Genomic DNA, 42,116 nt, shown 5'->3' with positions numbered 1-42,116 from the left:
ATCGGCACGGGAACCGCCCGGACCCCGCGCGCGTGGCCCCCGGTTCGTTCGGCCCCCCCCCCCCCCCCGGGCCCCCCCCCCGGGGGGGGCGCCCCCCCGGGGGGGGGGGGCCCCCCCCGCCGCTGTCCGTGCGTGGCTGGGCGTCAGCCGCGGTCGCCGCCGTGGTGACGGTCGCCGCCGTGGTGGCGCTCGCCGTGGTGGCGGTAGCCGTCGTGGTGGCGCTCGCCGTGGTGGCGGTAGCCGCCGTGGTGGCGGCGCTCGTTCCACGACTCGCGGTCGATGACGCGGCCCTGGTCGTCGCGCAGGGTGGCCGTGTCGGAGCGGTTGTCCCAGATGTGGCGGCTGCGGTCCTGGAACACGTCGCCGAGGGTGTCGCGGCCCTCGCCCGTGTGGACGCGGACGGTGGCGCGGGGGGCGAGGCGGTAGTTGCGGAAGGTGTACCGGTCGCCGTCCTCGTCGGTCAGCGTCCAGCCCCGGAGGTTGATCACGTGCCGGGTGTTGTTCTTGAGCTCCACCCACTCCTTGTTCAGCGAGTGGTTGGCGCGCCGGTCGTGGCCGGGCGCGTCGTACTGCACGTCACTGATCTCCACCGGCGGCCGGTTCGGGAAGCGGTCGGCTGCGGTCGCCGGCAGCGCTGCCGCGCCGAGCAGGGCGGCGGCCGCGAGGGAGGCGGCGGCCAGACGGCGGGCGGAAACGGTCGAAACAGTCACCAGGTCTCCTTGCGTGGTGCGGGCCGCGGCCCGTTCGGCTGCGGCACGCACAGCTGACCACCGATTTCGGAGCGTGTGGGATCGACCGCGCACTGTGTTACCGATCGTCCATATTCCGGTGACAGACAGATGCAATGTCCATCCATGCACTGAATGAACGCGGTGCCCTTGGTTGAGCCTTTGACGGCCCTTGCGGCCGGAGACCGTCACCCGAAAGTGGGTCACAGCATTCCGCTTCGTTGACGCCGTGTGCGGCGCCCGCCGCGCACGATCCACTGCCGATCACGTCGGCACGCCGCGCCCCGTGCTTGAGGCCGCCGGCGTGCCGCGTTCGTTTCGCCGTCAGGCGCGGGCCAGTTCGCGGTCCTCGTCCCGCGGGTCGTCCTCGGCGCGCAGGGCCTCGCCCTCGATGTCCACGTCGGGCAGGGCGCGGTCCAGCCACCTGGGCAGCCACCAGGCCTTCTTGCCGAGCAGGGCCAGCACCGCGGGGACGATAGCCATGCGGACGACGAACGCGTCGAAGAAGACGGCGATCGCCAGGCCGAAGCCGATCATCTTGACCATCGCCTCGGACGAGCCGATGAAGCCGGCGAACACCGCCATCATGATCACCGCGGCGGCGGTGACCACGCGGGCGCCGTGACGGAAGCCGGTGACGACGGCCTGGGCGGGGCTCTCGCCGTGGACGTACGCCTCGCGCATACGGGTCACGAGGAAGACCTCGTAGTCCATCGCGAGGCCGAAGACCACGCCGACCATGAAGATCGGCATCATCGACATGACCGGTCCGGTCTCCTCGACGCCCATCAGGCCGGACAGCCAGCCCCACTGGAACACCGCGACGACGGCGCCGAGCGCGGCCAGGACGCTGAGCAGGAAGCCGAGGGCCGCCTTCAGCGGGACGAGGATCGAGCGGAAGACCACGATCAGCAGGAGGAACGCCAGTCCCACGACCAGGATCAGGTACGGGATCAGCGCGTCGTTCATCTTCTGCGAGATGTCGATGTTCATGGCCGTGGAGCCGGTGACCAGGACCTCGGCGCCCTTGTCGGCCTTAATCCGCTCGCCCGAGTCCCGGATGGCGTGGACCAGGTTCTCCGTCGTGACCGAGGAGGGCTTGGAGTCGGGGATGACGGTGATGGTCGCGGTGTCGCCGGCCTTGTTGGGCGCGGCCGGGGTGACCGTGGCGACGCCGTCGAGCTTCTCCACCTGGTCGCCGACGTCGGTGAACACCTTCTTGGGGTCGTCGCTGCCCTTGGCGTCGACGACCATCAGCAGCGGGCCGTTGAAACCGGGGCCGAAGCCCTCGGAGAGCAGGTCGTAGGCGCGGCGCTGGGTGGTGGAGGTGGGCTGGGAGCCGTCGTCGGGCAGGCCCAGTTCGAGTGAGGCGGCCGGTACGGCGGCGGCGCCGAGGCCGATCACGCCGAGGAGGAGGACGGCGACGGGGCGGCGGACCACGAAACTCGCCCAGCGGGTGCCCATGTTGGGCTTCGCGGCCTTCTCGGCGGACTGGGCGCGGCCCCCGCCGAGCAGCCGGCTCTTCTCGCCCGCCGGGCGCACCTTGCGGCCGGCGTAGCCGAGGAGCGCCGGGATCATCGTGAGGGCGATGAGGACGGCGACGGCGACCGTGCCCGCCGCCGCGACGCCCATCTTCGTCAGCATCGGGATGTTGACGACGGAGAGGCCGACGAGGGCGATGACGACGGTCAGTCCGGCGAAGACGACCGCGGAGCCCGCAGTGCCGACGGCGCGGCCGGCCGCGTCCTCGCGGGAGCGGCCCTCGGCGAGCTCGCCTCGGTAGCGGGAGACGATGAAGAGCGCGTAGTCGATGCCGACGGCGAGGCCGATCATCGAGGCCAGGGTGGAGGTCGTGGAGCCGAGGTCCAGCGTCGAGGCCAGCGCGGTGATCGTGGAGACGCCGATGCCGACGCCGATGACCGCCGTCAGCAGGGGCATGCCCGCCGCGATCAGGGAGCCGAAGGTGATGACGAGGACGACGGCGGCGACGGCGAGGCCGATGACCTCGGTGGCGCCGGTCTCGGGGGCGGCCTGGAGGGCGTCGCCGCCGATCTCGACGGTCAGGCCGGCTTCCTGGGCCTTCTTCGCGGCGTCCTTCAGCTGCTCGCGCGAGGACTCCTCCAGCTCCATGCCGGAGACGTCGTACTTCACGGAGGCGTACGCGACGGCGCCGTTCTTGCTGACGGCGTGCGTCTTGTAGGGGTCGGCGACGGAGGCGACCTCGGAGCCGTCGGACAGGTCCCGGACGGTCTTCTCGACGACGGCCTTCTCGGCGGGGTCGGTCATCTTCCGGCCGTCGGGGGCCTTGAAGACGACGCGGGCGGTGGCGCCGTCGGCGCTCATTCCGGGGAAGCGCTGTTCCAGCAGGTCGAAAGCCTTCTGCGCTTCCGTTCCCGGGATGGAGAAGGAGGTGTTGCCCGCGGCGGGCGCGGAGGCGGCGCCGACGCCCGCGAGCGTCAGCAGGGCCACCCATATCAGGGCGACGAAGTGGCGTCGCCTGAAGGCGAGCCGTCCGAGTTTGCTGAGGAACATGGCCACGGAGGCGTTCTCCCGGTCAGGTCGTGTGCGGTGGGCGCGGCCGGAGTTCCGGTGCGGGCCCGAGGGCAGGGGTGATCAACCCGGCGGGCGTGCAGGGGTGATCGTCCCGACGACGTGAGCGGTGGCGTCAGGGTGGTGAGGCGGACCGTGGGGACGGTCGCCGAAGGGGATCAGAGAGGGGGCACGCCGAGGGCGGGGAGGACCACGGCGTCCATGTACGACTTGAGGTAGGCCTGGGTGGGCGGCTGGTCGTCGAGGAGTGCGCGGGTGGCGAACGCCCCGACCAGCATGGGGATGAGGAAGTCCAGCGCGGGACAGTCCGCGCGGATCTCGCCCCGGTCGACGGCCCGCTGCAGGACGCGCCCGAAGGCGGCCATCTCCGGTTCGACCAGTTGCTCGCGGAACACCTGGCGCAGCTCGGCGTCGTTGTGGATCGCCATGGCGACGCCCCGCATCAGCGCGGTGTTGCGCTCCATGGCGCAGTCGTCCTCGCGGGTCACCAGCGTGTGCAGGTCGCCCCGCAGGGAGCCGGTGTCGATCTCGTCGGCCGGCCCCGGCTTGTCGTGCCGCAGCGCCATGACGACCAGCTCGGCCTTGCCGCCCCACTGGCGGTAGAGCGTGGCCTTGCTGGACCGGGTGCGGGCGGCGACGGCGTCCATGGTGAGGGCGTCGTAGCCGACCTCGCGGAGCAGGTCGAGCACGGCCTCGTAGAGCTCGGCCGCACGCTCGGGGGTGATCCGACTGCGTCGCACATTCATGGTCTGCGTCATCTCGCCCTCCGCCTCCTTCCGCTCCGGGCGCCGCTTCCGGAGCAAGCTCCGAAACGACACCGTTTCGTACAGGACGAGAGTAGCGCAATCGCTCTGCGAAACGAAACGGTTTCGTTCGTGTCGTGGGTCACGTCCGGGACATCCTCCTCCACCCGCCCCCTTTTGTACGAGTTGCCCTGGTCCATCCGGAGGAAAAGCATGGGGAGGTGACCTATCTGCGCCTGCCGCACCTCAGCGGCGACCTCCTGTGCTTCGTCGCCGAGGACGACCTCTGGCTGGCCCCCCTCGACGCACCGGGCCGTGCCTGGCGGCTCACCGTGGACCGCGCCAAGGCCGGTCACCCCCGCTTCTCGCCCGACGGCCGCCACATCGCGTACACGAGCTGGCGCAGCCTGGCGCCCGAGATCCACCTCGCCGCGGTGGACGGCGGCCCGGGACGGCGGCTGACGTACTGGGGAAGCCCCGACACCCGGGTCTGCGGCTGGACGCCCCCGGACCGGGACGGCGCCGCCGACATCCTCGCCGTCGCCTCCCACGGCCAGCCCTTCTCGCACTTCACCTGGGCCTACAAGGTCTCCCCCGACGGCGACCCCGGCCGCAAACTGCCCTGGGGACCCGTCACCGACCTCCAGTCCGCCGGCGCCGACGGCGAACGCGACACCCTGCTGCTCACCGGCACCCCGCCGCACGAGCCGGCCTCCTGGAAGCGCTACCGGGGCGGGGCCACGGGCCGGCTCTGGCTGAACGGGCGACGACTGCTGCCCGGCCTCGGCGGACACCTGCACTCCCCGATGCTCGTCGGCGGGCGCGTCGCCTTCCTCTCCGACCACGAGGGCGTCGGCAACCTCTACTCCTGCGCCCACGACGGCTCCGACCTGCGCCGGCACACCGACCACGACGCCTTCTACGCCCGGCACGCCGCGAGCGACGGCACGCGGGTCGTCTACCAGTGCGCCGGGGACCTGTGGACGGTCGACGACCTGTCCGCCGACTCCGAGCCGCACCGGCTCGACGTACGGCTCTGCGGCCCGCGCGCGGGCCGGCGGCCGTACCAGATCCCGGCGGCCCAGCACGTGGACGGCATCTCCGTGGACGAGACCGGGCGGGCCAGCGCCGTGGTGGTGCGCGGCAGCCTGTACTGGCTCACCCACCGCGACGGACCCGCGCGCACCATCACCGACACGCCCGGCGTACGGGTCCGCCTCCCGGAGATGCTCGGTTCGAGCGGACGGGTCGCCTATGTGACCGACGCCGAGGGCGAGGACGCCGTCGAGATCGCCCACCTCCCGCGCGCCAGCGGGGACCGCGCACCGAGGCGGCTCGCCTCCGGGCGGCTGGGGCGGGTGCTGGAGATGGTCGCCGACCCGGACGGCGAACGCCTCGCCCTCGCCTCCCACGACGGGCGGCTGCTGCTCCTCGAGACGGGCGAGGGCTCTGCCGAGAACTCCGCCGGGGATTCCGACGAGGACCGGGCCGACGGCACCGTCACCGAACTCGTCCGCTCGGTCAACGGGCCCGTGCGCGACCTCGCGTTCTCCCCGGACGGGGCCTGGCTGACCTGGTCGCACCCGGGGATCGGGCGGTCCCTGCGGCAGATCAGGATGGCGCGCGTCACCGGCCCCGCGAAGGGCGAGCGGCTGATCGTCGACGTGACCGACGGACGGTTCGAGGACGAGAACCCCGTCTTCACCCGGGACGGCCGCTACCTCGCGTTCCTGTCCTGGCGCGGCTTCGACCCCGTCTACGACGTGCACACCGGCGACCTGTCCTTCCCGCTGGGCTGCCGCCCCTACCTGGTGCCCCTGTCCTCGGCCACCCCCTCCCCCTTCGCGCTGAACCCGGAGGGCCGGCCGGCCGCGGGAGGGCTGGACCCGCTGGAGGACGACGAGGGCGGCGACGGAACGGTCACCGTCGAGGTCGAGGGCCTGGCGAACCGCGTGACGCCGTTCCCCGTGCCCGCGTCCAAGTACTCGGCGCTGCACCCGGTCGCGGGCGGCGGACTGGTGTGGCTGCGCTGGCCGATCTCGGGCGCGCTGGGCGAGACCTTCGCCAACCCCGACGACACCAGCGGGCGGCCGACTCTGGAGCACTTCACCATCGGCAAGGCCAAGAAGTCCGAACTCGTGGGCCACCTCGACTGGTTCGCGGTGAGCGGCGACGGCTCCCGGCTGGTCGTGGTCGACGAGGGCGAGCTGCGGGCGACGCCGTCCACGGAGTCCGGCGACCCCGACACCACGGTCTGGATCGATCTGCGCCGCATCCTGCACGAGGTCGACCCCGGCGCGGAGTGGCGGCAGGCCTACGAGGAGGCCGGCCGGCTGATCCGCGCCTACTTCTGGGACCCGGGCATGTGCGGGATCGACTGGGACGCGGTGCTGGACCAGTACCGGCCGCTGGTCGAACGGGTCGCCTCCCCCGACGAGTTCGCCGATCTGCTCCGCGAGGTGCTGGGCGAACTGGGCACCTCCCACGCCTACGTCACCGCCGCCCGCCGCAACGAGGGCCCGCCGCACTACCAGCGCCGGCAGGGCCTGCTGGGGACCAACCTCGTGCGGAGCGAGCCCGGTTGGGCGGTCGCCCGGATCCTCCCCGGCGACTCCTCCGACTCCAAGGCCCGCTCCCCCCTGGCCGGCACCGGCATCCGGGAGGGCGCCCTGCTCACCCATGTGGACGGCCGCCCGGTGGACCCGGTGACAGGCCCGTACCCCCTGCTCGCGGGAGCGGGCGGCTCCACGGTGGAGCTGACGTTCACACCGGCCGGGGGCCGCGAACAGCAGCCCCGGCGGGTGGCCGTCGTGCCCCTCGTCGACGAACGGCCGCTGCGCTACCAGGACTGGGTGGCCAAACGACGCCAAGTCGTAAGGGAGTTGAGCGGCGGCCGGTGCGGGTACCTGCACATCCCCGACATGGGCGGCTCCGGCTGGGCCCAGTTCAACCGCGACCTGCGCATGGAGATGTCCCGCCCCGCCCTGCTGGTGGACGTGCGCGGCAACGCGGGCGGGCACATCAGCGAACTGGTGGTGGAGAAACTCACCCGCACGATCATCGGCTGGGACCTGACCCGCGACGCGCAGCCGGTGTCGTACGCGTCCGACGCGCCCCGCGGGCCGGTGGTCGCGCTCGCCGACGAGGCCACCTCCTCCGACGGCGACATGATCACCGCCGCGTTCAAACTGCTCGGCCTCGGACCCGTGGTGGGCCAGCGCACCTGGGGCGGCGTCGTCGGCATGACCGGCCGGCACCGGCTCGGCGACGGCACGGTCATCACCGTGCCCATGAACGCGGCCTGGTTCGACGCCTACGGCTGGTCCGTCGAGAACCACGGCGTCGCCCCCGACCTGGAGGCCCTGCGCACGCCCCTGGACTGGGCGGAAGGCCGCTACGCCCAACTCGACGACGCCGTACGCCTCGCCCTGGACCTCCTGGAGACCAACCCGCCGGCCTCGCCCCCGGACCGCCGCGACATCCCCGACCGCTCCCGCCCGAAGCTGCCGCCACGCCCATGAGAACGGCGAAAGGGGCGCCCCCGAGAGGGCGCCCCTTCCGTTCAGCGGCGGGCCGTCGAACGACCCGGAACCGCCGAGGAGTCCGGTCCGTGACGCTCGGTCAGACCTCGAACTCGTCCCGGTCGAACCGGTCCCGCTCCTCACGCTCGCGCTGCGTGCGCTGCGGGTCCTCCTCGCGGTCACGCTGACGGCCGCGCTGCTGACCCTGCTCCTTGGCCTGGTCCATCTTCTCCTTGGCCTGGTTCTGCCACTGCTCGGCCTGGTCCTTCATCTTGTCCTTCATACCCATGTGGGTTCACTCCCGTGGAGGGTGAGGGGGAACGGCCCTTGATCGGGCCTCGACCAGATTCACACGGGAGGACAACGCTCGCATTTCGATCAACTACGGTGCGTGATACGCCCAGCCCGGGCCTGCTCGTCGGCCGCCCCGCCCGCTCCCACCAGGCCCGTCCGCACGCTCTGGAGCCGCCCGGCGAACCGCTTCATCTCCCGCTGGCCCACCGTCCCGATGATCCCGGGCAGGTAGCCGCGCACCCCCTGCATCGCGCGCAGCCACCCCTGCCCGTACACATGGGCCGAGCGACGCTCGATGCCGGCGACGAGCCGGTCGACGGCCGGACCCAGCGGGTACGTCTTGTTCGCCGGCCACGGCAGCCGCTGCCTCAACTCCCGCATCACCTCGTCCTGGTCGGCCCCGCGCACCATGTCGGTGTCGGTCCAGGACAGGTAACCCACCCCCACCCGCACGCCCTTGGGGCCCACCTCGGCCCGCAGACAGTGCGCGTACGCCTCCACACCCGACTTCGACGCGCAGTACGCCGACATCATCGGCGCCGGGGTGATCGCGGCGAGCGAGGCGATCTGCAGCAGATAGCCGCGGCTCTCCGTCAGCAGCGGCAGGAAGGCGCGGGCGGTGACCGCCGAGCCGACGAGGTTCACCTCGATGACCCGGCGCCAGGACTCCGGGTCTGAGTCGGCGAAGGGACCGCCGGTGGCGACGCCCGCGTTGGCGACCACCACGTCCACCTTGCCGAACCGCTCCTTCACCTCCGCGGCGACCCGGACCATCGCCTCGTGGTCGGTGACGTCGGCGTACCAGTGGGCGCTGTCCCCGTGCAGCCGCTCCGCGACCTGCTTGAGCGCGTCCGGCTCCAGCCCCACCAGCGCGATGCTCGCCCCGCGCGCCGACAGCTTGCGGGCGAGGAGCTCACCCACCCCGCGGGCGGCCCCGGTGACCACCACGACCTGCCCTTCGAGACCGACCCTGGTCATGCGCCCTCCTTGAGATCCTGCTGCTCTTGAGTTTCCTGCGCGGAGTGCGTGACGTACGCCGCGACCAGTTCGCGGATCCTGGCGGTCACCACGTCCGGGGACTCGACCGGCGTCATGTGGCCGACACCGGGCAGTTCGGTCAGGCCCGCGCAGTCCGGCAGCGCCTCGGCGAGCCGGCGTGCGTGCACCGGCGGCGTCAGCCTGTCCGCGGTGCCCGCCACCACGGCCGTCGGCACCCTCAACTCCCGTACCGCATGGTCCAGATCGAGCAGGTCCAGGACGTTCGACCAGGAGTACCGCACCCGCCGCGGGCAGGCGTGCACGATCCTGGCGCACGCCTCCACCATGTGCGGGGCCGAACCGGCGCCCATCGTCGTGTACTTGAGGACGCGCCGCGCGACCGGCGTGACCGGGCCGAGCGGCGCCCGCGAGCCGAGGATGTGCCCGGTCAGCCACGTCCGCAGCCGCCCGGGCCGCAGCGGCAGCACGGTCGACTCGGCGACCAGCCGCGAACTGCCCGTGCTGCACAGCAGGACGGCCGCCGCGTGGGCCCGGAACGCGGGGCGGGCGGAGGCCGCCATGACCGTCATGCCGCCCATGGAGTGCCCGGCGACGACTGCCCGCTCACCGGGCGCGAGGGTGGCCTCCAGGACGGCTTCGAGGTCGTCGGCGAGGGCGTCCGTGCTGCACGCGGGGCTCGCCGGGGTACGGCCGTGGCCACGCTGGTCGTAGGCGATCACCTTGTGGTCGGTGCGGAGGGCACGAATCTGAGCCGCCCAGAACGCGGTGGAACACGTCCACCCGTGGGCGAGGACCACGGCGGGAGCGCCTGCCGTGCCATCGTCGGGGCCGTGCACCTCCACATGGAGGATGGCGCCGTCGGCGGAGCGGACGGTCAGGACACGGGAGGGGGCGGGCGGATCGTAGAGTTCGGCGAGAACGGCGTCCGTCACGCTCACGCGGTCACCTCCGCCGCACCGGCGTCCGCGCCCTTGCCCTGGCCCGGCACCGACGACGTCCGCAGCACCTCGTACTCCGCGAGGTCCACCCGACGCGTCGCCCGGCGGAACTCGCTCGTCGTCCCCGGCCAGATCGTGGTGTTGCGACCCTCGGCGTCCAGGTACCAGCTGGTGCAGCCGCCCGTGTTCCACACCGTGCGCCGCATCCGGTCCTGCACCCGCCGGTTCCAGGCGTGCACGGCGCTCGGCCGGGCGTCGAGCGCGGCGCGCACGCCCGGACCGCCGAGGACGTCCAACTGACGCAGGAAGTCCGCCATGTAGTTCAACTGGGACTCGATCATGAGGATCATGGAGGAGTTCCCGAGGCCGGTGTTGGGCCCGATGATCGTCATCCAGTTGGGGAAGCCGGCGGCGCTCGCGCCCCGCAGGGCCTCCATGCCGCCCTTCCAGCTCTCGGCGAGCGTCCGCCCGTCCGCACCGACGACCCGGTCGGCGATCGGCATGTCGGTGACGTGGAAGCCGGTGCCGAAGACGATCGCGTCGGCCTCCGCCTCGCTGCCGTCGGCGGCGACCAGCGTGGACCCGCGGACCTCGCGCAGCCCTGCGGCCACCAGGTCGACGTTCGGGCGGGTGAGCGCCGGATAGTACTCGCTGGAGAGCAGGATCCGCTTGCAGCCGATGCGGTAGTCGGGGGTGAGCCTGGCGCGCAGCGCCGGGTCCTTCACAGCGCGCGCCATGTTGCCGCGGGCCAGCCGCTCGACGAAGCCGAGCTCGTTCGGGTGCTTGGTGAAGGCCTGCACCTGGAGCTCCCGGATGCCCCACAGCAGCCCGCGCCGGGCCCGCGCGGTGAAGGGCAGCCGCCTGTGCAGCCAGCGCTCGGCGCCGGTGATCCCCCGGTCCATGCGGGGCATCACCCACGGCGGGGTCCGCTGGAAGAGGGTGAGGCGGTCCACCACCGGCTGGATCGCCGGCACGATCTGGACGGCGGACGCCCCGGTGCCGACCATGGCGACGCGCTTGCCGGCCAGGTCGTAGTCGTGGTCCCAGCGGGCGGAGTGGAAGACCTTGCCGGGGAAGGAGTCGAGGCCGGGGATGTCGGGGATCTTCGGGTCGGACAGCGGGCCGGTCGCGGAGACCACCACGTCGGCCGAGAGCGCGCCGCTCGCCGTCTCGATGTCCCACCGCAGCCGCTCCGCGTCCCACGTCATCCGCTTGACCTCGGAGTCGAAGCGCAGATGGGGGCGGAGACCGTAGGTGTCGGTGACGTGCTCCAGGTAGGCGCGGATGTGCTCCTGCCCGGAGAAGGTGCGCGGCCACTCGGGGTTGGGCGCGAAGGAGAACGAGTAGAGGTGGGAGGGAACGTCGCAGGCGCACCCGGGGTAGCTGTTGTCCCGCCAGGTCCCGCCGACGCCGCCGGCCCGCTCCAGCACGACGAAGTCGGTGATCCCCTCCCGGCGCAGCCGCACGGCCGCCCCGAGTCCGCCGAACCCCGATCCGATCACCGCCACCCGCACATGGACGTGCTCGGTCATCCCGACGCCTCCCGCCTCAACGCGACCTTGCCAGTGAACACTGGCGCAGTGGGAGCGTAGAGCAGCGGCGTACCGATGGGTAGGGGCCGCGCGGGGGACGTTTCACATCAGCGGCCGCGGCCGCGGGCACCGGCGCCACGACATAGGCTTCCGGCGTGGCGGACAAGAGGGAGTACCGGACGCAGGAGCTGGCCAGGGAGGCCGGCATCACCGTGCGCACCCTGCGCTTCTACCGCGAGCGCAAACTGCTCGCGCCACCCCGCCGCGAGGGCCGCATCGCCTGGTACGACGACCGCCATCTGGCCCGGCTGCGCACCATCGCGGCGCTGCTGGACCGCGGCCACACCCTCAACGGCATCGCCGAACTCGCCGACGCCCTCGACCACGGCCGGGACGTGGCCGACCTGCTCGGCGTCAGCGGCCCCACCGAGGAGGAACCGGTCCGCCTCACCCCGGAGGAGCTCGCCGCCCGCTTCGAGGGCCAGGCCACCCCGGAGAACCTCGCCGCCGCCCTCGACCTCGGCTACCTCGGCACCGACGGCGACGAGATCGTCCACATCAGCCGGCGCCTGCTCGACGTCTCCACCGCCCTGGTCCGCGAGGGCATCCCGCTCGCCGCGGTCCTCGCCGCGGGCGCCCGCGTCCGCGAACACGCCGACGCCCTGGCCGACCTCTTCACCGACCTCGTCCTGCACCACGCCACCGAGGACGACCTGCCCAGACTCCGCCCCATGGCCCGAAGCGTGGTGGAGGCGGAGCTGTCCCTGGCGCTGGACCGTCGACTGCAGGAGCTTGAGCGGTCCGCCGCGGGCGAGGCGTGAAGGCGGTCGACCGTCAGAGGTCGTAGAGCAACGTCACCGACCGTCAGAGGTCGTAGACCACCGTCACCGGCGCGTGGTCCGACCAGCGCTCTTCGTGGGTGGCCGCGCGCTCGACGAAGCCCTTGAGAGCCTTGTCGGCGAGACGCGGCGTGGCCACATGGAGGTCGATCCTCCATCCTGTGTCCCGCTCGAAGGCCCGCCCCCTGTATGACCACCACGTGTACGGGCCCTCCACGTCCGGGTGCAGTGCCCGTACGACGTCGACGTAGCCGCCCGCTTCCGGGGTGAGGACCTGCGTGAGCCACTCCCGTTCCTCCGGCAGGAAGCCGGAGTTCTTCTGGTTGGCGCGCCAGTTCTTCAGGTCGGCCTGCTGGTGGGCGATGTTCCAGTCGCCGCAGACCAGGACCTCGCGGCCGTCGGCGGCGGCGCGTTCGCGCAGGTCCTTGAGGTGGGCGAGGAACTCGTCCATGAAGCGGACCTTCTCGTCCTGGCGGTCGGTGCCGACCTCGCCGGACGGGAGGTAGAGGGAGGCGACCGTGACGCCGGGCAGGTCGGCCTCGACGTAGCGGCCGGCGGTGTCGAACTCGGCCGAGCCGAAGCCGATGCGGACGGCGTCGGGCTCACGCCGGGTGTAGAGGGAGACGCCGGCGCGGCCCTTGGCGGCGGCGGGGGCGTGGGTGACGTACCAGCCCTCGGGGGCGCGGACCTCGTCGGGCAGCTGCTTCGCCTCGGCGCGCACCTCCTGGAGGCACAGCACGTCGGCGGAGGTGTCGGCGAGCCACTCCACGAAGCCCTTCTTCGCGGCGGCCCGCAGCCCATTCACGTTCACGGAGGTCACGGTCAGCACCCGGGCACGATACCGGCACACTGGACGCAGTCCGGTTTCCACCTCCCGCAGAGAATGCACAGACGACCTTGACTAGCATGGACATACGCCGCGTCCCCTTCGACCATCCCGACGCCGTCAAGCTGAACGACGAGGTCCAGGCCGAGTACCACGAGCGCTACGGCGACGGCGGCGACGCCACCTTGTTGGAGCCGGCCGACTTCCAGCCGCCGCGCGGGGTCTACCTCATCGTCTACGACGCGCTGGGGCGTCCCGTGGCCACGGGCGGCTGGCGCAGCCAGGACCACAACGGCGAGGGCAACGAGGACGGCGACGCCGAGCTCAAGCGGATGTTCGTGATCCGGGAGATGCGCGGGCTGGGTCTGGCGCGCCGCGTCCTGAGCGCGCTGGAGGATGACGCCCGTGCGGCCGGCCGGCGCCGCATGGTGCTGGAGACCGGTACGCAGCAGCCCGAGGCGATCGGTCTGTACACGTCCAGCGGGTACGAGCCGTGCGCCAAGTTCGGCTACTACCGGTTCCACGAGGCCAGCCGCTGCTACGCCAAGCCGCTGGGAAGCGAGGCTTCCTGACGCCGCATCAGCTTCTGAGGTAGGCGAGGACCGCCAGCACCCGGCGGTGCGTGTCGTCCGCCGGGGGCAGGTCCAGCTTCGTGAGGATGGCGCCGATGTGCTTGCCGACGGCGGCCTCGGAGACGACCAGGGTGCGCGCGATCGCCCCGTTGGACTTGCCCTCCGCCACCAGCGCCAGCACCTCACGCTCGCGCGGGGTGAGGCGGGCCAGCGGGTCCCGGCGGCGGCGCAGCAGTTGGCGGACGACCTCGGGGTCGACGACGGTGCCGCCGGCGGCGACCTCCCGCAGGGCGTCCACGAACTCCTCGACCTGGCCGACGCGGTCCTTGAGGAGGTAGCCGACGCCGGTGCCGTCGCCGGAGTCGAGGAGTTCGGCGGCGTAGGCGCGCTGGACGTACTGGCTGAGGACGAGCACCGGCAGCGCGGGGCGCTCGGCGCGCAGGCGGACGGCTGCGTGCAGGCCCTCGTCCTGGAAGGCGGGCGGCATCCGCACGTCGGTGACGACGATGTCGGGGGTGTCGGCGGCGACCGCCGCGAGCAGGGCCGGGGCGTCGCCGACGGCCGCGACGACCTCGTGGCCGAAGCGGGTGAGGAGCGTCGTCAGTCCGTCGCGCAGCAGGACGCTGTCCTCGGCGAGGACTACGCGCAGGCCGGTTCCGTCGGCTCGCAAGGGATCTCCACACGCAGCAGGGTGGGCCCGCCGGGCGGGCTGGTCAGCGTCAGTCTTCCATCGAGGACCGAGACCCGGTCGGCGAGACCGGTGAGTCCCGTGCCGTGGGCCGCGTCCGCGCCGCCGTGGCCGTCGTCCTCCACCTCCAGCGAGAGCCGGCCGTCGCGGTGCCCGCCGCCCACCCGCGCACGGCCCGCCCCGCTGTGCCGGGCGACGTTGGCGAGCGCTTCGCGGACCACGAAGTAGGCGGCGCTCTCGACGGGCCGCGGCAGCCGCTGGGGCAGCGTGAGGTCCACGTCGACCGGGACGGGCGAGCGGTCGGCGGCGTCGGCGACGGCGGCCTCCAGCCCGTAGTCGGCGAGGACCTTGGGGTGGATGCCGTGGATGAGTTCGCGCAGTTCGGCGAGGGCGGCGCCCGCCTCCTCGTGCGCGCGGGCGAGCTGTTCGGCGAGGGGGCCGCCGGGCGGGGCGTCGAGGCGGGCCAGGCCGAGGCTCATGGTGAGGGCGACGAGGCGCTGTTGGGCGCCGTCGTGCAGGTCGCGTTCGACGCGGCGGCGTTCCGTCTCGAAGGCGTCCACCAACCGGGCGCGGGAGCGGGTCAGTTCGACGACTCTGGCGCGCTGGTCGTCGTCGTCCGGGGTGATGAGCAGCCGGGTGAGGGCGGCCCGGGCGCCGGCGGCGACGCCGAGTGCGTAGCCGCCGGCGGCCAGCAGCAGGACGCCGAGCGCGGCGGCGGCCCAGGCGGTCGGCCAGTCGGTGACCGTCCACGCCTTCAGCACCTTCGTCTCCCGGCCCTCGCCGGCCGTCGCCATCAGCAGCGGGGTGGCGATCATCGCGAGGGGCGCGGCCAGGGCCGTCGTGAGCAGCAGCGCCTCGGCCGGCCAGAGCAGGCCCGCGGTGAGGAGCGCGTGGCCGAGTTCGCGCCAGGTGGCGGTCTCGCGCAGCCTGGTGGTGAGCCAGCTGCGCAGGCCGGGGGCGGGCGGTTCGGCGTGCGGATCGCCCTCGGCCGGGTCGTCGCCGGGGCCGATCAGCCGCAGTCTTCGCCGCTCCAGGGCGGCCACGGGCAGCCCGGCGAGGGGCAGGGCGGCGAGGAGGGGCAGTCCGACGAGGCCGATCGCGAGGACTCCGCCGGCGGCCGCCCAGGCCACCAGGCCCAGGAGGAGCAGCGCCCCGGTCAGCGTCCCCGCCAGCAGATAGGCGGCGGCGCGCCAGGGCCATGGCGACAGCAGGTAGCGCGGGCGGGCGAGGGCCTGCCACACGGACGCCGGCGCGGCGGGCGCGGTTCGGGGGGCGTGGGGGGCTCGGGGGGTCATGCGGATCACCGTAGGAGGGGGTGGGGGCGTCGGGCCATGGGGCCGGCGGGGGGTCCGGGGGTATGCCTGGCCCTACCCCGACTCTCGCGTCTGCCCCAGCGACCGGGAGTGCCGCCGCACGGTTGTCTGGACCCGACAGGCGGTCCCGCGGGGCTTCGTGGCGCCGCCGACATGCCGACCGAGGGGAGTACGGGCCGAGATGACCGAGCACGCCGTCCAACTGACCGCTTTACGGCGGAGGTACGGGTCCACGAGCGCCGGGGTGACCGCCCTCGACGGCGTCAGCCTGGCTCTGCCCCGGGGTTCCTTCACCGCCGTGATGGGGCCGTCCGGGTCGGGCAAGTCGACGTTGCTGCAGTGCGCGGCCGGTCTTGACCGGCCCGACTCGGGGTCGGTGCGGATCGGCGGGACGGAGCTGACCGGGCTGAGCGAGCGGCGGCTGACGCTGTTGCGGCGCGAGTGGATCGGGTTCGTGTTCCAGGCGTTCAACCTGCTGCCGGCGCTGACCGCCGAGCAGAACGTGGCGTTGCCGCTGCGGCTGGCGGGCCGCCGTCCGTCGAAGGCGCGGGTGCGTGAGGCGCTGCGGCAGGTCGGGCTGGGCGAGCGCGGCGGGCACCGGCCCGGTGAGCTGTCCGGCGGCCAGCAGCAGCGGGTGGCGCTGGCGCGGGCGCTGATCACCCGGCCCGAGGTGCTGTTCGGGGACGAGCCGACGGGGGCGCTGGACTCGACGACGGGCCGCGAGGTGCTGACGCTGTTGCGCGGCATGGTCGACGGCGAGGGCCAGACGGTGGTGATGGTGACCCATGACCCGGTGGCCGCCTCGTACGCGGACCGGGTGGTCTTCCTGGTCGACGGGCGGGTGCACGGCGAACTGGCGGGCGCGGACGCGGAGTCGATCGCGGCCCGGATGGCGGGGCTGGAGGGCGGCGGCGGACGGGGCGCACAAGTCCGCTCGGACGACGACTCGTTGGAGGGCGCCTCGTGCTGAGTGTCGCATGGTGCACGTTGCGTGCCCGCTGGGCGTCCTTCGTGGGCAGTTTCGTCGCCTTGGCGGTGGGGGTCGGACTGCTGGCCGTGATGGGGCAGGCGCTGGCCGCGTCGACCAAGGCGCCGGTGCGGTCGCCGGAGCGGTTCGCGGGGGCTCCGGCGGTGGTGCGGGGGCAGGACACCCTGCGGGTGGACACGCCGAACGGGGCGCGGACGGCACAGTTGGCGAGTCCGCGAGCGGTGCCGGACGCGGTCGTGGCCGCATTGCGGGCGCTGGGGCCGGTCACCGAGGACCGCTCCTTCCCGGTGCGGGCGGCGGGCGGGCCGGCCGGCCTGGTCGGGCACCCCTGGTCCGTCGCGCGGTTCGCCTCCTACGAGTTGAGCGCGGGTCGTGCTCCACGCACGGACGGCGAGGTCGTGGTCTCGGGCGAATGGGCTGCTGTGGGCGCGCGGTTGAGCGGGGGTGAACGGGTGGTGGGGACCGTGCGCGGGCTCGGCTTCGAGGACGCCGTGTTCTACACCGACGCTCGGGCGGCACAGCTCTCGCCCCTGTCGCAGCAGTTGGTGGTCGAGGCGGATGCGGCGGCCGTGCGGGCGGCGGTCGCGGGCAGCGGTGCCCGGGTGCTCACCGGGGACGAGCGGCGGCTGGCCGACGCCGATCCCGGCCGCGCCGCCGAGGCGCTCACCGCGCTGAACGCGCTGTTCGGCACGGCGGGCGGGGTGACGGCCTTCGTGTCGGTGTTCGTCGTGGCCTCCACGTTCGCCTTCGCGGTGGAGCGGCGGCGCCGGGAGTTCGGCCTGCTGCGGACCGCCGGCGCCACCCCGGCGCAGGTGCGGCGGACGGTGCTGGCGGAGGCGCTGGCGGTGGGCGTGCTCGCCTCGGCGACGGGGTGCGCGCTGGGGGCGTACGGGGCGCCGTGGCTGGGCGAGGCGGTCGTCGACGGCGGCCTCGCACCGCGCTGGTACACGATCGGCGGGGCTGTCTGGCCGTACCATCTGGCCTTCTGGACGGGCCTCGTGGTCGCCGTCGCGGGCGCGGTCGCCGCGTCGTGGCGGGCCGGGCGGACCGCTCCCGCACAGGCGCTGCGCGAGGCGTCGGCGGACGGGCGGGCGCTGACCCGGGCGCGGCGGCTGTGCGGTACGGCGCTGCTGCTGGCGGCCGGGGCGGCGGCGGCGTACACGCTGCTGAGCGAGCCGGGTGAACTGCTGCACCGCAAGACGTACATCAGCCGTCCGATGCTGCTGATCACGGCGGTGGCGCTGCTGGCGCCCGCCGTCGTACGGCCGCTGACGCCCCGGTTGCCGGGGACGACGGGCATGCTGGTGCGGGCGCACGCGGTCGCCGGGGTCCGGCGCACCGCCGCCGTCGCCGCGCCGGTCCTGGTCACGGTGGCCCTCGCCGGCTCGCTGCTGGGCGCGACGGCCACGCTGAACGGGGCGCGGGCGGCGGAGGTGCGGGAGCGCACGACGGCCGACTTCGTGGTGACCTCGGACACCGGAACGCCCTTGGACACGGCGGCACTTGGCCGGGTGCCCGGTGCGGTGGCGTCCCCCACCGCCGGGACTGCCGTGTACACGCTGGAGGACGGGGTGGCGCTGATCGCGTCCGAGGCGCGGGCCGTCGACCCGGGGCTGCTCGCCACGACGGCACGGCTTCCGGTGACGGCCGGGCGGCTCGCGGACCTGGACGACGCCTCGATCGTCGTCAACGAGGAGTGGGCCGAGCACCGGGTGGGAGAGACGGTGCGGGTGTGGCTCGGGGACGGCACGCCGAGGTCGCTGCGGATCGCCGCCGTGCTGGCCACCGGCACGGGTGACAACGGCGTGTACGTGACGGCGGCCAACGCGGGCGGGGCGGGCGTGGACCGGGTCGACGTGCGGGTGCGGCCGGGCGCCGACGCGGGGGCGGTCGCGGCCGGGCTGCGGGCGGTCGACGGGGTCCGGGTGTCGAGCGGGGCGCAGTGGGTGGCCGACGCGGAACCCCGTACCGACTCGAGGACCAGGCTCGGGACGTTCCTCGTCCTCGGCATCGCGCTCCTGTACACCGGGCTGTTCCTCGCCAACACCCTGGCCATGGCGGCCGGGGAGCGGGGCCGGGTGACGGCAGCGCTGCGGCTGGCCGGGGCGACGGGCGGCCAGGTGCTGCGACTGGCCGCAGCGGAGGCGCTGACGGTGGTCGGCCTGGGCGCGGTGCTGGGCCTGGCGGTGACGGCGGTCAACCTCGCCGGAATGGCGGCGGCCCTGCACCTGCTGACGGCACCGGTGACCGTGGTCGTCCCGTGGCCGGCCCTGGCCTGGACGACAGCCGCCTGCGCCGTGCTCGCACTGACGGCGACCCTGATCCCGACGGCATGGACCTTGCGACACCGACCGGCGGGGTGAGGGCGGACGGAGCAATTGCCCACGTGAGGACGGGCAGATGCGCGGCCACGTGAGGACGGGCAGGCGTGACCGGCCGCGTGAGGACGGGCAGGCGTGACCGGCCGCGTGAGGGCGGGCGGATGTGACCGGCCGCGTGGGGACGGGCGGATGACACCGGCCGCGTGACGGCGGGCACATGGCGCCGCAGCACATATGGCAAGGAGCCCGTTCCTGATATCAGGAACGGGCTCCCATGCTGCGTGGACCTGAGGGGATTTGAACCCCTGGCCCCCTCGATGCGATCTACGGGCGGGGCGGTCGCTGAGGTTTCCCAAGCTGGTCACGCGGATGCTAGCGGCACAGGCTGGTCGCCTGCGGTCACGGCAGTTGCCGTACTTCGTTGCTGCACCGCAGACACGAAACGAGGCGCTGGCTCATCCGAAGCTGAGTCCACCAGGCCTCGGCGTTCCTCAGTAAACGCCCTCAGCGACGATGGTCTCCTGCGTGGGCTGCGGGATGGTCGGATTCTTGGGGAGGATGGGAACGCCAATCGCCTCCATGACCTTCCTGGCTGCGATCCGTCCGGGAGACCTGGTGGTGGTGATCTTGTCTCCGGTGATGATGTTCCCCTCCCAGATCGGCGCGTTCCGGCGCCAGTCAATCTTGGTGGCGAGGTCGAGGTATCGAGCCTCCCGCCACTCCGGGTCCAGGTTCTTCTCGATCTCGAAGGCGACGTGCCCGATGATGACCAGACCGGTCGCGGTCATGTTGATGTAGTGCTTCCGGAAGTCCACCACCTGGTTGGCCGGCCCCCCGCTCGTGGGCAGTTCGGCCACGGAACGCCAGGGGTCCATGTGCCGCGTGAGGATGTCGAGCATCGCCAGGGTCCTGCTGACGAAGGCGTCCTGCTTCTCGGTGGTTCCGATGGCTTGGAGGCTACGGGCCGGGATGCTCGCCTCGCTGAGCGCATAGTCCTGGAACAGGAGTTCCTTGACCAGTCCGCGCACCTGGTTGAGAAGGAAGATCGCAGAGGAGAGCTTCGACAGACTCTTGGAGGTTTCGTCGATGCGTCCCGCGAACAGGGCAGACCGATCCACGATCTGCGTAAGAACACGGTTCAGGGGTTCACGAGTGTTGTAGGCGGCCAGAAGGCTGGCCGGGATCTGCTTCGTCTGCGCCGCGTCAGCGAAGTCCTGGTGGATCCGCGCAACGTCCGGCTCCACCACGATGACGACGGAGATGCTGTCGCTCAGGAAGGGTGAGTCCGTGTCGATGAGGCTGTCGCTGCGCTTGGCAATGGCGGCAAGCCTGTGCTGGCCATCAGTGACGGAGAACTTGGTCTCGTCGCCGATGACGACGAAGCCGGCCGTCATGGCGAAGTTGCCTCGAGGGATGTGGATGGCAGGGACGGCACGGACGTTCAGGGTGACCGGCGGGAGGATGTAGTCCTTCTCGTTCTCGGTCAGGTACTTGGTGATGGACCTGACGTGATTGCTGTCGATCGGGCGGTTGGTGGCCATCCGCGGGTTGCCGCCCTTGACCGCCGCATCGGCGACCACGTGCTTGACGAGGAATGCGTAGGAGAAGGCGGTCGTCAGCATGAGGCGCCCTCCCTGCTGGAAGACCACGCAGGTGAAGACTCGTCCGCCCGACGCCGTCGCGGCCTCGCTTGCGGCCATCTGAGCTGCCGTGAGCGAGTCGTGCTGAGTCAGTCCGAGTTCTGCAAAGAACACTGAATCCCCCTAGGCGTGAACGGAGCTGAGCAAGCATCAGAAACGTAGAGCAACTCGACGCGCTACGTCAACTTATGCACGTAAGACGTCCTATGATGAACGTTTCTAGAATGGGCGCCTCGCACTCTGACTACCTCGAACCGCCGGTGCTCGGATCCTCACCGTCCTTTCATCGCAGGATGCCCCGCGCATCGGGCGTCCTGACCTTCCCGACGACAGGAAACCGCAACCCACCTGCTCCCATCCTCTCGCCCGCCATCTACAGGCCGGCACTCGCGAACGGTGCCCCGCGATCCTCGAGCCTGAGCGCCCCCGCCGGAGGCATGCGTCCCTACCCGTGGTGGTGGGCGAGCGTGTAACCGCCCCCTTGTAGCCCCGGCATGCCTTTCGCCCCCTTGCCGGCGCGGGCGTCGACGGCGGCCGGCCTGGAAGACGGGGAGGGGCGTGCCCGGCGACGGTGACCGGCGCCGCCGCGCCGGTCGCGGCCCCTTTTCGAACGACGTGCGAAGACTGATCAGTCCTTGACGTGCCGTAAATCGTCAGGTGGCCCTGCACCGTCGAGACGATCTTTCCCCTGGGCTCCGCGCACCTGCAGCGAGCGAAGCGAGCGCTGATGCCGCCAGCGCGGCCCGTGACCCGCTGTACGCGGCCTACGTGCTCACCTTGGTCCTGGGCTTCCGGCGTGGCGAGGGCAGTGCTGCCGCTTCCGGAGATCTGCATCGCGCCTCTCCAGCGTCGGCAAAGGAGCGGGAGTTGGCAAAACAGGCGGCCGGTGAGCTGTGGTCGGACTACGACTTCGTGTTCACGACGCGCTACGGCACACCGAACCCCGCAACTGCAACCGCCGGTTCGTCGACCGCTCGGCCTACGCCGGCGTCCGTCAGATCCGTCTGCACGACACCCGGCACACGTGCGGTTCGCTCCTCGCCGCGCTCGACGTGCACCCGCGGGTCGCGATGCAGATCCTTCGGCACAGCAAGATCGCAGTGACCATGGAGGTGTACACGCACGTCCCGTCGGAAGCCACCCGCCGGGCACTGCGCAAGCTGGGCAAGCACCTTGGAAAGCAAGACCCGGAGTAGTTGCTGTACTTCGCTGCTGTACGGAATGGCCAAAGCCCCGGTCGGGAATCCCGACCGGGGCTTTGAGCTGCAGTGGACCTGAGGGGATTTGAACCCCTGGCCCCCTCGATGCGAACGAGGTGCGCTACCGGACTGCGCCACAGGCCCTTGCAACGAGTGAAACTCTAGCACCCCCATCGGGCTGCTTGGAAATCCGTTCCCCGGCGCCTGCCGGGGCGGACGGACGGCCGCTCACTCGTTGGCGGCGCGGGGGCGCTCCCCGTCCTCGTACTGGTCGAACAGCGGGGTGCGGCCCCGCTCGCGGGAGCGGCGGGCGGACGCGGCGCGCCGTGCGTCGCTGCGTTCACCGTCCTCCGCGCGGGCCGGCTCGTCACTCCCGGTGTCCGCCGTGTCCGACGCGGACGGCGTGTCCGCGGCGGCGTCGGCCGTCTCCTGCTCCGGCGGGGCCGAGGAGCTGGAGCGGGCCGAGCTCCAGGCGTCCGGCGCGCCGAGGTCCACGTCGGAGGTGGCGCGCGGGGCGACGGGGGCGGTCACGTACGTCGGCAGCGGGACCGGCACCGGGTCCCAGCTCTCGCCGTGCCCGGGCCGGCGCTGCCGCTCGCGCTGCTGGTCGACCCATTCGGCGTGGTCGGTCTGCTCGACGAGCGCCCTGCGGTCCGCGGCGAGTGCCAGCAGGCCCGGGTCGGTCTCCGGCTCGGCGGCGGCGTGCGGTTCCTCGGCGCCGGTGTCGGCGTCGGCGTCCAGGGACGGCGGGTGCGCCGCCCCTGCCGTGGAGCCGCGCCGGCGGGGCTGACGCTCGCGCAGCCGCTGCGCGGCGGCCTCGGCGCGTCTGCGGTCCATCTGGTAGGCGAAGCGCCGGCGCTCCTGGGTGCGCAGGTAGGCGATGTAGCCGCTGAGCAGGACGGCGGGCACACCGGGCGCCCAGAGGAACGCCAGTCCGCCGACGGCCGCGACGATCGCGCCCAGCGTGAAGGCGAGGAAGAGCAGGACGGTGGTGCGCCGGCGGCGGGCGAGCGCCTTCGAGCGCTTGGCCCGGGCGGCCGCCGCCTGCGTGGAGGCGGCGGCCGCGGGAGACGCGGGGACGTGGGCGTGCGCGGCCGCCTGATCGCGGACCGGCTCGCGCCCCGGCTCGCGCGTCGCGTCCCGCGAGGGATCGCGCGTCCCCTCCGGGCGCGGCTGCTCGCGCTCCTGCACCGGCACCTTGGTCTGCGGACGGGTCGGGGGCATGGCGAAGGCCCGGACGTCCACCGATTCGGTGACCGCGTCCGGGACGTCGGCGTCGGGCTCGCCCTCCTCGGAGGAGCGCGCCCGCAGGTCCTTGGCGTACCGGCGCTCCATCCCCGCCCGTCCGGACAGCAGCCGGATGGCGGTGCTGAAGCGTTCCGTCGGACGGGCCTCGTTCAGCTCGTCCTGCCTACGGAGCCACATCGGCACCAAGTAGGCGGCCCAGGCCCCGACGATGACTGCGTAGATGAGGCCGCTGCTGCTCACGTCTCACACGGTAGAGGGGTTTGCGCGAGGCCATCCGCCAATTGGGCCGGTGTGTCGCACGATCTGGCTGATATTTCGAACTTTTTTTGTGACGGATGCGATCACCGCGCCGCCCGGCAGTGAATTGAAAGCCTCAAGACGGTCATCGCCCGATCAATTTCGAACACTTATTCAATTACCGGGGCTGGTGCGATTCCCCGGAGCGTTCTGCGGGTCACGGGGTTCGGCCGGCTCGTCGGGAAGGTTCCGCGGCCGGGCGCGTCGCCAGCGGCTCATCAGCCCCTCCGGGACCTCCTCCGCCGTGAGCGCGAAGACGAGGTGGTCGCGCCAGGCACCGTCGATGTGGAGATAGCGGGGCCGCAGCCCCTCCGCCCGGAATCCGAGTTTCTCCACCACCCGGAGGCTGGGCCGGTTCTCGGGCCGGATGCAGACCTCGACGCGGTGCAGCCCGACCGTGCGGAAGCAGTGGTCCACCACGAGCGCCACCGCGGTGGGCATCACCCCGCGCCCCGCCACGGACTGGTCCACCCAGTAGCCGACGTGGCCCGAGCACATGGACCCCCAGGTGATCCCGGCCACCGTCAACTGCCCGACGAGACGGCCCTGGTACTCGATGACGAACGGCAGCATCCGCCCGGCGTTCGCCTCCGCCCGCAGATGGCGGACCATCTGACGGTAGGTCGGCCGGTGGGCGATCGGCCCGCTCGGCGCGGGCGGCGGGATGGTCGCCTCCCAGGGGCGCAGCCAGTCCCGGTTGCGCCGGTTGACCTCGCGCCAGGCCCGCTGGTCGCGCAGCTTTATCGGCCGCAGGACGACATCGCCCTCCGCCAGTTCGACGGGCCAGGACAGGCTGTTCAGCGCACACCCCCACTGCTGTCGCCGGGTCTGGGGTGGTCACCGCCGCGCAGCTGGTCGACGGCGTGGGTCAGCAGGGGCTCCAGGACCGCCAGCCCGTCCTTCACCCCGCCGGTGGAACCGGGCAGGTTGACGACCAGCGTCCCGCGGGCGACACCCGCCAGCCCCCGGGAGAGCGCCGAGGTCGGCACCTTCTCCCGGCCGAAGGCCCGGATCGCCTCCGCGATCCCCGGCACCTCGTGGTCGATCACCGCGCGGGTCGCCTCCGGCGTGCGGTCGGTGGGCGAGAGCCCGGTTCCGCCGGTGGTGACGATCACGTCGTACCCGGCGTCCACTCCGGCGCGCAGGGCGGCCTCGACGGGGTCGCCGTCCGGGACGACCTGGGGGCCGTCGACGGCGAAGCCGAAGCGCCTCAGGCCCTCGGCGATCAGCGGTCCGCCCCGGTCCTCGTAGACACCGGCCGCGGCCCGATTGGACGCCGTCACGACCAGCGCGCTGTAAGGGGAGCGCGGCGCGCCGCCGCTCGACGCATCAAGTGTCATGCCCGGCTCCAGTCGCCCGACTTGCCGCCCGTCTTCTCCTCCACGCGCACGTCCGTGATGACCGCTGTCTTGTCGACCGCCTTCACCATGTCGATCACGGTGAGCGCGGCGACCGAGACCGCGGTGAGGGCCTCCATCTCGACGCCCGTGCGGTCCGTCGTCCTCACCGTGGCGGTGATCTCCACGGCGTCGTCCGCGACCGACAGGTCCAGTTTCACACCGGAGAGCGCCAAGGGGTGGCACAGCGGGATCAGGTCGGGCGTGCGCTTGGCGCCCATGATGCCCGCGATCCGCGCGGTGGCCAGCGCGTCGCCCTTGGGGACGCCTTCGCCCCGCAGCAGCTCGACCACGCGGGACGAGACGAGGACGCGTCCGCTCGCGCGCGCGGTGCGCGCGGTGACGTCCTTGGCCGACACGTCGACCATGCGGGCGGCGCCCGCGTCGTCGATGTGCGTCAGCCGGTCCTGCCCGTCGTGCCCGCCCTGCGCGTCCTGGCGGTCCTGCCTGCTCATGCTGTGTCGCACTCCCGGTCCGGGCCCGGCACGCTGCGCCGCGCGGTCCTCCTCGTGCGCGACACGCTACCCGCAACGAGGCCTGCTCAGCCGAGCAGGACCACCTCTACCTCGGCTCCCGGCTCGACCGACTCCACGCCCTCGGGGACGACGATCAGCGCGTCGGCGTGGGCGAGGGCGGCGACCAGGTGCGAACCGGCGCCGCCGACCGGCCGGACGGCCCCCTCGGCGTGGGTGGCGCGCAGGAACTGACGGCGCCCCCGGGGCGAGGTGAGCGCCTCGTCGGCGACGAGCTTCGCGCGCGTGGTGGGCCGGTGGACGTCCTTGAGGCCCATCATGGTGCGGATCGCGGGCCGCACGAACAGTTCGAACGAGACGTACGACGACACCGGGTTGCCGGGCAGGGCCAGCAGCGGGATGTGGTCGGGGCCGATGGCGCCGAACCCCTGTGGCTTGCCGGGCTGCATGGCGAGTCTGCGGAACTCGACCCCGCCGCCCCCCTGGTCCTCGTCCCCGACGTACGACAGCGCCTCCTTGACGACGTCGTACGCCCCGACGCTCACGCCGCCCGTGGTGACGACGAGGTCGGCGCGCACCAGCTGGTCCTCGATGGTCGAGCGGAGCGTCCCGGCGTCGTCGGCGACCGCGCCCACGCGGTAGGCGATCGCGCCGGCGTCCCGGGCGGCCGCGGTGAGGGCGAAGCTGTTGGAGTCGTAGATCTGGCCCTTGCCCAACTCCTCGCCGGGCTGGACGAGTTCACTGCCGGTGGACATGACCACCACACGCGGGCGTGGGCGCACCCGGACCGTGCCGCGGCCGATCGCGGCGAGCAGGGCGATCTGCGCCGGGCCGAGGACGGTGCCGGCGTCCAGGGCGCGGTCGCCGGCCTTCGCGTCGCTGCCCTTGGCGCGCACGTGCGCGCGTGCCCCCGCGGGCCGGTACACGCGTACGTGCCCCTCGGCCTGCTCGGGGGCGAGAGCGCGGGCCCGCATCGAGTCGACCGGTCCCTCGCCGAGCCCGCCGTCGGTCCACTCGACGGGGACGACGGTCTCCGCGCCGTGCGGCAGCGGCGCGCCGGTCATGATCCGGGCGGCCTGCCCGGGGCCGACGTGCAGCAGGCCGGGCTGCCCCGCCGCGATGTCCCCGACGACCTCCAGGACAGCGGGGAACTCCTCGCTCGCGCCCTCGACGTCCGCGACCCGCACCGCGTACCCGTCCATCGAACTGTTGTCGAACGGCGGCAGCGACACCGGGACCGTGACGTCGTCGACCAGGACGCAGCCCTGGGCGTCGGGCAGTTGGAGCTCGATCGGTTCCAGGGGGCGGACCGTGGCGAGGACGTCGTCCAGGTGCTCGTCCACCGACCAGAGGCGGTCCTGACCGGTGGCGCGGGGCGCGGCGGTGCTCAAGTGGCTACATCTCCTCCGTGACGTAACTGCGAAGCCAGGTCCGGAAGTCCGGGCCCAGGTCTTCACGTTCGCACGCGAGTCGGACAATCGCCCGGAGGTAGTCGCTGCGGTCGCCGGTGTCATAGCGGCGGCCCTTGAAGACGACGCCGTGCACGGGGCCGCCGATCTTCTCGTCCTGGGCGAGCTGCTGGAGGGCGTCGGTGAGCTGGATCTCGCCGCCGCGGCCCGGCTCGGTCTCCCGCAGTACGCCGAACACGGCGGGGTCGAGGACGTAACGGCCGATGATCGCGTAGTTGGAGGGGGCGTCGGCCGGATCCGGCTTCTCCACGAGGCCGCTCACCTTGACGACGTCGCCGTCGGCGGTGTGCTCGACGGCGGCGCAACCGTAGAGGTGGATCTGCTCGGGCTCGACCTCCATGAGCGCGATGACGCTGCCGCCGTGCCGCTCCTGGACCTCGATCATCCGCTGGAGCAGCGGGTCGCGCGGGTCGATCAGGTCGTCGCCCAGGAGGACGGCGAACGGCTCCTGGCCGACGTGGGGCGCGGCGCACAGCACCGCGTGGCCGAGGCCCTTGGGGTCGCCCTGTCGCACGTAGTGCATGGTCGCCAGGTCGCTGGACTCCTGGACCTTGGCGAGCCGGTGGGCGTCGCCCTTCTTCGACAGCGCGGACTCGAGTTCGTAGTTGCGGTCGAAGTGGTCCTCAAGGGGGCGCTTGTTGCGGCCGGTGACCATGAGGACGTCGTCGAGGCCGGCGGTGACGGCCTCCTCGACCACGTACTGGATCGCGGGCTTGTCGACGACCGGCAGCATCTCCTTGGGAGTGGCCTTGGTCGCCGGCAGGAACCGTGTGCCGAGGCCGGCTGCGGGGATGACAGCCTTGCTGATCCTGGGGTGCGACTGAGTCATGCCGGCCACCATATCCGGTGCCCTGGACGGGAAACCGCACCCCCGGCTGGTTCATGCTCATCTGAGCGCATTCGTAGAGGTTGAGGCGGGAGTGACACATGGGGCAGGCCACCGGCGGTCCGGAGTCCGACAAGCGTAGGTTGCGGCGGGAGCTCCTCGCGACGAGGAGCACGCTGACGGCGGACGGCCTGCGGGAGGCGGCCGGGGCGCTGGCCCGGCGCGCCCTGGACCTGCCGGAGCTGGCCCGGGCCGGGACGGTCGCCGCGTACGTCTCGGTGGGCTCCGAGCCCGGGACGCTCGCCCTCCTGGACGCCCTGCGCGCGCGGGGCGTGCGCGTGCTTCTGCCGGTGCTGCTGCCCGACGACGACCTCGACTGGGGCGCGTACGACGGTGAGGGCTCCCTCACACGTGTGCGGCACGGCGGCAGGATGGCCCTGCTCGAGCCCTCGGGCGAGCGCCTCGGCCGCGACGCCGTCACGGACGCCGACGTGGTGCTGCTGCCGGGCCTCGCGGTCGACGGGCGCGGGATGCGGCTCGGGCGCGGCGGGGGTTCCTACGACCGTGTCCTGGCCCGTCTGAAGCGGGCCGGGGCCGCTCCCTCGCTGGTGGTGCTGCTGTACGACGGCGAGGTCGTCGCGCGCGTGCCCGAGGAGCCGCACGACGCGCCGGTGCACGCCGTGGTGACTCCGTCCGGGGTACGCCGCTTCACCTGAGCGGCGGACCGCCGGCGCGGGTGGGAAGGCGAAAGGGGCGCTCCACGCGTGCGTGCGTGGAGCGCCCCTCTCAGATGTCCTCGGACCGGGACCGCGTCAGGGCTTGAGGACGAGGGTGTCGCTCGTGCTGCCGTCGACCGCCTTCGCCGAGTAGGCCCAGTCGAGCAGTTCGCCCTTGGCCCACTTGCCCGTCTGGTCGGTGTAGTGCGCGCTGAACGCGTGCCCGGAGGCGCCGGTGAGGTTGATCCACTTCGACTTGTCGAGGTCGGCGAGGTTGACCACCATCCGCATCGAGGGCACCCATACGACGTCGTAGCCGCCGGCGGCGTTCCAGCCCGCCGCGTTGACCGCGGCCTCGCCGCCGCTGAGCTCCCACGGGCCGCGGTTGAGCACGTACTGCAGGAAGCCGGGGCCGCTGGTGCCGAGGGTCTGGTTCTCCAGGAACAGACGGTGCAGCCGGCCCCAGCTCCAGGTGTCGATGTCCTTGCCGAGCTTGGCGGTCAGCTCCCAGCGCGCGTCGATCATGGCGCGCTCGAACAGCTTGTCGCGGTTGTGGTCGGCGCCGGGGCGCCTGCCGTTCTCGGGGGTGGTCCACCAGTCGCTGCCGGGCTTGTCCATCAGGTTGCGCACGACCTCGAACCAGCGGTCGCCGCCGTCCGGCTGGGCCTGGTCGGCGTCGCGCTGGCCGCACTCGCGGACCTTGCCGGTGGCGTCGACGGGCCCGGTGTTGTTGACCGGGTCGACCCACAGGCACTGTCCCTCGACGCGCAGCTCCTTGGGCAGCTTGTTGCCGAAGGCCAGCTTCAGGATGTTGCGCCAGACCGCGTTGAAGTAGGCCGCGGCGGCCGAGTCGGCGTCCTGGGTGTAGTCCCAGCCCTGGAGCAGGTCCTGCGCCTGGCGGACGTCCGGGTCCTTGAGGTTCAGCTTGAGCAGGGTGGGCACGAGCAGCCGCGCGATCTGGCTGTCGCTGTCCGTCTGCATCTGGCGCATGTCGTCGGTGGAGACCTTGCCGCCGCCCTCGATCTTCTGCTTGATCAGATCGCTGATGCGCTGGCTTCGGGTGCCGTAACCCCAGTCCGTGGTGAGCGTGTAGGGGTACTTGTCCTGGTCGACGACGGCCTGGTTGGCGGTGACGATGTAGCCGCGCTCGGGGTCGAACTCGTAGGGCAGCTTGTCGAAGTCGATGTAGTCCGTCCACCGGTACTTCGGGTCCCAGCCCGGAGCGGGGACCGAACCCTTGTGGTTCTTCGCGCGCGTGGGGATCTTCCCGGGCAGCTGGTAGCCGATGTGGTTGTCGGTGTCCGCGTAGACCAGGTTCTGCGAGGGGACGTCGAAGAGCTTGGCCGCGGCGCGGAAGTCGTCCCAGCCGGCCGCCTTGTTCATGGCGAACACGGCGTCCATGGAGGTGCCCGGCTCCAGCGCGGTCCACTTCAGGGCGACGGCGTAGCCGTCACCGCGGTCGGGCGCCTGGGTGTCGACGCCGGCCTTCTGGCCGACCTTCACCAGCTCGTTGCTGCGGTCGGACAGCAGGGGCATGCCGTCGGCGGTCTGCCTGACGACGATCTTCTTGCCGGCGCCGCCGGCGACCTGGATGGTCTCCTCGCGCGTGGTGAACGGCTTCACCTTGCCGTCGTAGAGGTAGCCGTCGCCGGTGAGCTTCTCCAGGTAGAGGTCGGTGACGTCGACCCCGGAGTTGGTCATGCCCCAGCTGATCTTCTGGTTGTGCCCGATGATCACACCGGGCATTCCGGCGAAGGTGTAGCCCGAGACGTCGTACTGGCAGGTGCTGGAGACGGCGCGGCAGTGCAGGCCCATCTGGTACCAGACGGAGGGCAGCGAGGCCGACAGGTGCGGGTCGTTGGCGAGCAGGGGCTTGCCGGTGATGGTGTGCGACCCGGCGACGACCCAGGAGTTGGAGCCGATGCCGTTGCCGTTCACGCCGACGGCGGTGGGCAGGTCGTCGAGCACGCCGTACAGGCCGCCGAGCTGGCTCTGCAGCGCGGAGCTCTCGGTGCCGGAGCCTGAGCCGGTGCCGGTGCCTGAGCCGCTGCCTGAACCGCTGCCGCCCGATCCGGTGCCGCTGGAGCCGCTCGACGAGGTGCCGGAGCCGCTCGAGTCGCTGGAGTCGCTGGACGATCCGCCGTCCTTCTCGAACTCCCCGGTCGACTCGTCGTACCCGCCCTCCTGGACGATCGCCTGGTTGCGGTCGTAGGGGTAGCCCGGGTACAGGTCGGCGATCTGCTGAGGGCCGAGGCGGCTGGTCATCAGGGCGCGGTCGATCTCGTCCTGCATGTTGCCGCGCAGGTCCCAGGCCATCGCCTTCAGCCAGGCGAGGGAGTCGACGGGCGTCCACTCCGCGGGCTTGTAGTCGTTGGTGAACCCGAGGGCGGCGTACTCCAGCGAGATGTCCTCGCCGTCCTTGCCCTTCAGGTACGCGTTGACGCCCTTGGCATACGCCTGGAGGTACTTCTTGGTGGCCGCCGACAGCTTGGTGTCGTACTCCTTCTTGGCGACGCGGTCCCAGCCCAGGGTGCGCAGGAACTCGTCGTTGTCCACCTGGCTCTTGCCGAACATCTCCGACAGGCGCCCGGAGGTCATGTGCCGGCGGACGTCCATCTCGTAGAAGCGGTCCTGCGCCTGGACGTAGCCCTGCGCCATGAACAGGTCCTGGTCGGAGGAGGCGTAGATCTGCGGGATGCCGTAGCCGTCGCGCTTCACGTCGACCGGGCCGGACAGGCCCTCCAGCGTGGCCGACCCCTCCGTCTGCGGGAAGGAGGCCCGCACGGTGCTGATCGACCAGTAGGCGCCGTAGGCGATGCCGCCGATGATGGCCAGCACCAGTACAAGCACGATAAGACGGGCTTTGCGCCCCTTCTTCCTGCCGGACTTGCCGGGCTTGTCACCCGTTGTGGCGGTGGTGTTGGGGGGCATCGCTGTCCTTGCTGTCCTAACGCGAGCGGCAGGGCTGGCTGTCCTTTTGAATGAGCGCTGGAGCAACCATAGGCGCAGGGGTCCGCGGCACTTGACGCGGAGTCGGCAACCAGCCCGGAAGGACGTTCGATCCTGCCCGAGCGAACGTCAAGAAATCGTCAAGAGTTAGGTAAGGTAATGAAGTAGTTGGACGCGTGGCGCATTGCCCTCGTGTCCGATGTACGTGTGCACCCGCGCGCGCGTCGCGTGCGCCAGGAAAGGGAACCGCCGCTGACTGTCCACCACCTCAACCAGCTCCTGCTCGTCTGCTCGCTCGTCCTGCTCGTCGCCGTCGCAGCGGTCCGGATCTCCTCGCGCAGCGGGCTCCCCAGCCTGCTCGTGTACCTGGGCATCGGCGTCCTCATGGGCCAGGACGGCATCGGCGACATCCACTTCAACAACGCCGAGCTCACCCAGGTCATCGGCTACGCGGCCCTGGTCGTGATCCTGGCCGAGGGCGGCCTCGGCACGAAGTGGAACGAGATCAGACCGGCCCTCCCGGCCGCCACCGCGCTGGCCCTGGGCGGCGTCGCGGTGAGCGTCGGCGTGACGGCGGCGGGCGCGCACTACCTGGTAGGGCTGGAGTGGCGGCAGGCGCTCATCATCGGGGCGGTGGTGTCCTCGACCGACGCGGCGGCGGTGTTCTCCGTGCTGCGCAGGATCCCCCTGCCCGCGCGCGTGACGGGCACGATGGAGGCCGAGTCCGGCTTCAACGACGCCCCCGTGGTCATCCTGGTCGTCGCCTTCTCCACCGCGGGGCCCGTCGAGCACTGGTACGTGCTGATCGGCGAGATACTCCTGGAGCTGGCCATCGGCGCCGCCATCGGCATAGCGGTGGGCTTCCTGGGCTCCTGGGGACTGCGGCACGTCGCCCTGCCCGCCTCCGGCCTCTACCCGATCGCCGTCATGGCCATCGCCGTCATGGCCTACGCGGCGGGCGCCATCGCGCACGGCAGCGGCTTCCTCGCCGTCTACCTCGCCGCGATGGTCATGGGCAATGCCAAGCTGCCGCACTGGCCGGCCACACGCGGATTCGCCGACGGACTCGGCTGGATCGCCCAGATCGGCATGTTCGTCCTGCTCGGCCTGCTGGTCACCCCGCACGAGCTGGGCGACGACGTGGTGCCCGCACTCGTCATCGGCCTGGTGCTGACCATGGTGGCCCGCCCGCTCGGCGTCGTGGCCTGTCTGACGCCGTTCCGGGTGCCCTGGCAGGAGCAGGTGCTGATGTCCTGGGCGGGACTGCGCGGCGCGGTGCCCATCATCCTCGCGACGATCCCGATGGTGCAGGGCGTGGAGGCCAGCCGGCGCATCTTCAACATCGTCTTCGTGCTGGTCGTCGTCTACACCCTGGTGCAGGGTCCGACGCTGCCCTGGCTGGCCCGCAAGCTGCGCCTCGGCCAGGGCGCCGAGGCCGCCGACCTCGGCGTCGAGTCGGCGCCCCTGGAGCGGCTGCGCGGCCATCTGCTGTCCGTCGCCATCCCCGAGGGCTCCAAGATGCACGGCGTCGAGGTGCACGAGCTGCGGCTGCCCTCGGGGGCCGCCGTCACCCTCGTCGTGCGCGACGGGGCGTCGTTCGTGCCGCTGCCGACGACGGTCCTGCGACGCGGCGACGAACTCCTCGTCGTCGCCACCGACCCGGTCCGGGACGCCGCCGAGCGCCGGCTGCGCGCCGTGGGCCGCGGCGGCAAGCTGGCCGGCTGGCTGCGCACCGACGGGGGCGCGGGAGGCGACGGACGGGACGCGCGGGGCATGCGTTAACGGCCGGTTTCGGCACGTTCACACTGCTCCGGATCGAAAGGCGGGGGCGGTCAGGGTGCTCACTTTCACAGGCCGACGGCCTGTGATCCCTGTACCATGAAGGCGCACCTTGATCGAACCAACTCTGCCTGACGCAGAGCTGGCGCGACCGTATGGCGGCCGGGACGCCCTCCGCAGTGAGCGCCGGTATCTACCGCGTACGCGCAAGAGGACAGCTCTCGGCGCCCCGCAGCTCCAACGGGTCGCGCTACCAGGCGGCAGAAAGGCACGGGCCGTGGCATCCACGGTCACCTCCGAGCCGTCGAAGGACTCGTCGGCCGCCCCCCGCCCCGGATACGGGTCACTGCTGCGCACCCGCGGCGCATGGACGTTCCTGCTGCCAGGCTTCGCGGCGCGCCAGCCCTTCGCGATGCTCACCCTTTCCATCGTGCTGCTCGTGCAGCACACCACCGGCTCCTACGGCGCCGCCGGCGCCGCCGCGGCCGTCACCGGCGTCTCCATGGCCCTCTTCGCGCCCTACAGCGGACGCCTCGCCGACCGCCACGGCCAGCGCGCGGTCCTCGTCCCCGGAGTGATCCTGCACGCCGTGGCCGCCCTGACGCTCACGGCGCTCGCCCTGGCCGACGCTCCCCTGTGGGCGCTGTTCGCGGCGGCCGTGCCCACCGGCGCGTCGGTCCCGCAGGTCGGGCCCATGGTGCGGGCCCGCTGGGGCGTGAAGCTGAAGGGCTCGCCCCTGATGAGCACCGCGGCGGCCTTCGAGTCCGTCACGGACGAGCTGACCTTCGTCGTCGGCCCGCTGCTGGCCACCGCGCTGTGCACCGCCGTGAACCCGGCCGCAGGCCTCGTCACCGAGGCCTCGCTGACCCTGGTGGGCGGACTGCTGTTCGCGGCGCAGAAGAGCACCCAGCCGTCCGTCGCCGACGGCGGCCACGCGCGCGTGAAGCACGCCTCCGCCCTGAGCGTCCCCGGCGTGCGCGTGCTGATCGTGACCTTCCTGGGGATCGGATCCGTCTTCGGCGGCATGCAGGTGTCGCTGGCCGCGTACTCCGAGTCGATCGGCGAGCCCGGCCTGAACGGCGTCCTGTACGGCACGTTCGCCGCCGGCAACATGCTCTCCGGCCTGGTCTGCGGCGCCATCGCCTGGAAGGCCGCCCCGCAGCACCGCCTCGTCGTGGCGTACGCGGCGCTGGCGCTGACGGCCTCCGGCCTGTGGGCCGCGCACTCGGTGCTCGTGCTGGCCGGCCTCGGCCTCCTGGTCGGCATGTGCATCGCGCCCGCGCTGATCACCGGCTACACGCTGGTCGACGGCCTGGTGCCGGCCGGGGCCCGCACCGAGGCGTTCACCTGGCTGACGGGTGCGGTGGCACTGGGCCAGGCGGCGGCGGTCACGGTCGCCGGCCAGCTGGAGGACCGGCTCCGCACGGGCGCCGGGTTCCTGGTGCCGCTGGGCGGCACGCTGCTGGCCCTCGCGGTCCTGCTGGCGCTGCGGTCACGGCTGGTGGGGAGCCCGCGCGAGCGGACGGTCGCACGTGGCGTGGGTCACCGCGTGCCGGTGACAGTGGACTGATCCCCGGGAATGCGTCACTATGGACCGTCGTTAGCACTCATCGAGTGAGAGTGCCAGGAGGAAGACAGTGCCGACCTACCAGTACCAGTGCACCGAGTGCGGCGAGGGCCTCGAGGCGGTGCAGAAGTTCACCGACGACGCTCTGACCGAGTGCCCGAATTGCGGTGGCCGCCTCAAGAAGGTGTTCTCCGCCGTCGGCATCGTCTTCAAGGGCTCCGGCTTCTACCGCAACGACAGCCGCGGCTCCTCATCGAGCAGCTCCCCGGCGTCGTCCAAGTCCTCGACGTCCTCGGACTCGTCTTCGTCCTCCTCGTCGTCGTCATCGTCGACGTCCTCGGACTCGAAGTCGTCCGGCGCGAGCACGTCCGCCGGCTCCTCCGCCGCCTGAGGACCCTCACGACCCGCTTCCAGGACCCTGTCGTCGTACGACACGACGACGGGGTCTTCGGCGTCCGCTGAGACGGCGGGGCCCGTATACGGGGACGGCCGGTGTTCGATTCCGGCTAGTGTGCTGGTCATGGCGAACGCAGAGATCGGCGTGATCGGCGGTTCGGGTTTCTACTCGTTCCTCGACGACGTGACCGAGATTCAGGTGGACACCCCCTACGGGCCGCCCAGCGACTCCCTCTTCCTCGGCGAGATCGCCGGCCGACGGGTCGCCTTCCTGCCCCGGCACGGACGCGGCCACCATCTGCCGCCCCACCGGATCAACTACCGGGCGAACCTCTGGGCACTGCGCTCGGTCGGCGCGCGCCAGATCCTCGGACCGTGCGCCGTGGGCGGTCTGCGCCCCGAGTACGGGCCCGGCACGCTGCTGGTGCCGGACCAGCTGGTCGACCGCACGAAGTCCCGGGTGGGGACCTACTTCGACGGGCTGCCGCTGCCGGGCGGCGCGGTCCCCAACGTGGTGCACGTGTCGCTGGCCGACCCCTACTGCCCCGCCGGGCGCGCGGCGGCGCTGAAGGCCGCGCGCGGCCGGGAGTGGGAGCCGGTGGACGGCGGGACGCTCGTCGTGATCGAGGGACCGCGCTTCTCGACCCGCGCCGAATCGCTCTGGCACCAGGCGCGGGGCTGGTCGGTGGTCGGCATGACGGGCCACCCCGAAGCGGCGCTCGCCCGTGAACTGGAGCTCTGCTACACGTCGTTGAACCTGGTCACCGACCTGGACGCGGGCGCGGAGAGCGGTGAGGGAGTCTCGCACGAGGAGGTCCTCCAGGTGTTCGCGGCGAACGTGGACCGGCTGCGTGGCGTGCTGTTCGACGCGGTGGCGGCGCTGCCGGCCGACGGCGAGCGGGACTGTCTGTGCACGACGGCGCTGGGCGGGATGGATCCGGGGTTCGAGCTGCCGTAGGTCCGTGCGGGGGTTCTCGTACGGGGTGCGGAGGCTTGCCCACGAGAGTGCGGGGGTTTCCGCACAGGGCGCCGGGGGCTTGCGCACAGGGATGCGGAGGTTTCCGCACGGGGTGCGGGGGCTTGCGCACGGGTTGAGGAAGCGGAAGTCACCGTTCGGGTGAGGGAGTTATCCACAACCTCTCGGTCGTCCACGGGCTTCGGCGGGCGGCGATGCGAGGGCCGATCGTGGTCTCGCAGGCCGATTCCTCGTCGCTGGTGGTGATCCCGTGTTCTTCGCTCCTTCTCTCCCCGTGTCCGAAACTCCGTCCGCATCCCCGTCCGCATCCCCGTGCGCCTCTCCGTCCGCCCCAGGCGCGCTTCCGCCGGGTTCTGAGGCTCCCGCGCCCTGCGGGGTGCCGCAGTTCCCTCCCGTGCGGGTGCGCGGCGGGCGGTATCAGGCGCGCCGGCTGGCGCGCGGCCGCAGGCGGGCCCTGGCGCTGGGGCTGGCGGTCACCGCGGCCGCGCTGGTGGCGGCGGGGCCGGGTGACGCCGAGGGCGCCCGCGGGCATCCCGACGACAGCCCGAGCGCCGGCGCCCTCGCGCCCACCGGCGAACCGGTACGCCGTCCGCCTCCCACGGAGACGGTGGCGGCGCCGGTGCGGATCGCCGACGCGGCGACGGTACGGCTGCTGCGGCCCGGCGACCGGGTCGACGTCATCGCCGCCGAGGAGACGGCGGGAGGCGGCCGGGCCCGGGTGGTGGCCCGCCGGGCGCGGGTGACGAAGGTGCCGGAACTCCTGGAGGGGCCGGCCGACGGCGGTGCGCTCGTCGTGCTGTCGGTGCCGCGGACCACGGCGGTGCGCCTGGCGGGCGCGAGCGCGACGGCCCGGCTGGCGGTGACGCTGTGGTGAAGTTTGTGGTGCGTTTTGTGCGCGGTTCGGTGTCGGAGGTCTCACCGGCCACCCCGGGCTGGACACGCCCGCCTCGTCCTGACGTAGGTTGCGGAGCTGTTCGTTCCACGACCTGTGCAGACGAGGAGTGTCCCCGAGGTGAGCGAGAACAAAAAGGAGCCGAGCGTCCTGCAGGGCTTCAAGGCCTTCCTGATGCGGGGGAACGTCGTCGATCTGGCTGTCGCGGTGGTGATCGGCGCGGCCTTCACGAACATCGTCAACTCGGTGGTGAAGGGCATAATCAACCCGCTGGTCGGCGCGATCGGCACCCAGAACCTCGACCACTACAGCTCGTGCCTGAGCACGAGCTGCGAGGGCGAGGAGGGCATCCAGATCCTCTGGGGCTCGGTCCTCGGCGCGACGCTCAGCTTCGTGATCACCGCGGCGGTGGTCTACTTCCTGATGGTGCTGCCCATGGCCAAGTACCTGGCGCGGATGGAAGCCCGCAGGAAGGCGAAGGAGAGCACCCACGAGGTCATCGAGGTGACCGAGCTGGAGGTCCTCAAGGAGATCCGCGACGCGCTGGTCGCCCAGCAGCGGCAAAGCGGGCAGCAGGGCCCCGGTTACGGCGGGCGCTGAACCGGCGGGGCGGCGGCCCCGGGGGTGCGGCGGCGGCCCTGGACGGCGTCGGCTCGCGTCCGGCCTCGCCGGCGCTTGTTCAGAGGTGGTGGGGCGGCTTCTCGTCCAGGAAACGCCTGAGGTCGGCCGCACTGTCGCCGCCGGCGCCCGGGCGCTCACCCCACCCGCGGTCCGTGTCGTCCGAGGACTGCTGGTCCAGCGGGTCGTCGAAGATCAGCGCGGGCTTGGGCTGCTCGCGCGGCTCAGGGGCCGAGGGGGTGGTCATACGTCCAGGGTACGGCCCGGCACCGGACCGGCCGTGCCGTCATCGACCGGCCGAAGCGGGAGCCGAGGTCGCAGCCGCGGCAGGATCCGGAGCCCCGCCCGAAGCCTCTGCGGAAACTGAAGCAGTGCCCGGAGCCACAGGGGGAGCCGGAGCCGCTCCCGCAGCCGCAACCGCAGCCGAAGTCGCAACGGCAACCGCATCCCCAGCCGCCCGCCACAGTTGCGGCGGCGTGCATACAACCGCCGGCGGAGGCGGACGCGCGAGACTGGCCGGCATGACAGTTGACGCTCTGACGGATGTCGCCGGTGTGCGGGTGGGCCATGCCACGCGGGCCGGTGGGGGTTGGCTCACCGGTGTGACGGTCGTCCTCGCGCCGGAGGGCGGGGCCGTGGCCGCCGTGGACGTGCGCGGCGGCGGTCCGGGCACGAAGGAGACCGACGCCCTGGATCCGCGCAACCTGGTGCAGCGGGTGGAGGCGGTCGTCCTGACCGGCGGCAGCGCCTACGGGCTCGACGCGGCGTCCGGGGTGATGGCCTGGCTGGAGGAGCAGGGGCGCGGAGTGTCCGTCGGTCCGGAGCCCACCCACGTGGTGCCGGTGGTGCCCGCCGCCTGCGTCTTCGACCTGGGGCGCGGCGGCGACTTCCGGGCCCGTCCGGACGCGGCCGCCGGCCGGGCGGCGGTCGAGGCGGCCGCGGCGACCGGGCCGGGCGAGCCAGTGCCGCAGGGCTGCGTCGGCGCGGGGACCGGTGCGGTGGTCGGACCGCTGAAGGGCGGGGTCGGCAGCGCGAGCGTGGTGCTCGGCTCGGGGGTCACGGTGGCCGCGCTGGTGGTGGCCAACGCGGTGGGTTCGGTGCTGGATCCGGAGACGGGGGTGTTGTACGGGGCGTTCTTCCAGGGGCGTGTGGGCTATCCGCGGGACGATGTGCGGGATGCGGCGCGCCGGCGTCTGGCCGAGTCGGCGGCGCGCAACGCTCCGCCGCCGCTGAACACGACGCTGGCCGTGGTCGCCACCGACGCGGACCTGACGAAGGCGCAGGCGCAGAAGCTGGCGGGTACGGCGCACGACGGCATCGCGCGGGCGGTGCGGCCGGTGCATCTGCTCAACGACGGGGACACCGTGTTCACGCTGGCGACGGGTGCGCGTCCGCTCACCGCGGGGGGCCCGTCCGCCGCCGGGGATCCGCTGGCGTTGAACGAGCTGCTCGCGGCGGGCGCGGACATGGTGACGCGCGCGATCGTGCGGGCGGTGCGGGCAGCCGAGCCGGTGGAGGGAGCGGGCGGGGCGTGGCCGTCGTACACGGAGCTGTACGGCGGCGAGGAGGTCCACGACGGCCACGACGGCTGACGGATCCGCCCAACACGCCCCGGACGGAAGGCGATTGTCCCGGTTCTGTCACGCGACGGCGTCAACGGCGTCCGGCGGGGAACCCCGTCGGCCGCCGGGGTCCTCTACTCCCGCGTAAGGGAGCGGATCTCGCACATCGCATGAAGCTGGAGCAGCCCGTGACAACGCCGGACATAGCAGCGCGGCGCGTACTGGGGGCGTGTGCCGCCCTCGTGGTCGGCGCCCTGACCCTCACCGCTTGCGGTGGCAGCGCCAAGGCCGACAACGACGGCGCGGGGGGCAAGGGCGGCAAGGACTCCGCCAGGACGGCGACCGCGAAGATAGCCATCTCGGCCGCGGACGGCTCCACGGGCGCGTCGATCAACTCGACGGGGGTGACGGTGAGCGGCGGGGAACTCACCGCCGTGAAGATGACGGTGGCGGGGTCGGGGAAGGCGGTCGAGGGCTCGCTGGCGGCCGACGGCAGGAGCTGGAAGCCGAAGGAGCAGCTGGAGCGCGGGACGAAGTACGAGATAGCGGCGACCGCGAAGGACGCGAACGGCCGGAAGGTGACCGCCGGTTCGTCCTTCACCACGGTCACCGCGGCCGGCAGCTTCATCGGGACGTACACGCCGGACGGCGGGTCGACGGTCGGCGTGGGGATGCCGGTGTCGTTCACGTTCGACAAGACGATCACCGACAAGAAGGCCGTGCAGTCCCACATCACGGTGACCTCCAGCAGCGGGCAGAAGGTGGTCGGGCACTGGTTCGGGTCGCGGCGGCTCGACTTCCGGCCGCAGGAGTACTGGAAGGCCGGCTCCAAGGTCACCATGAAGATCGACCTGGACGGGGTGCAGGGCGCGAACGGCGTCCGCGGGGTGCAGAAGAAGACGGTCAGCTTCACCGTCGGGCGTTCCCAGGTGTCCACGGTGGACGTGAACACGCAGACGATGACGGTCGTGCGGGACGGGAAGACGCTGAAGTCGGTGCCGGTGTCGACGGGCAGCGCGGAGTTCACCACGTACAACGGGCAGATGGTGATCTCGGAGAAGTTCACTCAGCTCCACATGGACAGCAGGACGGTCGACCTCGCCAACGCCTACGACATCCCGGACGTGCCGCACGCGATGCGGCTGACCACGTCGGGCACGTTCGTCCACGGGAACTACTGGTACAAGGGTGAGCCGCCGTTCGGCCGGGTGGGCACCAGCCACGGCTGCGTGGGGCTGAGGGACGTGCGGGGCGCGCAGGGCGACACGCCCGCCAAGTGGTTCTACGACAACTCGATCGTCGGGGACGTACTGATCGTCGAGAACTCCCCCGACAAGCCGGTGGCCCCGGACAACGGGCTGAACGGCTGGAACATGGAGTGGAGCGAGTGGACGGCCGGCAGCGCGGTCTGACACGGCGAGGCGCCGGGCCGCGCGCCCGGGACCCGTACGCATGGGGCCGTACGCATGCGGCCGCGTGCATGGGGTTGTGCGCCGGGCCGCGCGCCCGGGCCGTCGGGCGGCGCGGGCGGCCGTTCCGGTGGAACGGGGCGCTGACCGGCGGTTTCTGACGGTTCGTCGGGCCGGGCGGGAACATCTCGCGCGGTCCCGACGTTTTCCCGACGGACGTTTTCTCGGTTCCTGGACATGATGTCCGGCCGAGGGGCTACGGTATGCACCCACAAGGTGACATGCAGCGACGCCGGGAGAGACCTTGAGCGTTCCGTACGAGACGGAAGCGCACGGACCAGCAGAGTCGCCCGAGACTCCGGAGGAGCATCTCGCGCGGCTCCTCGGCCGTGCCCTGAACTCGTTCGAGCTGCCCGACGACACGATCAGGCGGCTCGACTGCGCACTGGCGCATGACAGCTCGCTGCACTCCGCGCACCACAGCGCGGGGCTGCACCGCGAGACCTACCGGCACACCTGGCTGCTGGCCGACGGCTGTGCGCTCACGCTGTGGGAGCTCGTGCACAATCCCCAGCCGGGCAGCGAGCCGCAACACGAGGTGTATGTGGACGAGGAGGAGCTGCGCGCCGCCACCGCCCGGCTGCCGCTGCCGCCGGACACGCCGGACTTCGAGCTGCCGGTGCTGGTGCAGCTGGCGCCGGTCCCCGCGCCGCGCCATGTGTACGTGCCGGACGACTCGGCCGACCATGCGCGCCGGCTGCTGCGCCGCGCGGAGAACGCCGACCGGCCCGGTCCGGACACGGCGACGCTGCTGACGACCGCGTTCGCGCACCAGATCACTCAGGCGTTCGGCCGCCCGTGCCGTGCCGGGCGCATCGGCCTTGGCTTCGCGCTGTACGAGCACGCGTTCCTGCTGCGCGACGGCCAGGAGATCTCCCTGTGGGAGGTCGAGCACACGGCGACGCCCGACGGGCGGCACATGTGCGAGGTGTATCCGTCGGAGGCGGCGGCCCGTGAGGCGATGGAGCGGCGGGCGGCGCAGGTGTCCTGAGCGCCGCCCGCGTGAGCCGTCCGCCCGGCGGCCGGCTCAGCCGTCGGCGTCGGTGAGCCGTTGTACCAGGTCGGCGAAGGCGGCCTGTTCGGCGCGGGTCAGTTCGGCGGTCTCCAGGTGGGGGCGTTCCTGGCGCTGGCGCGGCAGGCCCGGGAGCGAGGGAAGGTCCTGCGGCGCTGCGGGATCCGCGGGGCGTGCGGCCGCGCCCCGTCGCCATCCGTCGGAGTTGAGGCGCAGACTGTCCGCCCTGGAGTTGCGCACGCGCCGGGTGCGCCCGTCGGGGCGGCCAGGTCGCGCACGTTCTCCTGAGCGCCGTATGCGCCGCTCTCCCGTCCCGCCGCCGTTCCGGCCCGTCGGGTCGCTTCCCGTCGCGCGTTCGCCCGTACCCTCGCGGTCGCTCGCGCCCGTGCGGTCGTCGCCGTCCCCGCGATCGCCTGTGCTCGTCGTTCCGTCCGTCGCGGCGGAGCCTCGTGCGGCCGGGCCGGGGCGGCCTCGGCGCAGGAGACGGAAGAGGACGCACAGCCAGGCGGCGAGGGCGAGGGCCAGGGCGGCCGCGCTCGCCGTCTGGTGGATCGAGAGGGCCTCAGGCATGCGCACAGTACACAGCAAGATCCGGGATTCGGTATCGAATCGTGATGTATCTCGCAGGCGGTGCGGGGAACGCCGTGCGCCCCCGGTGGGCGCACGGAAACGGCCGGGGGGGGGGGCCCCCCCGGGGGGGGGGCCCCGACCGGGCGTGGGGTGGGCCCCGGTGGCCGGTCCCGCGGGCCCGGGGGCCCCCCCGGCCGGGGGGGTATGGT

The 42,116-nt window shown here is 72.4% G+C and carries 36 protein-coding genes and 1 tRNA gene; 16 read left to right on the top strand and 21 right to left on the bottom strand.

Going from position 1 to position 42,116, the window contains the following annotated elements; translation table 11 throughout:
- Nucleotides 1-143: 143 nt before the first annotated feature.
- The 3 genes from ACFYXA_RS23410 to ACFYXA_RS23400 all read right to left on the bottom strand — a co-directional run bounded on the left by ACFYXA_RS23410 (nucleotide 144) and on the right by ACFYXA_RS23400 (nucleotide 4,036).
- A complete protein-coding gene (locus tag ACFYXA_RS23410; protein WP_352246386.1) occupies nucleotides 144-710 on the bottom strand; it encodes a lamin tail domain-containing protein in 567 nt (188 codons plus the stop codon).
- A 342-nt stretch (nucleotides 711-1,052) separates the two neighbouring features.
- Nucleotides 1,053-3,266, bottom strand: coding sequence for an MMPL family transporter (locus ACFYXA_RS23405; RefSeq protein WP_389035909.1), 2,214 nt, complete (start codon nucleotides 3,264-3,266; stop codon nucleotides 1,053-1,055).
- A gap of 170 nt (nucleotides 3,267-3,436) precedes the next feature.
- Nucleotides 3,437-4,036 carry a TetR/AcrR family transcriptional regulator gene (locus ACFYXA_RS23400; RefSeq protein ID WP_389035906.1) on the bottom strand — a complete coding sequence of 200 codons (600 nt, stop codon included), beginning with the start codon at nucleotides 4,034-4,036 and terminating at the stop codon, nucleotides 3,437-3,439.
- Nucleotides 4,037-4,242: 206 nt separating this feature from the next.
- Between ACFYXA_RS23400 and ACFYXA_RS23395 the strand changes: the two genes are divergently transcribed.
- Entirely contained in the window at nucleotides 4,243-7,542 is a 3,300-nt protein-coding gene (locus ACFYXA_RS23395) for a S41 family peptidase (RefSeq protein ID WP_389035903.1), read from the top strand.
- A 100-nt stretch (nucleotides 7,543-7,642) separates the two neighbouring features.
- On the opposite strand, the gene ACFYXA_RS23390 is transcribed toward ACFYXA_RS23395, so the two are convergent.
- From ACFYXA_RS23390 to ACFYXA_RS23375, 4 genes are all read right to left on the bottom strand, one after another.
- Complete coding sequence (locus ACFYXA_RS23390; RefSeq protein WP_351091338.1) at nucleotides 7,643-7,831, bottom strand: hypothetical protein; 189 nt, start codon at nucleotides 7,829-7,831, stop codon at nucleotides 7,643-7,645.
- A gap of 89 nt (nucleotides 7,832-7,920) precedes the next feature.
- On the bottom strand, nucleotides 7,921-8,814 hold the full coding sequence (locus ACFYXA_RS23385; RefSeq protein WP_352246390.1) for an SDR family oxidoreductase: 894 nt from the start codon (nucleotides 8,812-8,814) through the stop codon (nucleotides 7,921-7,923).
- Nucleotides 8,811-9,773, bottom strand: a complete 963-nt coding sequence (locus tag ACFYXA_RS23380; protein ID WP_389035899.1) for an alpha/beta fold hydrolase — start codon at nucleotides 9,771-9,773, stop codon at nucleotides 8,811-8,813. The genes ACFYXA_RS23385 and ACFYXA_RS23380 overlap by 4 nt, the downstream gene beginning before the upstream one ends.
- Complete coding sequence (locus tag ACFYXA_RS23375; RefSeq protein ID WP_389035896.1) at nucleotides 9,770-11,305, bottom strand: flavin-containing monooxygenase; 1,536 nt, start codon at nucleotides 11,303-11,305, stop codon at nucleotides 9,770-9,772. Before ACFYXA_RS23375 ends, ACFYXA_RS23380 begins: the two co-directional genes overlap by 4 nt.
- Before the next feature lie 155 nt (nucleotides 11,306-11,460).
- Between ACFYXA_RS23375 and ACFYXA_RS23370 the strand changes: the two genes are divergently transcribed.
- A complete protein-coding gene (locus tag ACFYXA_RS23370; protein WP_389035893.1) occupies nucleotides 11,461-12,126 on the top strand; it encodes a MerR family transcriptional regulator in 666 nt (221 codons plus the stop codon).
- 43 nt (nucleotides 12,127-12,169) lie between these two features.
- On the opposite strand, the gene ACFYXA_RS23365 is transcribed toward ACFYXA_RS23370, so the two are convergent.
- Complete coding sequence (locus ACFYXA_RS23365; RefSeq protein ID WP_389035890.1) at nucleotides 12,170-12,973, bottom strand: exodeoxyribonuclease III; 804 nt, start codon at nucleotides 12,971-12,973, stop codon at nucleotides 12,170-12,172.
- 77 nt (nucleotides 12,974-13,050) lie between these two features.
- Here ACFYXA_RS23365 and ACFYXA_RS23360 point away from each other — a divergent pair, with 77 nt between their 5' ends.
- Nucleotides 13,051-13,542: a GNAT family N-acetyltransferase gene (locus ACFYXA_RS23360; protein ID WP_389035887.1), complete on the top strand. Its 492-nt coding sequence runs from the start codon at nucleotides 13,051-13,053 to the stop codon at nucleotides 13,540-13,542.
- A gap of 7 nt (nucleotides 13,543-13,549) precedes the next feature.
- Here the strand turns inward: ACFYXA_RS23360 and ACFYXA_RS23355 are convergent, their stop codons facing one another.
- Complete coding sequence (locus tag ACFYXA_RS23355) at nucleotides 13,550-14,212, bottom strand: response regulator (RefSeq protein WP_389035884.1); 663 nt, start codon at nucleotides 14,210-14,212, stop codon at nucleotides 13,550-13,552.
- Nucleotides 14,182-15,525, bottom strand: coding sequence for a sensor domain-containing protein (locus tag ACFYXA_RS23350; RefSeq protein ID WP_389035881.1), 1,344 nt, complete (start codon nucleotides 15,523-15,525; stop codon nucleotides 14,182-14,184). Before ACFYXA_RS23350 ends, ACFYXA_RS23355 begins: the two co-directional genes overlap by 31 nt.
- 199 nt (nucleotides 15,526-15,724) lie before the next feature.
- On the opposite strand from ACFYXA_RS23350, the gene ACFYXA_RS23345 reads away from it, so the two are divergent.
- Together ACFYXA_RS23345 and ACFYXA_RS23340 are read left to right on the top strand one after the other, a co-directional pair.
- On the top strand, nucleotides 15,725-16,513 hold the full coding sequence (locus tag ACFYXA_RS23345) for an ABC transporter ATP-binding protein (RefSeq protein WP_389035877.1): 789 nt from the start codon (nucleotides 15,725-15,727) through the stop codon (nucleotides 16,511-16,513).
- Nucleotides 16,507-18,894, top strand: coding sequence for an FtsX-like permease family protein (locus ACFYXA_RS23340; RefSeq protein WP_389035874.1), 2,388 nt, complete (start codon nucleotides 16,507-16,509; stop codon nucleotides 18,892-18,894). Before ACFYXA_RS23345 ends, ACFYXA_RS23340 begins: the two co-directional genes overlap by 7 nt.
- Before the next feature lie 449 nt (nucleotides 18,895-19,343).
- Here the strand turns inward: ACFYXA_RS23340 and ACFYXA_RS23335 are convergent, their stop codons facing one another.
- The gene (locus tag ACFYXA_RS23335) at nucleotides 19,344-20,552 is read right to left on the bottom strand and encodes a DNA sulfur modification protein DndB (protein WP_389035871.1); all 1,209 of its coding nucleotides are present in this window, start codon (nucleotides 20,550-20,552) and stop codon (nucleotides 19,344-19,346) included.
- Nucleotides 20,553-21,385: 833 nt separating this feature from the next.
- On the opposite strand from ACFYXA_RS23335, the gene ACFYXA_RS23330 reads away from it, so the two are divergent.
- Nucleotides 21,386-21,688, top strand: coding sequence for a tyrosine-type recombinase/integrase (locus tag ACFYXA_RS23330; RefSeq protein ID WP_389035868.1), 303 nt, complete (start codon nucleotides 21,386-21,388; stop codon nucleotides 21,686-21,688).
- Between the two features lie 73 nt (nucleotides 21,689-21,761).
- Here ACFYXA_RS23330 and ACFYXA_RS23325 read toward each other — a convergent pair.
- The 7 genes from ACFYXA_RS23325 to galU all read right to left on the bottom strand — a co-directional run bounded on the left by ACFYXA_RS23325 (nucleotide 21,762) and on the right by galU (nucleotide 27,404).
- A tRNA-Ala gene (locus ACFYXA_RS23325) sits at nucleotides 21,762-21,835 on the bottom strand.
- Nucleotides 21,836-21,919: 84 nt separating this feature from the next.
- Nucleotides 21,920-23,179, bottom strand: coding sequence for a gephyrin-like molybdotransferase receptor GlpR (gene glpR / locus ACFYXA_RS23320; RefSeq protein ID WP_389035865.1), 1,260 nt, complete (start codon nucleotides 23,177-23,179; stop codon nucleotides 21,920-21,922).
- Nucleotides 23,180-23,350: 171 nt separating this feature from the next.
- Nucleotides 23,351-24,037, bottom strand: a complete 687-nt coding sequence (locus ACFYXA_RS23315) for a GNAT family protein (protein ID WP_352246532.1) — start codon at nucleotides 24,035-24,037, stop codon at nucleotides 23,351-23,353.
- Entirely contained in the window at nucleotides 24,034-24,576 is a 543-nt protein-coding gene (locus tag ACFYXA_RS23310; protein ID WP_352246401.1) for a MogA/MoaB family molybdenum cofactor biosynthesis protein, read from the bottom strand. The genes ACFYXA_RS23315 and ACFYXA_RS23310 overlap by 4 nt, the downstream gene beginning before the upstream one ends.
- Complete coding sequence (gene moaC, locus ACFYXA_RS23305) at nucleotides 24,573-25,088, bottom strand: cyclic pyranopterin monophosphate synthase MoaC (protein WP_389035862.1); 516 nt, start codon at nucleotides 25,086-25,088, stop codon at nucleotides 24,573-24,575. Before moaC ends, ACFYXA_RS23310 begins: the two co-directional genes overlap by 4 nt.
- Nucleotides 25,089-25,174: 86 nt before the next feature.
- Nucleotides 25,175-26,497: a gephyrin-like molybdotransferase Glp gene (glp, locus tag ACFYXA_RS23300; protein WP_389035859.1), complete on the bottom strand. Its 1,323-nt coding sequence runs from the start codon at nucleotides 26,495-26,497 to the stop codon at nucleotides 25,175-25,177.
- 4 nt (nucleotides 26,498-26,501) lie between these two features.
- Entirely contained in the window at nucleotides 26,502-27,404 is a 903-nt protein-coding gene (gene galU / locus ACFYXA_RS23295; RefSeq protein WP_351091366.1) for a UTP--glucose-1-phosphate uridylyltransferase GalU, read from the bottom strand.
- 98 nt (nucleotides 27,405-27,502) lie between these two features.
- On the opposite strand from galU, the gene ACFYXA_RS23290 reads away from it, so the two are divergent.
- Nucleotides 27,503-28,117 carry a 5-formyltetrahydrofolate cyclo-ligase gene (locus ACFYXA_RS23290; RefSeq protein ID WP_352246403.1) on the top strand — a complete coding sequence of 205 codons (615 nt, stop codon included), beginning with the start codon at nucleotides 27,503-27,505 and terminating at the stop codon, nucleotides 28,115-28,117.
- 96 nt (nucleotides 28,118-28,213) lie between these two features.
- On the opposite strand, the gene ACFYXA_RS23285 is transcribed toward ACFYXA_RS23290, so the two are convergent.
- Nucleotides 28,214-31,048 (bottom strand): penicillin acylase family protein, encoded by a 2,835-nt coding sequence (locus ACFYXA_RS23285; protein WP_389035855.1) that lies wholly within the window; start codon nucleotides 31,046-31,048, stop codon nucleotides 28,214-28,216.
- Nucleotides 31,049-31,258: 210 nt separating this feature from the next.
- Between ACFYXA_RS23285 and ACFYXA_RS23280 the strand changes: the two genes are divergently transcribed.
- The 6 genes from ACFYXA_RS23280 to mscL all read left to right on the top strand — a co-directional run bounded on the left by ACFYXA_RS23280 (nucleotide 31,259) and on the right by mscL (nucleotide 37,276).
- Nucleotides 31,259-32,848: a potassium/proton antiporter gene (locus ACFYXA_RS23280; RefSeq protein WP_389035852.1), complete on the top strand. Its 1,590-nt coding sequence runs from the start codon at nucleotides 31,259-31,261 to the stop codon at nucleotides 32,846-32,848.
- 274 nt (nucleotides 32,849-33,122) lie between these two features.
- Complete coding sequence (locus tag ACFYXA_RS23275; protein ID WP_389035849.1) at nucleotides 33,123-34,415, top strand: MFS transporter; 1,293 nt, start codon at nucleotides 33,123-33,125, stop codon at nucleotides 34,413-34,415.
- Nucleotides 34,416-34,482: 67 nt separating this feature from the next.
- Nucleotides 34,483-34,803 (top strand): FmdB family zinc ribbon protein, encoded by a 321-nt coding sequence (locus tag ACFYXA_RS23270; RefSeq protein WP_352246407.1) that lies wholly within the window; start codon nucleotides 34,483-34,485, stop codon nucleotides 34,801-34,803.
- A gap of 129 nt (nucleotides 34,804-34,932) precedes the next feature.
- Nucleotides 34,933-35,766, top strand: a complete 834-nt coding sequence (locus ACFYXA_RS23265; RefSeq protein ID WP_389035846.1) for an S-methyl-5'-thioadenosine phosphorylase — start codon at nucleotides 34,933-34,935, stop codon at nucleotides 35,764-35,766.
- A 292-nt stretch (nucleotides 35,767-36,058) separates the two neighbouring features.
- Nucleotides 36,059-36,658, top strand: a complete 600-nt coding sequence (locus ACFYXA_RS23260; protein WP_389035843.1) for a hypothetical protein — start codon at nucleotides 36,059-36,061, stop codon at nucleotides 36,656-36,658.
- A 138-nt stretch (nucleotides 36,659-36,796) separates the two neighbouring features.
- Nucleotides 36,797-37,276, top strand: coding sequence for a large conductance mechanosensitive channel protein MscL (gene mscL, locus ACFYXA_RS23255; RefSeq protein ID WP_389035840.1), 480 nt, complete (start codon nucleotides 36,797-36,799; stop codon nucleotides 37,274-37,276).
- 79 nt (nucleotides 37,277-37,355) lie between these two features.
- Here the strand turns inward: mscL and ACFYXA_RS23250 are convergent, their stop codons facing one another.
- Nucleotides 37,356-37,541: a hypothetical protein gene (locus ACFYXA_RS23250; RefSeq protein WP_130442278.1), complete on the bottom strand. Its 186-nt coding sequence runs from the start codon at nucleotides 37,539-37,541 to the stop codon at nucleotides 37,356-37,358.
- Nucleotides 37,542-37,815: 274 nt separating this feature from the next.
- Here ACFYXA_RS23250 and ACFYXA_RS23245 point away from each other — a divergent pair, with 274 nt between their 5' ends.
- From ACFYXA_RS23245 to ACFYXA_RS23235, 3 genes are all read left to right on the top strand, one after another.
- Nucleotides 37,816-38,886: a P1 family peptidase gene (locus tag ACFYXA_RS23245; protein WP_389035836.1), complete on the top strand. Its 1,071-nt coding sequence runs from the start codon at nucleotides 37,816-37,818 to the stop codon at nucleotides 38,884-38,886.
- A 158-nt stretch (nucleotides 38,887-39,044) separates the two neighbouring features.
- Nucleotides 39,045-40,268 (top strand): Ig-like domain-containing protein, encoded by a 1,224-nt coding sequence (locus tag ACFYXA_RS23240; RefSeq protein ID WP_389035833.1) that lies wholly within the window; start codon nucleotides 39,045-39,047, stop codon nucleotides 40,266-40,268.
- Nucleotides 40,269-40,569: 301 nt separating this feature from the next.
- Complete coding sequence (locus ACFYXA_RS23235; RefSeq protein WP_351091388.1) at nucleotides 40,570-41,316, top strand: DUF6227 family protein; 747 nt, start codon at nucleotides 40,570-40,572, stop codon at nucleotides 41,314-41,316.
- 36 nt (nucleotides 41,317-41,352) lie between these two features.
- On the opposite strand, the gene ACFYXA_RS23230 is transcribed toward ACFYXA_RS23235, so the two are convergent.
- Nucleotides 41,353-41,907, bottom strand: coding sequence for a hypothetical protein (locus ACFYXA_RS23230; RefSeq protein ID WP_389035829.1), 555 nt, complete (start codon nucleotides 41,905-41,907; stop codon nucleotides 41,353-41,355).
- Between the last annotated feature and the right edge of the window lie 209 nt (nucleotides 41,908-42,116).

This window comes from Streptomyces sp. NPDC002566, assembly GCF_042889585.1.
Taxonomy (GTDB): Bacteria; Actinomycetota; Actinomycetes; order Streptomycetales; family Streptomycetaceae; genus Streptomyces.
The sequence above is the reverse complement of the archived record's forward strand: the minus strand, read 5'-3'. Positions and strand labels throughout refer to the sequence as shown.

Excerpts from the sequence above, each read along its gene's own strand:
- ACFYXA_RS23400 (WP_389035906.1), bottom strand. The coding sequence starts at position 4,036 with ATGACGCAGACCATGAATGTGCGACGCAGTCGGATCACCCCCGAGCGT.
- ACFYXA_RS23390 (WP_351091338.1), bottom strand. The coding sequence starts at position 7,831 with ATGGGTATGAAGGACAAGATGAAGGACCAGGCCGAGCAGTGGCAGAAC.
- ACFYXA_RS23385 (WP_352246390.1), bottom strand. The coding sequence starts at position 8,814 with ATGACCAGGGTCGGTCTCGAAGGGCAGGTCGTGGTGGTCACCGGGGCC.
- ACFYXA_RS23375 (WP_389035896.1), bottom strand. The coding sequence starts at position 11,305 with ATGACCGAGCACGTCCATGTGCGGGTGGCGGTGATCGGATCGGGGTTC.
- ACFYXA_RS23360 (WP_389035887.1), top strand. The coding sequence starts at position 13,051 with ATGGACATACGCCGCGTCCCCTTCGACCATCCCGACGCCGTCAAGCTG.
- ACFYXA_RS23350 (WP_389035881.1), bottom strand. The coding sequence starts at position 15,525 with ATGACCCCCCGAGCCCCCCACGCCCCCCGAACCGCGCCCGCCGCGCCG.
- ACFYXA_RS23345 (WP_389035877.1), top strand. The coding sequence starts at position 15,725 with ATGACCGAGCACGCCGTCCAACTGACCGCTTTACGGCGGAGGTACGGG.
- ACFYXA_RS23335 (WP_389035871.1), bottom strand. The coding sequence starts at position 20,552 with ATGGCCGCAAGCGAGGCCGCGACGGCGTCGGGCGGACGAGTCTTCACC.
- ACFYXA_RS23310 (WP_352246401.1), bottom strand. The coding sequence starts at position 24,576 with ATGACACTTGATGCGTCGAGCGGCGGCGCGCCGCGCTCCCCTTACAGC.
- moaC (WP_389035862.1), bottom strand. The coding sequence starts at position 25,088 with ATGAGCAGGCAGGACCGCCAGGACGCGCAGGGCGGGCACGACGGGCAG.
- galU (WP_351091366.1), bottom strand. The coding sequence starts at position 27,404 with ATGACTCAGTCGCACCCCAGGATCAGCAAGGCTGTCATCCCCGCAGCC.
- ACFYXA_RS23290 (WP_352246403.1), top strand. The coding sequence starts at position 27,503 with ATGGGGCAGGCCACCGGCGGTCCGGAGTCCGACAAGCGTAGGTTGCGG.
- ACFYXA_RS23285 (WP_389035855.1), bottom strand. The coding sequence starts at position 31,048 with ATGCCCCCCAACACCACCGCCACAACGGGTGACAAGCCCGGCAAGTCC.
- ACFYXA_RS23265 (WP_389035846.1), top strand. The coding sequence starts at position 34,933 with ATGGCGAACGCAGAGATCGGCGTGATCGGCGGTTCGGGTTTCTACTCG.
- ACFYXA_RS23250 (WP_130442278.1), bottom strand. The coding sequence starts at position 37,541 with ATGACCACCCCCTCGGCCCCTGAGCCGCGCGAGCAGCCCAAGCCCGCG.
- ACFYXA_RS23245 (WP_389035836.1), top strand. The coding sequence starts at position 37,816 with ATGACAGTTGACGCTCTGACGGATGTCGCCGGTGTGCGGGTGGGCCAT.
- ACFYXA_RS23230 (WP_389035829.1), bottom strand. The coding sequence starts at position 41,907 with ATGCCTGAGGCCCTCTCGATCCACCAGACGGCGAGCGCGGCCGCCCTG.